This window comes from Burkholderia seminalis (assembly GCF_001718535.1).
GTDB classification, from domain to species: domain Bacteria; phylum Pseudomonadota; class Gammaproteobacteria; order Burkholderiales; family Burkholderiaceae; genus Burkholderia; species Burkholderia seminalis.
Genome location: NZ_CP013398.1, coordinates 1585969 through 1643371 on the forward strand (window position 1 = coordinate 1585969; position 57403 = coordinate 1643371).

The following is a 57403-nucleotide window of genomic DNA, read 5'->3' on the forward strand; positions in this document are numbered from 1 at the left end:
GCCGTCGCGTTCGAGCTGGCCAAGCGCGGCTTCGGCTACTACGTGCGGCGCATTCCGACCTATACGGCCGTCTACGGCGCGTTCGCGGCGCTGCCGGTGTTCCTGCTGTGGGTGTACCTGAGCTGGTTCATCGCGCTGCTCGGGGCGATGGTGGCGTCCGCGCTGCCGGCGATCCGCGTCGGCCAGTTCCACCGCATCCACTATCCGGGCAGCGACCTGCTCGACGCGCTCGAGCTGCTCGCGCGGCTGGCGGAGGCGCGTGCGGCCGGCAAGCGCGGCTATACGGCGATGCGGCTCGCGACCATGTTGCGCTGCGACATGGAAACCGCGCAGCGGCTGCTGACGACGATGGAGGAGCGGGAGTGGATCGCGCGGCTCGACGGCGGCGCCGAGACCACGCCGCGCTACATCATGCTCGCGAACCCCGAGCAGCTGACGCTCGCGCAACTGTTCGACGTGCTGGTGATCGACCGCGCGGAGCTGACCTACCAGCTGGAGCGGCGGCGCAGCCACGTCGAGGGCGCGGCCCTGCTCGCGGTGCTGTCGAGCGATCGCTTCGACGTGTCGCTTGCGACGCTGATCGCCGCGCACCGGCTCGCGGGCGCGCAGCCGGCGGGGAACGCCGGGCAGGCGCCAGGCGCCGTGCCCGACCCGCACGCGCGGCCGCCGCGGCCCGCGTGACGGCGGGGCCGGCGGGCTACAGCGGGATCTTGCCGGTGCAGATGTCCTTGAACATCACCCAGTCGCCCATCAGGCTGTAGATCGGGTGCCGGAACGTGGCCGGACGGTTCTTCTCGAAGAAGAAGTGCCCGACCCACGCGAAGCCGTAGCCGCAGACGATCGCCGCCGGCAGCCACAGCCAGTTGCCGGTCGCGATCGCCATCGCGACGCAGCCGATCACGCCGAGCGAGCCGATGAAGTGCAGCCGGCGCGACGTCAGGTTCTGGTGTTCGTTCAGGTAATACGGGTAGAAATCGGCGAAGCGGGCGAACTGCTCCGAATGCGTATGCGCCATCGCTGCCTCCTCGGGCCGCTGTCGATGGCTTCATTGTGCGGCGGGCGGCCCATGTCCGCAAGCGGGGGCGCGGCCGCCGCGCCGGGGCCGCGCTTTCCTTTTGACAGGCTTTCCGATAGGATCGAAAGAGATTTTGCATTCAAGCATGAGGGGACTACGATGCGCGTCAGCGATATTCTGAAAGTGAAGGGCAACACGCTGTTTACGGTGACGCCCGATAAGCCGCTGCGCGAAGCGGTCGATACGATGGCCGAACACGATATCGGTTCGCTCGTCGTGATGGAGTACGGCGATCTCGTCGGGATGCTGACGTTCCGCGAGATCATCCTGCGCCTGCACGTGAACGGCGGCGCGATCGGCGACGTCCAGGTGCGCAAGGTGATGGACGAGCCGCTCACGTGTACGCCGGAAACCGACGTCAACGAAGTGCGCCGGATGATGCTCGAGCGTCACGCACGCTACATGCCGGTGCTCGACAAGAAGGTGTTGATGGGCGTCATTTCGTTCTACGACGTCGCGAAGACGGTCGTCGAGGCGCAGAGCTTCGAGAACCGGATGCTGAAGGCGTACATCCGCGACTGGCCGGAATCGGAAGCCGAAGCGCACAAGCCGTGAACCGCGCCGCGCCCGGCACCTCGATGCATGGGCGCCGCCATCCGGCATGCGGCGGCGCAGGCTTGTCCTGCGCCGCCTTTTTTTCAACGACAACACGAGGCCCGCGCAGCTTCGCCGAGACGACGCGCGCGTATTCCGCATGAGCGATCACACGCAAGCCACTTCGGAGCGGCGCGACGAACGGCGTGCCCACGCGTCGCAGTTCGACCTGCTGCGCGAGCGCCGTTTCGCCCCGTTCTTCACGACCCAGTTCCTCGGTGCGCTGAACGACAACGTCTTCAAGATCGGCTTCACGTCGCTCGTCACCTATCACACCGCGCGGTTCGCCGGCGTCGACGCCAAGACGGCCGCGTTCCTGATTTCCGCGATCTTCATCCTGCCGTTCGTGCTGTTCTCGGCGACGTCCGGCCAGATCGCCGACAAATACGACAAGGCGACCCTCACGCGCTTCGTGAAGACCTTCGAGATCGTGCTGATGCTCGTCGGCGCCGCCGGCTTCGTCACGCACAGCGCGACGCTGCTGTATCTGTGCACGTTCATGATGGGGATGCACTCGACGCTGTTCGGGCCCGTCAAGTATTCGTACCTGCCGCAGCATCTCGGCGAGCATGAGCTGGTCGGCGGCAACGGCCTCGTCGAAATGGGCACGTTCATCGCGATCCTGATCGGCACGATCATCGGCGGCGCGGCCGCCGGCATCGAAGGCGCCGGCGAACGCGTGCTCGCGGTGAGCGTCGTCGTGATCGCGCTCGCGGGGCGCCTCGTCGCGCAGCGCGTGCCGTCGACGCCGGCGCCGCAGCCCGATCTCGTGATCAACTGGAATCCGGTCAGCGAAACGTGGCGCAACCTCGGGCTCGCGCGCCAGAATCGCACCGTGTTCCTCAGCCTGCTCGGCATCTCGTGGCTGTGGTTCGTCGGCGCGACCTTCCTCACGTCGTTCTTCAATTTCGCGAAGGACGTGCTGTCCGCGAGCCCCGACGTCGTCACGATCCTGCTCGCGACGTTCTCGGTCGGCATCGGCCTCGGCTCGCTGCTGTGCGAGCGGCTGTCGCAGCGGCGCGTCGAGATCGGCCTCGTGCCGCTCGGCTCGATCGGCATCAGCGTGTTCGCGATCGAGCTGTATTTCGCGAGCCGCGCGCTGCCGTCGCCGGGCCATCTGCTGTCGGTCGGCGAATTCCTGGCCGGCGCGCGCCACTGGCGCATCCTCGCCGACCTGTTCCTGCTCGCGATGTTCGGCGGCTTCTACAGCGTGCCGCTGTACGCGCTGATCCAGAGCCGCAGCGCGCCGACGCACCGCGCACGGATCATCGCCGCGAACAACATCCTGAACGCGCTGTTCATGATCCTGTCGGCCGTGATGGCGATGGGGCTGACCAAGGCCGGCGTCGACATCCCGGGGCTGTTCCTCGCCACCGCGCTGCTGAACGTGATCGTCGCGACGTACATCTACCTGCTCGTGCCCGAGTTCCTGCTGCGTTTCGTCGCGTGGGTGCTCGTGCACACCTTCTACCGGATCCGCCTCGTGCACGCGGAGCGGATTCCGGCGGAAGGCGCGGCCGTGCTCGTGTGCAACCACGTCAGCTACGTCGATGCGCTCGTACTGGCGGCCGCGAGCCCGCGCCCGATCCGTTTCGTGATGGATCACCGGATCTTCAAGACGCGCTTCGCGAGCTGGGTGTTCCGGCATGCGAAGGCGATCCCGATCGCGCCGCGCCACGAGGATCCCGCGATGCTCGCGCGCGCGTACGACCTGTGCGAGGCCGCGCTGAAGGACGGCGAGCTCGTGTGCATCTTCCCCGAGGGCAAGCTGACCAAGACGGGCGACATCAACACGTTCCACCACGGCATCACCGAGATCCTGAGCCGCACGCCGGCACCGGTCATCCCGATGGCGCTGCGCGGGCTGTGGGGCAGCTATTTCTCGCGGCATTCCGATGCGCGGATGCCGCGCCCCGTCAAGCGCGGCGTGATGAGCCGGCTCACGCTGGCAGTCGGCGAGCCGGTCCCGGCGTCGGTCGCGACGCCCGAGTCGCTGCAGGCGGCGGTGACCGAGCTGCGCGGCGCGCGGAAGTAGGCGGGCGCCGGCCGGCGCCGTGCCGGCATGCGGCTGCTGTCCGGGTGGAACGGGCTGCCGGCCGCCCCCATCGGGCCGCACCGGCACGTACCGTGCGCCCTGACCGGCGTGTCAAGCGTCCCGCGGTTCCGGGACGGCTGGCATAATAGCGGTTTACCTCTTTTTCTCGACCGGCAAACGATCGATCTGCCCGCGGCACGGCAGCGCATCGGTTTGCCCATTTATCTTTGGGCGGTTCCATCATGTCCGGCAATACTCTCGGCACGCTTTTCACTGTCACGACCTTCGGCGAATCGCACGGTCCCGCGATCGGCTGCGTGATCGACGGCTGCCCGCCGGGAATGGGGCTGACCGAAGCCGACATCCAGCTCGAGCTCGACCGCCGCAAGCCCGGCACGTCGCGGCACGTGACGCAACGGCAGGAGGCCGACGAGGTCGAGATCCTGTCGGGTGTGTTCGAAGGCGTGACGACCGGCACGCCGATCGCGCTGCTGATCCGCAACACCGACCAGCGCAGCAAGGACTACGGCAACATCGTCGAGACGTTCCGTCCCGGCCATGCCGATTACACGTACTGGCAGAAGTACGGCATCCGCGACTACCGCGGCGGCGGCCGCTCGTCCGCGCGCCTGACCGCGCCGCTCGTCGGCGCGGGTGCCGTGGCGAAGAAGTGGCTGCGCGAGCGCTTCGGCGTCGAAGTGCGCGGCTACATGAGCAGCCTCGGCGAGATCGACGTGCCGTTCGTCGACTGGTCGCACGTGCGCGAGAATCCGTTCTTCTCGCCGAATGCGGCGGTCGTGCCGGAGCTCGAGGCGTACATGGATGCGCTGCGCAAGGAGGGCGATTCGATCGGTGCGCGCATCGACGTCGTCGCGTCGGGCGTGCCGGTCGGCTGGGGCGAGCCCGTGTTCGACCGTCTCGATGCCGATATCGCGAAGGCGATGATGAGCATCAACGCGGTGAAGGGCGTCGAGATCGGGGCGGGCTTCGACAGCGTCGCGCAGCGCGGCTCCGCGCACGGCGACGAGCTGACGCCGGGCGGTTTCGTCGGCAACCATGCGGGCGGCGTGCTCGGCGGGATTTCGACGGGGCAGGACATCACCGTGTCGATCGCGATCAAGCCGACGTCGAGCATCCGCACGCCGCGCCGTTCGATCACGAAGGCAGGCGACGAGGCGACGGTGGAAACGTTCGGCCGTCACGATCCGTGCGTCGGCATTCGTGCGACGCCGATCGCCGAGTCGATGCTCGCACTGGTGTTGATCGATCACGCGCTGCGCCATCGCGCACAATGCGGCGACGTCGAGACGTCGACGCCGAAGATCGCCGGTAGCGCGACCTGACACAAGCGGGCGGGGCGCGGCGCGCCTCGCGAACGCGCCGGGGAAGGCAAAACGGGGCGCTGCTTCAGGCAGCGCCCCGTTTCGTTCGTGGCGACCGACAAAAACGCGCTGCTCGCGGCGGCGCGTCGTGGCGGATTACATATTCGGGTAATTCGGCCCGCCGCCGCCCTCGGGCGTGACCCACACGATGTTCTGCGTCGGGTCCTTGATGTCGCAGGTCTTGCAGTGCACGCAGTTCTGCGCGTTGATCACGAGGCGATCGCTGCCGTCGTCGTTCTTCACGAACTCGTACACCGCCGCCGGACAGAAACGCCCCTCCGGTCCCGCGTACGTGCGCAGGTTCACGTTCACCGGCACGCTCGCATCCTTCAGCGTCAGGTGCGCCGGCTGGTTCTCCTCATGGTTCGTGTTCGAGATGAACACCGACGACAGCCGGTCGAACGTCAGCTTGCCGTCCGGCTTCGGGTATTCGATCGGCTCGCACTGCGACGCCGGCTTCAGCATCTCGTGATCCGCATGCTTGTGGTGCAGCGTCCACGGCACGTTGCCGCCCATCACCTTCTGCTCGAGCCCGACCATCAGCGTGCCCAGGTACAGGCCCTTCGCCATCCACTGCTTGAAGTTGCGCGCGCGGTACAGCTCCGTGTACAGCCACGACTGCTTGAACGCGTCCGGGTACGCGTTCAACTCGTCCGACTGGCGGCCGGCCTGCACCGCGTCGAACGCCGCGTCCGCCGCCAGCATGCCGGTCTTGATCGCCGCGTGGCTGCCCTTGATCCGCGATGCGTTCAGGAAGCCCGCGTCGTCGCCGATCAGCGCGCCGCCCGGGAACACCGTCTTCGGCAGCGACAGCAGGCCGCCGGCCGTGATCGCGCGCGCGCCGTACGACACGCGCTTGCCGCCTTCGAGGAACGCGCGGATCGACGGGTGCGTCTTGTAGCGCTGGAATTCCTCGAACGGCGACAGGTACGGGTTCGTGTAGCCCAGGCCCACCACGAAGCCGACCACGACCTGGTTGTTGTCCATGTGATACAGGAACGAGCCGCCGTAGGTGTCGGACTTCAGCGGCCAGCCGGCCGTGTGGATCACGAGGCCCGGCTTGTGCTTGGCCGGATCGATTTCCCACAGTTCCTTGATGCCGATCCCGTATGCCTGCGGATCCGCGTTCGCGTCGAGCTTGTACTTCGCGATCAGTTGCCGCCCCAGATGGCCGCGGCAGCCTTCGGCGAACAGCGTGTACTTCGCGTGCAGCTCCATGCCGAGCTGGAAGTTCTCGGTCGGCTCGCCGTCCTTGCCCACGCCCATGTTGCCGGTGGCGACGCCCTTCACGGAACCGTCGTCGTTGTAGAGGATCTCGGCGGCCGGGAAGCCGGGGAAGATCTCGACGCCCAGCGCTTCGGCCTGCTGGCCCAGCCAGCGCGTGACGTTGCCCAGCGAAATCACGTAGTTGCCGTGGTTCTTGAAGTTGTCGGGCAGCGCCCAGTTGGGCGTGGTGACCGCGCTGCTCTCAGACAGGAACAGGAAGCGGTCTTCCGTCACCTCGACGTCGAGCGGCGCGCCGCGTTCCTTCCAGTCGGGGAACAGTTCGGTGATCGCGCGCGGGTCCATCACCGCGCCCGACAGGATGTGCGCGCCGATCTCGGAACCCTTCTCGAGCACGCACACGCCGATCTCGGTGCCTTTCTCGGCGGCCAGCTGCTTGAGCCGGATCGCCGCCGACAGCCCGGCGGGGCCGCCGCCGACGATCACGACGTCGTATTCCATCGATTCGCGCGGGCCGTATTGCTCGATGAGGCTTGCGGGGGTCATTGGCGTTCCTCTAACCGTTAGAATGCTTTTATTCGGGAGCGTATTGTCTGCGAAACGAAACGCTTGCCGCAACAACATGCGGCTAGATTAGCACGATCGTTCTATTTTTTGTGCTAGGGTAATGCCGTTCGGGCTGTGCCGCCCGGGCCGGCGAAACGACATCGAAAGGGGATGTGCAAATGGGTCGATCGATCAATCTGGAAGGCAAGGTTGCGCTGGTCACGGGCGCGTCGAGCGGCCTCGGGCAGCGTTTTGCACAGGTGCTGTCGCAGGCTGGCGCGAAGGTCGTGCTCGCGAGCCGCCGGGTCGAGCGCCTGAAGGAGCTGCGCGCGGAGATCGAGGCGGCGGGTGGCGCCGCGCACGTCGTGTCGCTCGACGTGACCGACGTCCAGAGCATCAAGGCCGCGATCGCGCATGCGGAGACGGAGGCCGGCACGATCGACATCCTCGTGAACAATTCGGGTGTCTCGACGATGCAGAAGCTCGTCGACGTCACGCCGGCCGATTTCGAGTTCGTGTTCGATACCAACACGCGCGGCGCATTTTTCGTCGCGCAGGAAGTCGCGAAACGGATGATCATGCGCGCCAACGGCAGCGGCAATGGCAAGCCGCCGTGCCGGATCATCAACATCGCATCGGTGGCCGGGCTGCGCGTGTTCCCGCAGATCGGGCTCTACGCGATGAGCAAGGCCGCGGTCGTGCAGATGACGCGCGCGATGGCGCTCGAGTGGGGGCGCCACGGAATCAACGTCAACGCGATCTGTCCGGGCTATATCGATACCGAAATCAATCATTACCTGTGGGAAACCGAGCAGGGCCAGAAGCTGCAGTCGATGCTGCCGCGCCGGCGCGTCGGCAAGCCTCAGGATCTCGACGGGCTGTTGTTGCTGCTCGCGGCCGACGAGTCGCAGTTCATCAACGGCTCGATTATCTCCGCCGACGACGGCTTCGGCCTCGCCTGAGCGGATGACACCCGGCAACGAAGAAGACTGCAATGAGCGCAACAAGCGATTACTCCCCCGTATTTGAGATGTCGATGCCGATCCGCTGGGGCGACATGGACGCGTTCGGCCATGTGAACAACACGGTCTATTTCCGCTACATGGAGCAGGCGCGGATCTCGTGGTTCGAGGAACTCGGCATTGCCGGCGGCAACGGCGAAGGGCAGGGGCCCGTCATCGTCACGGCGTCGATGGAATTCCTCAAGCAGCTGCACTATCCGGGTGACGTGATCGCGAGGATGTCGGCCGCGAAACCCGGCCGGAGCAGCTTCGACACCGGCTTCGAGCTCACGCGCGCGGACGATCCGCAGCACGTCTATGCACGCGGCAAGGCGCGCTGCGTGTGGGTCGACTATGCGCTCGGCAAGTCGGTGGAACTGCCGCCACTGCTGCGCGACACGATCGAGCGCGCACTCGCGACGAAAATCGACTGAGCGGCGAGTCCGGCGCCGCGCGCCGGCGAGCCGCCATGCCCGTCGTTACCCGAATCGGCCGCTCTGCGCAGCCGATCGTCATTCGGGCGCCGCCACGCGACAAGCATTCACTGCCCGAGCAGGCGCTGCACCAGCTCCGGCGTGTTGTTCGTGCCGTATTTGCGCATCAGCCGTGCGCGGTAGATGTCGACCGTGCGCGAACTGATGTCGAGCACGCGCCCGATCTGCTTGCTGGTCTTGCCGGTCGCGAGCTGCGCGGCGATCTCGCGCTCGCGCGGGGTCAGCTCGACGGCGACGCGGCGCGTCGCGCTCAGATCCTCGAAGGTCCAGACGCCGGCCGCGAGCGGCGCGGTGCGGTCGAGCGCGCGGCCCGTCACGTGGCACCAGAACAGCTCGCCGTCCGCGCGCTTCATGATTCTGTCATCCGAGTAGATGCCGTTCGCGGCCATCACGCGCGCGATTCGCTCGCCGATGCGCTGGAATTCGTCCGTCGACGGATAGAGCACCTCGTACGATTTTCCGATGAGATCGGCCCGCGCGCAGCGGAAGATCGACGCAAGCGCATCGTTGCAATCCTCGATCACGCGGTCGCGCGACAGCACGAGGCCGAGCGGCGCGAGGTGGAAGGCAGTCTGGTAATCGAGAGCGGGCATGGCGCAGGCAAGCGGAGGCAAACGCTTATGTATTTTTGCGTATTGTGCCGCATCCGCGCCGCATCGTACCCTTTCAGGCATCTCGCGGCGGCTTGCCGCGACATAAAAACAGCGCGCTTCGACGCAGGTAGGGCCGCGCATGCATAGAATGATGCGGCGGGCTTGCGGCCCAGGTGGGCGCGTGAACCGGTTTTGCTGGTTTCCATAGAGGAAGGGACAACTGATGAACAAAGTCTATCCAAGCGCGGCTGCCGCGCTGGAAGGGATCGTCCGCGACGGACAGACCTTCGCGGTGGGCGGCTTCGGCCTGTGCGGGATTCCGGAGGCGCTGATCGCGGCGTTGCGCGATTCGGCGGTCAAGGGCATCACCTGTATCAGCAACAACGCGGGCGTCGACGGTTTCGGCCTCGGCCTGCTGCTGGAAACGCGCCAGATCAAGAAGATGATCTCGTCGTACGTCGGCGAGAACAAGGAGTTCGAGCGTCAGTACCTGGCCGGCGAACTCGAACTCGAATTCACGCCGCAAGGCACGCTCGCCGAGAAGCTGCGCGCGGGCGGCGCGGGCATTCCCGCCTTCTTCACGAATACCGGCTACGGCACCGTGATCGCGGAAGGCAAGGAAACGCGCCAGTTCGGCGATCGCCACTACGTGCTCGAGCCGTCGCTGACGGCCGACGTCGCGCTCGTGAAGGCGTGGAAGGCCGACAAGTCCGGCAACCTGATCTACCGCCGCACGGCGCGCAACTTCAATCCGATGTGCGCGATGGCCGGCAAGATCACCGTGGCGGAGGTCGAAGAGATCGTCGAAAACGGCGAACTCGATCCGGACCATATCCATACGCCCGGGATTTTCGTGCAGCGCATCGTGCTGAACGCGACGCCGGAAAAACGCATCGAACAACGCGTCGTACGCGCGAAAGGAGACTGACATGGCCTGGAATCGTGACCAGATGGCCGCGCGCGCGGCGAAGGAACTGCAGGACGGCTTCTACGTGAACCTCGGCATCGGCCTGCCGACGCTCGTCGCGAACCACGTGCCGGAAGGCGTCGAGGTGTGGCTGCAGTCGGAAAACGGCCTGCTCGGCATCGGCCCGTCGCCGACCGAGGACGAAGTCGACGCCGATCTCATCAACGCCGGCAAGCAGACCGTCACGACGCTGCCGGGCTCGTCGATCTTCTCGTCGGCCGACTCGTTCGCGATGATCCGCGGCGGCCACATCAATCTCGCGATCCTCGGCGCGATGCAGGTCAGCAAGCAGGGCGACCTCGCGAACTGGATGATCCCCGGCAAGATGATCAAGGGGATGGGCGGCGCGATGGACCTCGTCGCGGGGGTGGGGCGTGTCGTCGTGCTGATGGAGCATGTCGCGAAGGGCGACCAGCACAAGATTCTCGAAGAATGCAACCTGCCGCTGACGGGTGTCGGCGTGGTCGACCTGATCATCACCGATCTGGGCGTGATCGAGGTGACGCCGTCCGGCCTGAAGGTTCTCGAACTCGCCGACGGCGTGAGCGCGGACGAGATCCAGGCGAAGACGGGCGCACCGCTCGACGTCAGCGCGGTGGCCTGAGCGTCGCCTCGTTGCGTCGTCCCCGACGCCCCGCGTTCCCAACGGAACGCGGGGCGTTTTGTCGTGCGCGCTTGTGTCACGCGATGGTGCCGCCGCCGTCGATCAGCACCGTCGAGCCGGTCGCATAAGGCGTCGTCGCCAGATACAGGATGGCATTCGCGACATCCTCCGGCTGGCCGACCCGGCGGGCCGGAAGGCGCTGCGCGGCGCCGGCGTACAGGGCGTCGCGCGCATCGGATGCGAGCTTGTCCCACAGCGGCGTCGCGATCAGGCCGGGCGACACGGTATTCACGCGGACCGGCGCCAGCTCGAGGGCCAGGCCGCGCGCCAGCGCCTCCAGCGCCGCATTGATCGCCCCTTGCAGCACCGACGACGCGCTCGGCCGCGCACTGAGGAAACCCGACACGAACGTCAGCGAACCGCCGGGCGCGATATCGATCGCCCGCGCGACGCGATATGCGCCCCAGAACTTGCTGTCCATCGCAGCCTGCGCGTCGGCCAGCGGCAGTCCGCGGACCGGGCCCGTGGCCGTCCTTGCCGCTGAAATCACGACGTGGTCGAACTGGCCGGCGCGCGCGCAGAAGGCCTCCACGTCGGCCGTATCGGTGATGTCGAGCGTTTCGTATCGCACGTGTGCGCCGGCCCCGGCATCGATCGCGATCCTGCCCGGGTTGCGCGAGGCGATCGTCAGGATCGCGCCGTGTCGCGCGAATGCCGTCGCGGCAGCGGCGCCGATGCCGGAGCTTCCTCCGACGACGAGTACTTTCTTTCCGTGAAGCAGGTCAGTCATGACGATTTTTCCTGGTTGAAAGGGGGAGGGGCGTCCGCTCAGATCGTTTCGGTTTCGCGCAGCGTCGACGGGCCGTGCAGCGCGAAGCGCGCAATGTCGTCCTTGCGCATGAATGCGACACCGGGGTGAGATCGAGCGTAGTGCAGGAAGGCGTCCCATGCGCGGACCATTTGCGGCGTGCCGCTGATCCGGTCATGCGCGCTGATCGACATCAGTCTGCGCCGCTGTCCGGCCTCCGCGTACAACTGGTCGAAATCGAGCTTGATCTGCTCGAGGAACATCGTCGGCGAGTAGTTGCGGCCTTCGATCAGCAGGATGTCGTTGTTGCGCAGCGTGTACGGGACCACCACGAAATCGCGACCGTCGACGCTTTCGATGAAAGGCTCGTCCCGGCTGACGTCGTCGATGTGATACGTGTAGCCGAGTTCCTGCAGCAACGACAGCGTATGGGGGCCGCGCCGCAGCCAGTTGCAGTTGTAGCCGATCGGGCGCTGACCGGTCACCGCTTCGACCATGTCGCGGGCTTCGGTCAGGAAGCGGCGCTCGTCGTCGCGGCTCATCGCGAATTGCGCACGCCAGGTCGGCCCGTGGGCGGCGGCTTCGTGGCCGCGCGCCACGATTTCGCGCGCCAGTTCGGGGTGCCGGCGCGCGGCTTCCCCGATCATGTGCGACGTGACTTTCACGCCATGCCGGTCCCACAGGTCGAGCAGGCGCGGAATGCCTTCCCGGTAGCCATAGGCGAACCAGGTGGCCGACGCGAGATCGACCGGCACGGACGGCGGAAACGCGACGGCGGGAAAGGGGCTGTCCGCCCCGCTGGGCGGCTGGCCGCCCGCCTCGAACTGCATCGAGATCGAGATGACCAGGCGCGCGCCGTCCGGCCAGAACGGCGCGGCGTCCGGCGTGGGGCGCGCCGGAATCGGGGCGGCCGTTGCCGGCCGGGACGCGCCGGCCATCACCGCGGCGCCGGCCGCGAGCCCGGCGCCGGTCTGGGCCAGAAATCTGCGGCGCGGCAGGTGCGTCGCACGAGGGTCGTGATCGTGAGTCATTGCGTTCCTCCGTCAGGCGACCAGTCCGAGCTGACGCATCAGCGTCAGGTTGTCCTCGATGTGCCAGTTTTCCGCGATCCGGCCGTGGTCGATCCGGTAGATATCGGTCGCGATGAAGTCGATTGCCTGTCCGCGCCCGGCCGTTCCGTTGAACGTGCCGGTGAAATGCCCGCGAAAGTGCAGGTGGACGACGACGCGGTCGCCCGCGACGATCATCTGTTCGATGTCGCAATGCAGATCCGGAATCGCGCCGCGCATCGTGCGCGAGGCCGCGAGCGGTCCCGGAATGCCCTGTTCCCGGCCGGGCGGCAGCGTCCGGTCGGTGAAGTCGGCGGCGAGCGCGGTACGGGCGAGATCGGCGTCGCCGGTATCCCAGAAGGTGCCGTAGCGGCGCGCGGCCAGTATCTGCGCCCGGGCCTGCGCAGCCGGCACGCCCTCGGCCACGGTCAGGCTGCGCGGCGCGACGAGGTCTGCCGCACGGGACGCGGCGGGCAACAGTGCCACGACGCAAGCGGCCGCGGCGAGTACCGGCGCGACGGGGCGGGTGATCGAACGAAGGCGGATCGACATGGTTTCGGAGGTCCTGTGAATAGCGTCGTGCGACGACGCGGAACAGGTATGGTAGGTTTCCGTTTTGGATGCAAATACGGGCGAACGGCGAATGGATTATTCGAAAAAAGGAAAGGCTGGGATGTGGCGGGCGACCGGATGCTGATCGACGATCTTCCTGCGCTCGACACTTTCGCGAGGATCGTGTCGGCCGGCAGCCTGTCGGCGGCCGCGCGCGAACTCGATTTGTCGTTGTCCGTCGTCAGCAAGCGGCTTGCGCAGCTCGAGTCGCAGCTTGGCGTGCGCTTGCTGCACCGGACGACCCGGCAGCAAACGCTGACCGACGAAGGCGCGCAGTTTCACGCCCAGGTCCTGCGCATCCTGGCCGAAGTCGATCGCGCCGAAACGCTGATGCGCGATCGTCGCGGCACGGTCAGCGGCGTGCTGCGCGTGACGGCGCCCGGCGAGCTCGGCCGTCTGCGGATCGCGCCCGTCGTGGCGGCGTTTCAGCAGCGGCATCCGCAACTGACCGTGCAGTTGCTGCTGACCGACACGGTCGTCGACCTGCTCGCCCATGACATTGACGTCGCCGTGCGGATCGGCAATCTCGCCGATTCGACGATGATCGCGCGCGAGCTGGCGCCGAATCATCGCGTGCTGTGCGCGTCGCCGGGCTATCTCGCGGCGCACGGGGCGCCGGCCCATCCGGCCGAACTGCGCGAACATCGATGCATCGTGATGGGCGACCAGGCGCGTGCCGAATGGCGCTTCGACGGCGCCCAGGGCAGGGTGGCCGTCGAGGTGGCGGCCGCGCTGCTGACGAACGACGGCGGTGCGGCGCGTACGCTGGCGCTGGAAGGCGCGGGTATTGCGCTGAAGTCGATCTGGGACGTCGGCGCCGATCTCGATGCCGGCCGGCTCGTGCGCGTGCTGCCGGCTTTCGCGGCGTCCGCGGCGCCGCTGCATGCGGTCTATCCCGGCGGCCGCCACGTGCCGCTGCGCGTGCGCACCTTCGTCGAGTTCCTGCGCGAGCAGTTGCGCGCGGCGTGGCGCCGAGCCGATTGAGCCTCCGTCCCGTGCGGTGCGCCGCGGGCGCGGCGCCCGTTGTTCGGAAGCGGTTTACAATCGTTCGCATCGGGCGTCGCAAGCGTTGCCCCGCGCGTCGCCCCCGTTCGACAGGATGCCAACGATGCCAACGACCCCAGCGAATCCTCCGGTTCCCCGCCAGCGGCGCGTGCAGTGTGCGAGTGCCGCCGGCCTTCACCACGTCGCCTATACCGAGTGGGGCGATCCCGCCAATCCGCGCGTGCTCGTCTGCGTGCACGGCCTGACGCGTTCCGGGCGCGATTTCGACCGGCTCGCCGCCGCGCTGTCCGATACGTATCGCGTCGTCTGCCCCGACATCGTCGGGCGCGGCCGGTCGGACCGTCTGGCCGACCCGCGGCTCTATGCGATTCCGCAGTACGTGGCCGACATGGTGACGCTGATCGCGCGGCTCGACGTCGAATCGGTCGACTGGTTCGGCACGTCGATGGGCGGCCTGATCGGCATGGCGCTTGCGGGGCTGCCCGGTTCGCCGTTGCGCCGGATGATCGTCAACGACGTCGGGCCGCGCATCGAGCCCGATTCGCTGACACGCATCGGCGAATACCTCGGCGTGCAGCCGCGCTTCGACACCGAGCAGGAGGGGATCGACTACCTGACGTCGCTGTCGCTGCCGTTCGGCGCGCTGAGTGCCGACGAGTGGCGCGAGATCAACGGGCCGCTGCTGCGCGAGCTGCCCGAAGGCGGCTGGACGATGCGCTACGATCCGCGCATCGCCGAGCCGTTCAAGGCGACGACGCCCGAACTGGCCGCGCTCGGCGAGGCCGCGCTGTGGCGTGCGATCGAGACGACGGACGCATCGCTGCTCGTCGTGCGCGGCGAGACCTCCGACCTGCTGTCGCGCGAGACGGTGGCCGACATGGTGCGTCGCGGCCGACATGTGACGCACGTCGAGATTCCGGGGGCGGGCCACGCGCCGGCGTTCGTCAGTGCCGACCAGATTGCACTTGCGCGGCGGTTTTTCGTCGAAGGCCGCGCATAAACGCGTCATAATATACGGTTCGGCGGCACGTGGGCCGTGCCGCCGTCCGATTCTCCCTTCACTCACGACCGGAACATTCCATGGCAGTCATTCGTCACCACGTCGGGGCCCGTCTCTCCGAAACCGCGATCCACAACGGTACCGTGTATCTGGCCGGCCAGATCGCCGAAGACACCACGCAGGACATCAGGGGCCAGACGCGCGAAGTGCTCGGCCACATCGACCGTCTGCTCGCCGAAGCGAACAGCGACAAGGCGCATCTGCTGTCGGTGCAGATCTACATCTCGGATCTGGCGAACTTCGACGGCATGAATGCGGAGTGGGACGCGTGGGTCGCGCAGGGCAACACGCCGCCGCGCGCCACCGTCGAGGCGAAGCTCGCGGATCCCGCGCTGCTCGTCGAGATCGTGGTCGTTGCCGCGCAGCGGAGCTGAGCTGGGCTGGGCCACACCCGACGATGACCGCATTCCGCCAGGCCGTGCAATGACCGAATCCGTTTCCGCTTCCCCTGTCGCGGCACCGTCGTTCGACGACGTGCTGGCGTTCGTGCGCGAGCGGGCCGGCGACGCGCGCCTGTCGTCGGGCGAACTGCTCGCCGATCACTCGGCCGGCACGGCGGCGATCATGCGCACGCTGAACGTCGATCCGTCCGCGATGCAGGCCGCCGCGCTGTTCGTGCTGACGCCGCACTTGAGCGACCCCGAGCGCGAGCTCACCGAGCGTTTCGGCGAAGAGGTGGCGCGGCTCGTGTCCGACGTGCGCAAGCTGTTGCGGCTCGGCACCGTGAGCCTGCGCGCCGCGCAGAACGCGAAGCCCGACACGGGGCGCGACGCGGCGGAAGAGCGGCGCACGCAGATCGAGGCGCTGCGCAAGATGCTGCTCGCGTTCGCGCAGGACATCCGCGTCGTGCTGATCCGGCTCGCGTCGCGGTTGCAGTCGCTGCGCTATTACGCGGCCGCGAAGATCGAGCCGCCGCCCGACGTCGCGCGCGAGACGCTCGAGATCTATGCGCCGCTCGCGAACCGCCTCGGTATCTGGCAACTGAAGTGGGAGCTCGAGGATCTCGCGTTCCGCTTCGAGGATCCCGTCACCTACAAGCGGATCGCGAAGCTGCTCGACGAGAAGCGCATCGAACGCGAGGCATACGTCACGCAGGCGATCGGGCGGCTGCAGCACGAGCTCGCGGAAGCGAACATCCAGGCCGACGTGAGCGGCCGGCCGAAACATATCTACAGCATCTGGCGCAAGATGCGCGGCAAGGAACTCGATTTCTCCGAGCTGTACGACGTGCGCGCGTTTCGCGTGATCGTGCCGGACATCAAGGATTGCTACGCGGTGCTCGGCATCGTGCATCACCTGTGGCAGCCGGTGCCGAAGGAATTCGACGACTACATCTCGCGACCGAAGCCGAACGGCTACAAGTCGCTGCATACGGTCGTGATCGGCGACGACGGCCGCGCGTTCGAAGTGCAGATCCGCACGCAGGAGATGCACCGCTTCGCCGAGTACGGCGTGGCCGCGCACTGGCGCTACAAGGAGGCCGGCGCGCGCGGTTACGGCGGCCAGTTCTCGGCGAGCGACAAGTACGACGAGAAGATCGCATGGCTGCGCCAGTTGCTGGCGTGGAAGGACGACGTCGAGGACGGCGCCGAGGTGTCGGGCGACCAGGCGTGGGCGCAATTGCGCGAGACGTCGCTCGATGACGACCACATCTACGTGCTGACGCCGCAGGCGCGCGTGATCGCGTTGCCGCAGGGGGCGACGCCGGTCGATTTCGCGTACCACCTGCACAGCGAACTCGGCCATCGCTGCCGCGGCGCGCGCGTGGACGGCGTGATGGTCCCGCTGAACACGTCGCTCGCGAACGGCCAGACGGTCGAGATCGTCGCGGTGAAGGAGGGCGGGCCGTCGCGCGACTGGCTGAACGCGCAGCTCGGCTACCTGAAGAGCCCGCGTGCGCGGCAGAAGGTGCGTGCGTGGTTCAACTCGATCGAGCAGGAGGAAAACGTCGCGCATGGCCGGGCGCTCGTCGAAAAGACGCTGCAGCGCGAAGGCAAGACCTCGGTCAACCTGGACAACCTCGCGGCGAAGCTCGGCTTCAAGTCGCCCGAGGAGCTGTTCTCGGTCGTCGGCAAGGAAGAATTCAGCCTGCGCAATGTCGAGCACGCGCTGTCCGATGCGCCGCCGCCGGAGCCGGCGCCCGAGGCGCCCGCCGATTTCGAGAAGCGCAGCAGCGGCGCGAGCGTCGCGCACGGCGCGTCGACCGGCGTGCTGGTGGTGGGCGTCGATGCGCTGCTGACCCAGCTCGCGCGTTGCTGCCGTCCCGCGCCGCCCGATCCGATCAGCGGGTTCGTCACGCGCGGCAAGGGCATGTCGATCCATCGCACCGACTGCCCGACGTTCCGCCGGATGGTCGAGCGCGCGCCGGAGCGCGTGCTGCAGACGACCTGGTCGGCTGACGTGCTCGGCGGGCGCGGCGCGTCCGTTTATCCGGTCGACCTGATGATCGAGGCGAGCGACCGGCAAGGGTTGCTGCGCGACATCTCCGAAGTGTTCGCGCGCGAGAAGATCAACGTGGTGGGCGTGAAGACGCAGAGTCGCCGCAATGCGGCATTCATGCAGTTCACGGTCGAGGTGTCGAACTCGGCGCAGGTGCAGCGCGCGTGCACGCTGCTCGGCGAGGTGCAGGGCGTCGTGCGGGCGGGTCGCAAGGCGTGATGTGGGGTTGAAACACGGTTGTTTTGCTGCGACTGCATAAAACACTTGCCAAGCCGGTAGCCGCTCCATATAATCTTAGCTTCTCTAGGCTCGTAGCTCAGCTGGTTAGAGCACCACCTTGACATGGTGGGGGTCGTTGGTTCGAGTCCAATCGAGCCTACCAACGAATTGAGAATGCCTGGTCTCCGGGCGTTCGATGCAGTAAAGAACTCAACGCGAACAAGGCGAATACGGTTATGACACCGCGAACGTTGACCGAAACGACTTCGGAGCGACGCTAGTCGAGGAACGTTTTCGCCCTTTCAGTTTGAGTGAAGTATCGAATGCGGCCCCTCGAAAGCGGGGCCGCATTTTTTTTGTCGCGAAATTTTCACGCGTGATTTCTGATCTCGCGTTCCTGGTCTGCCGCCCACTGTCGGCATCACGGAGATTGCCATGGTTTCGATACGCTTGCCTGACGGCTCAGTTCGACAATACGAGCATCCGGTGACAGTTGCCGAGGTCGCGGCCTCGATCGGTCCCGGTCTTGCGAAGGCTGCGCTTGGCGGCAAGCTCGATGGCGAGCTCGTTGATACGTCCACGGTGATCGACCGCGACGCGTCGCTCGCGATCATCACGGACAAGGATGCCGACGGTCTCGACATCATCCGTCACTCGACCGCGCACTTGCTCGCGTATGCGGTGAAGGATCTGTATCCGGACGCGCAGGTGACGATCGGCCCGGTGATCGACAACGGCTTCTATTACGACTTCTCGTACAACCGGCCGTTCACGCCGGAAGATCTGGAAAAGATCGAAAAGCGCATGCAGGAGCTCGCGAAGAAGGACGAGCCGGTGACGCGCCGCGTCGTGTCGCGCGACGAGGCGGCCGGTTACTTCCGCAGCATCGGCGAGAAGTACAAGGCCGAGATCATCGAGTCGATTCCGCAAAGCGACGAAATCAAGCTGTACTCGCACGGCGGCTTCACCGATCTGTGCCGCGGCCCGCACGTGCCGTCCACCGGCAAGATGAAGGTCTTCAAGCTGATGAAGGTCGCGGGCGCGTACTGGCGCGGCGATTCGAAGAACGAGCAGCTGCAGCGCATCTACGGTACGGCCTGGACGAAGAAGGAAGATCAGGACCAGTACCTGCACATGCTCGAGGAAGCGGAAAAGCGCGATCACCGCAAGCTGGGCAAGCAGCTCGACCTGTTCCACATGCAGGAAGAGTCGCCGGGCATGGTGTTCTGGCATCCGAAGGGCTGGGCGCTGTGGCAGCAGGTCGAGCAGTACATGCGCCGCCGCGTGAACGACGCCGGCTATCTCGAGATCAAGACGCCGATGATCATGGACCGCTCGCTGTGGGAGGCGTCGGGCCACTGGCAGAACTACCGCGAGAACATGTTCACGACGGAGTCGGAGAAGCGCGACTACGCGATCAAGCCGATGAACTGCCCGGGCCACGTCCAGGTGTTCAAGCACGGCCTGCGCTCGTACCGCGACCTGCCGCTGCGTTACGCGGAATTCGGTTCGTGCCACCGCAACGAGGCATCGGGCGCGCTGCACGGCCTGATGCGCGTGCGCGGCTTCGTGCAGGACGATGCGCACATCTTCTGTACGGAAGACCAGTTCATTTCGGAATCGATCGCCTTCAACACGCTGGCCATGAGCGTGTACAAGGACTTCGGTTTCGAACACATCGACATCAAGCTGTCGCTGCGTCCCGATCAGCGCGCGGGCACGGACGAGACGTGGGATCGCGCCGAGCAGGGCCTGCGCGACGCGCTGACGGCCTGCGGCCTCACGTGGGAAGAATTGCCGGGCGAAGGCGCGTTCTACGGCCCGAAGATCGAGTACCACATCAAGGACGCGCTCGGCCGCTCGTGGCAGTGCGGCACGCTGCAGCTCGACATGGTGCTGCCGGAGCGCCTCGGCGCCGAGTACGTGGCGGAAGACAACAGCCGCCGCCGGCCGGTGATGCTGCACCGCGCGATCGTCGGGTCGATGGAGCGTTTCCTGGGCATTTTGATCGAGCACCATGCTGGTGCAATGCCGGTTTGGCTCGCGCCGTTCCAGGCAATTGTGCTCAATATTGCCGAAAGTCAGGCCGAATATGCGCAGTCCCTGGCCCAAACGTTGCAAAAACAAGGGGTTAGAGTGGCGGCCGATTTGCGCAACGAGAAGATTAGCTATAAAATACGCGAGCACACGCTGGAAAAGGTGCCTTATCTCCTCGTCGTGGGCGATAAGGAGCGTGATGCGCAAACGGTAGCCGTGCGTGCCCGTGGCGGCGTCGATCTTGGCGTAATGCCGGTCGAAGCCTTCGTTGAGCGTCTGCAGGAAGACCTGCGCTCGTTCAAGTAACCGCCCTGGCAGCGCGGCTCGTTTTTTTAATTTTTAGAGGAAACGTAACATCGCTACTGATAAGTCGTCGCACCGCATCAACGGTGAAATCACTGCGCCGGAAGTGCGTCTGGTCGGGATCGAGAACGAACCGCTCGGTATCGTAAAACTCGCTGATGCTTTCCGTAAATCGGAAGAACTGGATGTTGACCTGGTGGAAATCGCGCCGCAAGCGGTTCCCCCGGTTTGCCGTCTGATGGATTACGGCAAGTTCAAGTACCAGGAATCGAAGAAGCAGCACGAGGCGAAGCTCAAGCAGAAGGTCATCCAGGTCAAGGAAGTCAAGTTCCGCCCGGGTACCGATGACGGTGACTACAACGTCAAGCTCCGCAATCTCGTGCGCTTCCTCGAAGAAGGCGACAAGACGAAGATCACGTTGCGTTTCCGCGGCCGTGAAATGGCTCACCAGGAAATCGGTATGCGGATGCTTGAGCGTCTGCGCACGGATCTCGAGGAAGTCGGTCAGGTCGAGCAGATGCCGAAGATGGAAGGGCGCCAGATGATCATGGTGCTCTCGCCGAAGAAAAAGAAGTAACGGGCCCGCGCGCGTTGCGCGCGAGTTCGGCAGTGGTTCGGCGCGTGGCCCGGTCAGGGCGGCGCGCCAACAATGACGGTGGCTGCGCAAGCGGTCCGCCGTACACAAGTGGACTGGGTTTCGAAGGGCGGGTCAAGGGCGCAAGCCAACCGCACACCCATCGCCATCTAATAAACTGGAGTTGTTCGTCATGCCTAAGATGAAGACCAAGAAGAGCGCTGCAAAGCGCTTCGTGGTGCGTCCGGGCGGTACCGTCAAGCGCGGTCAAGCCTTCAAGCGCCACATCCTGACCAAGAAAACCACGAAGAACAAGCGTCACCTGCGCGGCGCAACGGCAGTTCATGATTCCGATCTGAACTCCGTCCGCGCAATGCTGCCGTTCGCGTAACCCCTCAACTGATACTCTAAGGAGAGAAACATGCCTCGAGTCAAACGTGGGGTAACCGCACGGGCCCGCCACAAGAAGATCATCAACCTGGCCAAGGGTTATCGCGGCCGCCGCAATAACGTCTACCGCATCGCCAAGCAGGCGGTGATGCGCGCTGGTCAGTACGCGTACCGCGATCGCCGCAACAAGAAGCGTGTGTTCCGCGCACTGTGGATCACGCGTATCAACGCGGCAGTTCGTCAGCACGACATGACCTACAGCGTGTTCATCAACGGCCTGAAGAAGGCGTCGATCGAACTCGACCGTAAGGTGCTGGCTGACATGGCGGTGTTCGACAAGGCTGCTTTTGCTGCGATCGTCAAGCAGGTGAAAGCCGCCGTTGCAGCCTAATTGCGAAATTAGCACTGCGTGGTTAGTTGCAGCGATGTTCCGGTAGTTTCGGCCGCTGCAGCGAAAACGGGGCTCTTCCGAGCCCCTTTTTTGTTTGGTGGGGCAGTTTCGCTCGCCAAGACCGAATGACGTTGGAAATGATGGGATCTATGGATCTGGACCAGATTGTCGCCGACGCGCAGCAGTCCTTCGAACAGGCTGCCGACATCACCACGCTCGAAAACGAGAAAGCACGATTTCTCGGCAAGTCGGGTGCGCTGACCGAGTTGCTGAAGGGCCTCGGCAAGCTCGATCCCGAAGCACGCAAGACCGAAGGCGCACGCATCAACGTCGCGAAGCAGCAGGTTGAAGCCGCGCTGACCGCCCGTCGCCAGGCACTGGCCGACGCGCTGCTGAATCAGCGCCTCACTGCCGAAGCGATCGACGTGACGCTGCCCGGCCGCGGCGCCGGTGCTGGCAGCCTGCACCCCGTGATGCGCACGTGGGAGCGGGTCGAACGGATTTTCGGCTCGATCGGTTTCGATGTGGCCGACGGCCCCGAAATCGAGACCGACTGGTACAACTTCACGTCGCTGAACAGCCCGGAGAACCATCCGGCGCGTTCGATGCAGGACACCTTCTACGTCGAAGGCAAGGATGCCGACGGCCGCCAGTTGCTGCTGCGCACGCACACGAGCCCGATGCAGGTGCGTTATGCGCGCATGAACCGTCCGCCGATCAAGGTGATCGCGCCGGGCCGCACGTATCGCGTCGACAGCGATGCAACCCACTCGCCGATGTTCAATCAGGTCGAGGGGCTGTGGATCGACGAAAACATCAGCTTTGCCGACCTCAAGGGCGTCTATACCGACTTCCTGAAAAAATTCTTCGAGCGCGACGACATCCTCGTGCGCTTCCGTCCATCGTATTTCCCGTTCACGGAACCGTCGGCCGAGATCGACATGATGTTCGAGCAAGGCAAGAACGCCGGCAAGTGGCTCGAGATTTCCGGTTCGGGGCAAGTGCATCCGACCGTGATTCGCAACATGGGCCTCGATCCCGAGCGCTACATCGGCTTCGCGTTCGGCAGCGGCCTCGAGCGCCTGACGATGCTGCGCTACGGCGTCCAGGATCTGCGGCTGTTCTTCGAGAACGACCTGCGTTTCCTGCGCCAGTTCGCATAACGCCGCCCGCCGCGCCGACCTGTGCCCGCGCACGCCCCGACGGACGATCCGACGGGGCCCGGGCGTCGATCTAACCTGTTTCGAACGTAGACATCCATGCAATTCCCTGAATCCTGGTTGAGAACCTTTGTCGACCCGCAGCTGACGACCGACGAACTGTCGCACGCGCTGACGATGGCGGGGCTCGAAGTCGAATCGCTGAGCAAGGCTGCGCCGCCGACGTCGAAGATCGTCGTCGGCCGCGTGCTCGAAGTCGTCAAGCATCCGGATGCGGACAAGCTCAATGTCTGCCAGGTCGACGCCGGCACCGGCGCGACGCTGAACATCGTCTGCGGCGCGCCGAACGTCGCGCCCGGCATCAAGGTGCCGGTTGCATTGGTCGGCGCCGAACTGCCGCCGGCGGAAGAGGGCGGCAAGCCGTTCGCGATCAAGCTGTCGAAGCTGCGCGGCGTGGAGAGCCAGGGGATGCTGTGCTCGGCACGCGAGCTGAAGCTGTCCGAGGACCACAGCGGCCTGCTGGTCCTGCCGGAAGATACGCCGGTCGGCCAGGATATCCGCGAGACGCTCAATCTCGACGACACGATCTTCGAAATCAAGCTGACGCCGAACAAGGCCGACTGCCTGTCCGTGTTCGGTATCGCGCGCGAGACGGCCGCAATCACCGGCGCGCCGCTGACGCCGGTCGACATCCGTCCGGTGCGCGTCGAGCTCGACGAAACGCTGCCGGTGCGCATCGCCGCGCCCGATCTGTGCGGCCGCTTCTCGGGTCGCGTGATCCGCGGCGTGAACGCGCGCGCGAAGACGCCGCAATGGATGGTCGAGCGTCTCGAGCGCTCGGGCCAGCGCAGCGTGTCCGCGCTCGTCGACATCTCGAACTACGTGATGTTCGAACTCGGCCGCCCGTCGCACGTGTTCGATCTCGACAAGATCCACGGCGGCATCGAGGTGCGCTGGGGCAAGCGCGGCGAATCGCTGAAGCTGCTCAACGGCAATACCGTCGAACTCGACGAAACGGTCGGTGTGATTTCGGATGCCGCCCAGGTCGAAAGCCTGGCCGGCATCATGGGCGGCGACAGCACGGCCGTCACGCTCGACACGACCAACATCTATCTCGAAGCCGCGTTCTGGTGGCCGGACAGCATCCGCGGCCGTGCGCGCAAGTACAACTTCTCGACCGATGCGGCGCATCGCTTCGAGCGCGGCGTCGATTACGCGACGACCGTCGAGCACGTCGAGCGCATCACGCAGCTGATTCTCGAGATCTGCGGCGGCAAGGCGGGCCCGGTCGACGATCAGTCGGTGAACCTGCCGCAGCGCGCACCGGTGAAGATGCGCGTGTCGCGTGCGAACCGCATCATCGGCGTGAAGATCGGCGCCGACGAGATCGCCAGCATCTTCACGCGCCTCGGCCTGTCGTTCGAGCGTGAAGACGACGCGTTCCTCGTCACGCCGCCGTCGCACCGCTTCGACATCGAGATCGAGGAAGACCTGATCGAGGAAGTGGCGCGCATCTACGGTTTCGAAAAGATTCCGGCGCGCCCGCCGGTCGCGACGAGCGAAATGCGCGCGACCAACGAGACGCGGCGCTCGATCCACGACATCCGTCACGCGCTCGCTGCGCGCGACTACGCGGAAACCGTCAACTTCAGCTTCGTCGATGCGGAGTGGGAGCACGATTTCGCCGGCAACGACAACCCGATCAAGCTGCTGAACCCGATCGCGAGCCAGCTTTCGGTGATGCGCACGACGCTGTTCGGCAGCCTGGTCGCCGTGCTGCGCCACAACCTCAACCGTCGCGCCGATCGCGTGCGCGTGTTCGAGTCGGGCCGCGTGTTCCTCGCCGATCCGTCGGTGAAGGCCGGCGAACTGGCGGTCGAGGGCCATGCGCAGCCGAAGCGTGTCGGCGCGCTGGCATACGGTCCGGCTGTCGACGAGCAGTGGGGCGTCGCCACCCGCGCGGTCGATTTCTTCGACGTGAAGGGCGATCTCGAAGCGCTGCTGGCGCCGTCGGCCGGGCGCTTCGTGAAGGCCGAGCATCCGGCTCTCCACCCGGGCCGCAGCGCGCGCATCGAAGTCGATGGCCGTGCGGTCGGCTGGATCGGCGAGCTGCACCCGCGCCTGATGCAGAAGTACGAGTTGCCGCACGCGCCGGTGATGTTCGAGATCGACGCGGACGCGCTGATTGCGCGTGCGCTGCCGGCGCCGACCGAGGTGTCGAAATTCCCGCCGGTACGACGCGATATCGCCGTTGTCGTCGATCAGGCGGTCGAGGTTCAGGCACTTTTCGACGAAATGAAGAAGGCACTTGCCGAAGAGGCCTGCCGATTCGTTCAGAAGGTTGTACTCTTCGACGAATTTCGTGCAAAATCAAATACTTCCGGTGGCCTTGCCGCGCACGAGAAGAGCCTTGCCTTCCGCGTGACGCTGCAGGACGCGGCTGGCACGCTACAGGACGAGGTCGTCGACCAGGCGATCCAGACGCTGGTCGAGCGGATGGCTCGCGCCGGTGCGCGCCTGCGCGGCTAAGGAGAGGGCCCGCCCGTTCGCGGGCGGCTCTTTTCCATCGTAAGTTTTGATTCAACGCGCTGTATGGCAGATATGAACGACATGACCTCGAGTGAATTCGAAGCCCTCCTGACGGCGCAACGCAGCGCCATGAACCGCGACGCCTCGGCGCCGGCGTCCCCCGAGACGCCCACGCTGACGAAGGCGGAGCTGGCGGAGCTGCTGTTCGACAGCGTCGGGCTGAACAAGCGTGAAGCGAAGGACATGGTCGAGGCGTTTTTCGAGGTGATCCGCGACGCGCTCGAAAACGGCGAAAGCGTCAAGCTGTCGGGATTCGGCAATTTCCAGTTGCGCGACAAGCCGCAGCGTCCGGGCCGCAATCCGAAGACGGGCGAGGCGATTCCGATCGCGGCGCGCCGGGTGGTAACCTTCCACGCGAGCCAGAAGCTGAAGGCGCTGGTCGAAAACGGCGCGGAGTAAGCGCCGCTCGCAGCAGTCTCCGCGCGGCCGCCGCGCACCCTTACCGACGGTTAACCGACGATGACCACCACGGTTGAGAAAGTCGTTTTGCCTCCGATTCCCGCGAAGCGCTACTTCACGATCGGTGAAGTCAGCGAACTGTGCGGGGTCAAGCCGCATGTGCTGCGTTATTGGGAACAGGAATTCACCCAGCTGCGGCCGGTGAAGCGGCGCGGCAATCGTCGGTATTACCAGCATCACGAAGTGCTGCTGATCCGGCGGATTCGCGAGTTGCTGTACGAGCAGGGATTCACGATCAACGGTGCGCGCAACCGGCTCGATTCGCCGGGTAGCCCGCGGGGCGCGGCGGAACCGGTCGAACCCGAGCTGCAGGCCGCCGATGCGCGCGCATCGGGCAAGCCGGGCGTAACGGTCGACGTCATCGCGCTGCGGCAGGCGCTGCTCGACGTGATCGACGGACTGAAGCACGACTGAGCGCGACGCGCGAACGAGATCGAGGGAAAAGCCCGGTTGGCGATACGCCAACCGGGCTTTTTTCATCGGTGCCGCATACGCGCATCAGCGCGACGCGAGCGGATTCTTCCGGCCCATGTCGACGACCAGCGTACCGTCCGGCAGCATCCGCACCGAGCCCTGCGCGACCTGGCTGCGATAACCGTACAGGTCGAAGCGCATCGGGCCGGCCTCGGCCGAATTGCGGATCAACGCGCGTACGTTCAGTTCGAGCACGTTGAACATCTTCATGTCGCCGCCTTCCATCCACATGTAGCTCGGCGCATCGATCTGCGGCCGCTTCGGCGCCGGTGCGCCGGCCGCGCGCCGGAACGTGAGCCGCAGCCCGTCGCGCTCGACCGTGGCTTGCCCGAGCTTGCCGTTCAGCACCGGCGGCGGGAACACGGTGTACTGGTCGAGCACGAGCGTGTCGCCGCGCAGCGCCGCGCCGCGCCGCTGCAGCGGCGTCAGCGACGCAAGCTCGATGCCGAGCGAGCGCAGGAGCTTCGCCTGCGGAATGCCGAGCACCGACACCTGCGTCGGCCTGAACGCGAGGTGCCGGTCGTCGAGCACCGTCAGCGAGCCTTTCATGTCGGTCGGCAGCCAGACGCCCGGCACGTGATTCCACAGCTTGATGCCGCCCTGGACACGCAGGTCCTGGCCGTCCGCGCTCAATTGCAGGTCGTTCAGCGAACGCGGCGAGTAGTCGAGCAGGTAGTTGTTGAACAGCGCCGACATCGCCTTCCACGACTCGACGACCGTGCCGCCGAGAATGCGGATGTCGTACTGGTTCGGATCGTCGAGATCGACGGGCTCGCCGGGGCGCTTCGATACGAGTTCGACGTCGAGATCCTCGACATGGAAGCCGATGTCGCCGGACAGGTTGAAGTCGACGTTGCGCAGATGGATCGTCGGGTTGCGGTTCGACACGTGCCGTTCGTTGAATGGCGTGGTCGACGTGCGCCGCATCGCGACCTTCTGCATGCCCGGACGCGCCGCGTCCGCGGCGAGCGCATAGGCTTCCCAGTGCTGGCGCACGTCGCGCAGCGCAGTCTGCTGCGCGGCAAGGAAACTGTCGTTCAGGCGCGCGGTCGCGTTGCCGAGCAGCGCGCCGCTGGCCGGGCCCGTGTACGAAGGCATCCGGATCGCCATCGCACCGCTTTCGTCGAAATTGAAATAGCCGGCCGACACCTGGTCGCGATAGTGATACAGGTCGAACACGAACGTCTGGTCGCGCTTCGACGGATCGACCGGGCCGATCAGGATGTCCGCGTTCATCGGCATCGAGCGCATGAACTTCACGTCGCCGCCGCGGATGTACATCGCCTGTTGCGGCGCATTCGCGGGCATTGCGAAGCCGGCATGCGTGCCGTCGTCGAGCGTCAGGTCGAGGCCAGCCGGCGTCACGCGCAGTGCGGTGAGGGTGATCTTCAGGCGCGGCGGCGGCATCAGCTTGTCGACCGCCATCACGAGATCGTCGCCGGCAAGCTGCGCGATCGGTGTCTGGACCTTCAGCAGGTCGGCCATTTTCACGTTGGCCGCGCGCATGACCGGTTGCGCGTTGATCCCCGACACGCGTACGCCGGTCGGGTGGAAGACGAGCTGGCTGCCGTCGCGGATCGCGAGCGTGCCGGTCAGCGAGAACGGCACCCAGCCGTCGCGCTGCATCTCGCCTTGCAGATGGATCACGCCGTCGCCGGCCGATACGGCCAGCTTGCGCAGCGGCGCGTTGCGGTAGCCGAAGATGTAGGTGTTGAAGAGGGCGGTCAGCTTGGCGTTGTCGAGCGTGACCGTGCCTTCGTGCACGTCGATCTCGAAGCTCGTCGGATCGTCGAACACGATCGGCGCGCCGGCCTGCGTCGGCACGAGCGTGGCTGACAACTGATGGATGAAGAAGCCGAGGTTGTTGACGATGCGGAAATCGACGTCGCGCAGGAACGTCATCGCGCCGTTCTGGCCCGAGTCGCGCAGCGTGAACGGGCGCGGCTGGGTGAGGCTGATCGATGCGAGCGACGGCACCGTGCGCGCGATCTGCTGCTCGTGCGCGAGGCGTTCGGCTTTGGTGCGTTCGATCTTCGTTGCCGCGATCGACGTGTTGCTGTCGCGCTGCGCGGCCGATTCCGCGCAGCCGGCGCACAGCAGGGCGAGCGCCAGCGCACCGCAGCCGAACACACGGGCGGGCGTGCGCGACGCCGGGCCGGCCGCGCGTGGCAGGCCGGAAAACCAGTCGAAAATTGCCAAAGGCGAGCGATGGCCGCGCCGGACCGGATTCCGCATCGTCTGTCTCCATGTCTTGTCGTGATCGACGGCGGCGCGCGCCACTGGACGGCGCGAGCGTCGATGCCGTGCAGTGTGTCATAGCGCGCTAGAGCGGCGTTACCAAACAACGGGCGCGCGGGCGCGGGGCGCCGGCGCGCTGCGGGACAATGGATTCGCGGTGGTCGGGCGGCCGGATCAAACGGTCGTTTGGTTTTTGCCGGGCGCCCGTCGGCGTCTTTTTCGCGACCGGGCAAATCCGTCGCGAGCCTTGGCTGGCGCGGGTTTGCCCGGATGGGCGGCACGGCCGCCGGTCAGACCGGCCACTGCTGCCGGATCGTGCTCTGCGCGGCCGGGTCGAGTTGCAGGCCGTGCTCGATATACGACGCCATCGAGTCGTACGAAGCCGTGACCTAATCGAATGCCGCCTCCTGTCTCGCGCAACGCGGCAAAGCCGGGCGGGCCGGATCGACCGGCGTGCAGTCGGACGGTTCGCCGGGCGCGTCGATCTCGAGCCGGCCAGCCGCACGGTGGCGATGGGCGACGCATCGGCCATCGTCCCTTTCGATGAGGGCCGCATGCGGGAAGGGGCGGCCCGGGCCGTGCATCAACGGATACGCTCGGTGTTGACGGCGGGGTAAGATCGGCATCAGTGGCGGGTTCGATCACAACACGTTGGTCATCACGGGGAAGCGCCATGGACCTGAAGGAAGTCGACGTACTGGGTGCGGGGGCAGGCGATCACTGGTACTACGCGTCGAAGGCGAGCGCGATCCGACGGTTCCTCGGCGGGGCGGGCGCGCACCGGATCCTCGACGTCGGGGCAGGGTCCGGCTTTTTCTCGAAGCACCTGCTGGAACGCACGCAGGCATCGGAAGCGTGGTGTGTCGATACGAGCTACGCCGACGATACCGACGAGGAGACGGCCGGCAAGCCCATCCACTTTCGGCGGTCCGTCGAACGGTTCGATGCCGATCTCGTATTGCTGATGGACGTGCTCGAGCACGTCGACGACGATGTCGGCCTGCTGACGCAGTACGTGAGGGGCGCGCCTTCCGGCAGCCGGTTCCTGATCACGGTGCCGGCCTTCCAGTTCCTCTGGAGCGGCCATGACGATTTTCTCGAGCACAAGCGCCGGTATACGCTCGGCGGTCTCGAGGACGTGGTGCGTCGCGCGGGGCTCGACGTCGAGCACGGCGCCTATTACTTCGGCCTCACGTTTCCGCTGGCGGCGGCGTTGCGGCTCGGCGAGCGGGCACGTCGACAGCCGCGCGAGCCGGCATCGCAACTGCGCCGTCACCATCCGCTCGTCAACGGCCTGCTCAAGACGATCTGTCGTATCGAGTTGCCGATGTTCCGCTTCAACCGCGTCGCCGGATTGACGGTCATCTGTGTCGCGCGCAAGCGGTGAGTGCGATGCAAGGACCGCGTGGTCGGCGCGCGGCGCGTGCCGTTATGCGTGGGGGCGTGGCATCAGTGCCGTCAAGCTAGGAAATTTCACAAGAACATTCACAAAATGCATGCGACCCGATTCTAAATCGGAGAAGTGTCTGTTATACTTTTCTTCTTTCGGGGCGTAGCGCAGCCTGGTAGCGTACCTGCATGGGGTGCAGGTGGTCGGAGGTTCAAATCCTCTCGCCCCGACCAGACAAAGAACCCGCGTCAGTTCAGGCTGACGCGGGTTTTTTCTTGCCGGTCGCTTTTTTGCACATCGCGGCGCGGCCCCGGTAAAATGCAAGGTTGATCCACGGAAAGCGCCGTGATTTAGCGGAAGAGGATTCCCCGAACATGACTGATCTTCGTCTTACCATGCGGTTCGCTGCAGTGCTTGCCACCGGCGCGCTCGTTGCCGGTTGCGGTACGTCGTCGCCCACGAAAGTGGACTACAAGAGCGATTCGAAATCGAAGGAAGCGTCGCTCGCAGTGCCGCCCAACATGCTCGACGAGACGGCCGATCAGCGTTCGCTGCCGCCCCAGGGCGGCGCGACTTCCCTGTCTGCGCTTCAACAGGTCCAGCAGGCTGCGCCTGCGCTGGACACCGTCGCGCCGGCCGTGGCCGGCATGCATATCCAGCGCGACGGCACCGAGAGCTGGCTCGTGATCGACGGCAAGCAGCCGGCCGACATCTGGCCGCAGGTCCGCCGGTTCTGGCAGGAGCAGGGCTTCCTGCTCGTGGTCGACCAGCGCGACAAGGGCGTGATGGAAACCGACTGGAACGAAACCCATCCGCAGATCAACGACGGGCTGATCCGCAGCGTGATCTCGAAGGCGATGGGCAACTCGTACGTGACGGCCGAGCGCAACAAGTACCGCACGCGTCTCGACTCGGCGCCGAACGGCGGCACCTACGTGTTCATCAGCCAGAAGGGCATGCGTGAGGCGATCACCGGTGCGAACAACGATTCGAGCAAGTGGGAACCGAAGCCGAACGATCCGGCGCTCGAGACCGAATACCTGAAGCGGCTGATGGCCGTGCTCGCGCAGAATGCGCAGCGTGCGAAGAACGGCGAGCCGCCGATCGCGAACATCAAGGACAACACGGTACCGATCGAGAAGAAGGCCGACGCCGACGCATCATCGAAGGCCGCGGCAGCGATCGCCGCGCAGAACGTCTCGCGCACGTCGGCACAGGGCAATGACGCGGCCGATGCGGCCGTGCCGTCGGAAGTCACGCTCGGCGAACCGTACGACCGGTCGTGGCTGCACGTCGGCCTCGCGCTCGATCGCGCGAACTTCACGGTCGACGATCGCGATCGCACGAAGGGTCTGTATTTCGTGCGCTACGTCGATCCGAAGGATCTGACCTCGGCCGAGCAAGGCTTCTGGAGCCAGCTGTTCCACGGCAAGAAGGAAAAGCAGGCGAAGCAGTACCGCGTCAACGTGAAGGCGCTCACGGCCGACCAGACGCGCGTTGCAATCGTTGACGATACGGGCGCGATCGACACGTCGTCGCCGGCACGCCAGATCATGGGGCTGCTCGTGAATCAGCTTCGCTGATCCCGGCGCGTCCCTGCATCACTGAAAAGCCCGCCGTTCGGCGGGCTTTTTTTATAGCCGCTCGCGCTTGCGTATGCATGTGCGAGCGGTTCGGTCCCTCCCTCGTGACGTTACGTAACATCCGCGCGTTACGGCGGCAGAACACGTGTCACATTGTCGCCATCGTCAAAAAATGTTCTTTTAAATCAACGAAGTGATCGGTTTTCAATGGCTGGCATGCAACCTGCTTTATATGTTGGAATTGTTGAAACAGGGAGGATGACGTCAGATGCCGGGCGGGCGCCGCGAGCGCCGGATCAACGGTATCGGCGTCTTCGAATGTCGGCGCGGCATGCGCCGGTGCAACCGATGACGATCCGCGCACGCGTGCGGATCTCGATGGCCCCGTCGCCTATCCTCGTAGGGCGACGGTTTCGCCCGCGCTTCTCTGAAGCGCGGGCTATTTTTTTTGGGGGCCGTCGGACCATGTCGCATCGGCGTGGCCGAGGCGCGACGCGTGATTCGCGTATTCTCGGACTTTTATCGATGAAGGAGTCGGGAATGGCGGAAATTGCAGTCGTGGCGCTGATCGTGGCGAAGCCGGGTGCCGAGGAAAAACTGCGCACCGTGCTCGAAGGGATCGTCGAGCCGACCCGTAACGAAGCCGGTGCCTTGCAGTACGACCTGCACCGGGATCTGAAGGAACCCTTGCGATTCGTATTCGTCGAGCGTTGGGAGAGCGAGGCGGCGCTGGCTGCGCATGCGCGCTCCGCGCACATTCTCGCTTATCGCGAAGCGGCCGCGGACTGGATCGAAAGTTCCGAAATCCGCGTGCTGTCGAAGCTCGTCTGAGCCGGGCGGGGCGACCGGACGTGTCCGGTCGCGGCGGCGCGTCAGTGCGACGCGCTGGGGACGTCGAGGATCAGGATGATCGTCCAGTCCGCGTCGCCGTCATGGTGATACTGGCGCTCGGCCACGATGAACGGCTGCTGCTTGCCTTGCGGGCCGAGGAACAGCACGTCGCCCTCCATCGGCAGGCACTCGATCGGCGGCAACGCGAGGAACGCGTCGGCCGAGCCGCGGGGCATCAGTTGCTTGATCTGGCGAGTGGCGGCTTCGGTCCACTCGATGTCGAGTTGAATGTTGCTCATGCTGTCCTCCGCACCGGGGTGCGCACGGGTGGAAAATTTCGGTGCGCGACTTTAGCACAGCGCGCAGGCGCCGCAACCAAAAAAGCCGAACCCGGTTGCCCGGATTCGGCTTTTTACTTGTGCGATGCCGCCGAACTTACTGGCTGGCAGCGTCTGCAGCCTTGGCTGCCTTCTTGCCGGCCTTCTTCGCTGCTGCCTTGTGATGAGCAGCCTTCTTGCCGTGGTGATGCTCTTCCTGCATCGCCGGCTGAGCGGCTTCGGCCGCTTGCTGCTGTTGCAGCGCCTGTGCGCGTTGCTCGATCTCGGAGATCTTGGCCGGATCGGTAATCGTCTTGATTTCCGTGCTCTCTTGCGCATACGCTGCGCCAGTCAGCGCCGACATCGCTACCAGGATAGCCAGGGACGTCTTCTTCATTGCTTTACCTCCGCTAAGTGGTGATGAACCCGAGTGTTGCCGTTTTGTCTGGCGACTGCAATCGAGTGCGTGTCGAGTGTAACAAAAGTGACGGATCAATGTGCACCGGATCGCGGCGCGACGCAAGGCCCCGTTGAAGTCGCGCAACACTTCGTGTACTTCGTCATGCGCATGCCATTCTGGGCGGATTCACTCCGTCCGTGCCCGTTTCCCCGCAAACTTTCAAAACCAGCCGAGCCACCGGTACACGTGGAATTGTGCAATGCCGACCAGTTCGTGCAGCGCCTGCTCGGCATTGGCCAGGTTGCGCCAGCGTGGCAGCCAGCCTGTTTGCGCAAGCCGGCGGTTCGCATAGACGGGCTGCGGATCGATGCCGAACCGGCGGAAATCGAGCAATGCACGGCGCATCTGGTACGACGACGTGACGAGAATGCGTGCGTCGTCATACTGTGAGCGTAGTATAGATGCAGTGAATTTCGCGTTTTCGTAGGTCGTGCGGCTGTCCGGTTCGAGAACGAGGTCGGTGGGAGCAACGCCTTCCGCGACGAGCTGGCGCCCGTATACGGCTGCTTCGGCTTCGCCGTGATGCTGCGGGTCGCCGCCCGACATCACGACGGTGCAACGCTCGGCCTGCTGTCGACACGTGCGATAGAGCGCCGCAACCTTGTGGATGCGCGCGGCGCCGTCGGGCGGTGCGCGCAGCCCGTTGTCGGTGCGGCGCGTGCCGGAGCCGAGGAGAATCAGTGTGGTCCGCCCGTGCATGACCGGGTGCTCGACCGGTGTGACGCCGGCCTCGGTCCAGGCGATCAGCGGCGCGGCGAGCCAACCCGTTGCGAGCAGCCAGAACAGCGCAATCGCGGCGATCGAGATGATTCTCCGCCGCTTGCGGCAGAGCATGAAACCGATGAAGAGAAGTACAAATGAATCGAACAGAATCAATTTGATTGGGGTATGGTGTCTTTTTATGGACGGCTGACGATCCGGCCCTGAAGCGACGCCGAACGTCGGCCTCCAGAATCGGTGGCGGTGTCGGCGGGCGGAGACCCCGCCCGGCGCGCCGCTTCGCATTGTCGCTGCACTTTAAGAAAGAATCGAGATGGCCACGTATTCCAACGAAGCGGTGCTCGACGCATTGAGACGAGTGCAGTACCGCCAGGTACCGTGGGCACGCCGCCCGGGCGTGTTCGAGTATCTCCGTTCGCTCGGGCTGATGGACACGGTCAGGCAGAAGACCGTCGCGCCCGCGCCGGGCTTTCATGCCCCGGTCGACATCGCCGTACTGACCGAAACCGGTCGAGCCGAATTCTCGCGCCTCGAGCGCGACGAGAAATTACTTTCCTGGACCGATCGCCGCATGGACGACTACGCATTGAGCGAAGCGAGCGCCGTGGCGATTCTCGAAAGCCGCTTGTAGCGGCGGAGCCTCCCGGCGCGTGCGTCGCCGCGCGAGCGGTCATGTCAAAAAAAAGCCCGTATCGCGAGGATACGGGCGTACCGGATACTTTTGCTGTTGCCACGCTGTGCTCATGGCAACGATGTGACTCGTCGCTTGCGGCGCAGTTCCCGAAAGCGGGTACTTTCTTTGGCGAATGCCTGAAATCGGCAGGACTACGGATGACGCGGCACGTCGGACGGCTGCGAGCCGATGCGCGCCCGCGCGTTGCTGGCGATATCGCCGCGCAGGTCGCCGCGCGGCACGGTCTGCCGGCCGGGCGCGTTGGCGGACGGCGGTTGGCGCGGCGTATTCCGGTGATCCTGCTGGCGGTGAGGCGGCTTCGTGCGATCGTCGGCATGGGCTGGAGCGGTCAGCGCCATGGACATGACAATGCCGCATGCAACGAGCAGTGACATTGGTCTCATGGCGGGGGCTCCCTTCAAGCCGTCGATGCGGCCTGTTGATATGTCGCTAAGGTAAGCGCGGGAGTGCAGGCTTGCTGTAAATATTGGTAAATAGTTGTATCGCGGCACGACAACGGTAATCGACGGCAAGGCAGGCGTCGCGAAAAGATCGCGCCGCAGAAAGAAACCGGGCGGCCGAAGCCGCCCGATCGAGCATGCGTTACGCCATCTTGACGGGCGCGCGCCAGGATTCCGGGTTGGTCCAGAAGGCGCCGCGCAGCCGGTCGCGGCTCGGCGGTGCAGGCGGCTTCGCGGCGCTCGCGCCGATGCGCCCGCGCAGCGAGATCTGCCGGCCGCTCGTGCCGAGTCGCTTCACGATTTCGGCGAGCGTACCGTCCGCCTGCCATTCGTCGAAGCGGCGACGGCAGGTCGGCGGCGACGGGTAGCGGCCCGGCAGCTTCGACCAGCCTTCACCCGTCGACAGCACCCACAGCACGGCGTTGACCACCGAGCGGGCTTCCACGCGGGGACGGCCGCGCCGTTCACTCCGTGCGGGTTCCGAGCAAAACAGACCCTCGACCAGCGCCCACTCGTTATCTCTCAAATCGTCGAACAGCATCATGTCCTCACCTCAGCGAAGCTAACTCCGGTGCGCTGCCCTGCGCCGCGCACTCTTCAAGCACTCGATCGTCGAGTGCCGGGTGGGGGCGTCCGGTTGGCCGGCAGCGGCGTTTCTACTCTTCCGTCCGACGAAACCTGCGCCCTGTGCGCAAGGTAATGCACGAAGCGTGCCATGTCAGAGGTGATTCCCTTGAGAGCCGCTTGGCAGCGAGCTAACGGCTAAGTCAGCTAGGGGCGTATAAGACGCCAAAATAACCCGCCAGCAAATCGGGACAATCACCAATCTTGTGCAGTTCGCCCGTACCACGTGCGTTTGCGAATGTATTGCACCGCAGCGAAACATGCGCGATGAGGGTCGGATTCGCCCATCGAGCCCGGATTCGTGCATTAAAATCGTGCATCGATATCGACGATTGATGAGGGCGGGAAATGAACGTCACGCTGCGCCAGCTTCGCGTATTCATCGAGGTCGCGCGGCTCAAGAGCTTCAGCCGTGCGGGCGACGAGATCGGGCTCACGCAATCCGCGGTCAGCCGCTGCGTGCGCGAGCTCGAGGCCGAACTCGGGCTGAAGCTGATCGACCGCACGACGCGCGACGTGCAATTGACCGATGTCGGTGCGAACCTGATCGCGAGCGTGTCGCGCCTGCTCGACGATCTCGACGACACGCTGCGCGAGATTCGCGAGATCGGCGAGCAGCGTCGCGGGCGCGTGATCGTCGCGGCGAGCCCGACGATCGCCTGCCGTCTGATGCCGCGGGTGGTCGCATCGTGCGAGCGCCAGTTCCCGTTCGTGACGCTGGGCCTGCGCGACGACGTGCAAAGCGACGTCCTGCGCAAGGTGAAGTCGAGCGAAGTCGACTTCGGCGTCGTGATCGGTCCGCTGACGGTCGCCGATCTCGTGTGCGAACCGTTGATGACCGATTCGTTCTGCCTCGTCGCGCGGGCCGATCATCCGCTCGCGGCACGGGCCGAGGTGCCGTGGACGGCGCTGGACGGCGAGCGCCTCGTGCTGCTCGACCATGCGTCGGGCAGCCGGCCGCTGATCGACGCCGCGCTGGCCGCCCATCACGTCAATGCGACGGTCATGCAGGAGCTCGGGCATTCGGCGACGGTGTTCGGGCTGGTCGAGGCGGGCGTCGGCGTGAGCGTGCAGCCGTGGCTGTCGCTGCCGCTGCCGGCCGGCTCCACACTGGTCGCGCGGCCGCTCACGCCGCGCACCGAGCGGACGGTCGAGCTGGTGCGCCGCCGCGACCGGTCGCTGTCGCCCGCGGCCCAGGCGATCTGGGAACTCGTGCGGCAGATGCCGGCGCGGGCAGAGGATCTCGACTGACGCGCGCCGACTTGCACCGGCCGGGTGTGCGGGCCGGTACACTACGCGGATCGTGTTCCTCGGCGGTGGTTCTCGATGGTGCATTCCGATGATTTCCTTGCGGTGACCGGCGAGCCGGCGGCACGCGCCGCGGTGCAGGCGCTGCGTCCGTCGCTGATCCGGGAAGTGGCGAACGCCGGCTTCGGCGTGCCGGACATGCTGCCGTTCTGGTTCGGCGAATCCGATCGCGTGACGCCGGATTTCATCCGCGACGCCGCGGCGGCCGCGTTGCGCGACGGTGCGACCTTCTACACGCACAACCTCGGTACCGCGCCGTTGCGCGCGGCGATCGCGGCCTACGTCGGCGCGCGCCACGGCGCGACGGCGGCCGACACGGTGGCCGTGACGAGTTCCGGCGTGAGCGCGCTGATGCTGGCCGCGCAGATGCTGGTCGGTCCCGGGGACCGTGTCGTCGCGGTCACGCCGCTATGGCCGAACCTCGTCGAAATTCCGAAGATTCTCGGCGCGCAGGTCGAATGCGTGCCGCTCGGGTATGGCGACGCGGGCTGGCGGCTGGATGTCGGGCGGCTGCTGGCCGCGCTGACGCCCGAGACGCGAATGTTGCTGATCAATTCGCCGAACAACCCGACCGGCTGGACGATGTCGCGTGACGACCAGCAGGCCGTGCTCGCCCATTGTCGCCGGCACGGCATCTGGCTGGTCGCCGATGAAGTGTACGAACGGCTCGCGTTCGATGCGGGCGGCGCGCCGTCGTTTCTCGATATCGCCACGCGCAACGAACGGGTCGTCGTCGTGAATTCGTTCTCGAAGGCGTGGGCGATGACGGGCTGGCGGCTCGGATGGCTTGTCGCGCCGGCGTCGGTGATGGGCGACCTGTCGAAGCTCGTCGAATACAACACGTCGTGCGCGCCGGGCTTCGTCCAGGCCGCGGGCGAGGTTGCGCTGCGCGACGGCGAGCCGTTCGTGCGGTCGTTCGTCGCGTCACTGCGCGACGCGCGCGATCACCTGGTCGCCGCGCTGCGGACGTTGCCGGACGTCGAGGTGCCGCCGCCGCCGGGTGCGATGTACCTGTTCCTGCGGCTGCCCGGCGCGGCCGACAGTCTCGCGTTCTGCAAGACGCTGGTGCGCGAGGCGGGCATCGGCCTGGCGCCCGGGCGGGCGTTCGGCCCGGAGGGCGAGGGCTTCGTACGGTGGTGCTATGCATGCGATCCGGCCCGGCTCGACGCGGGCGTCGAGCGGCTGCGCCGGTTCCTCGCGCACGGTTCGGCGGCCCGCTGAAGCAGGGCCGGAGCGCGCGCGCCGTACTGGCGGCGGCCCGCTCGGCTCATCTTTACGCACCGGGCAATTTTGCGTAATATGGCGCTCAGTCACGCGGTTCCGTCGTTGAGCCGTGCTGTTCCGTCCGGTTTGGGCCTGGCCTGAAGTTGGTTCGCCGCCCCCGGTTCGTGCTCCCATCAATATGACCGATCAGAATCGGGCGAGCGCGTCTTCCGTTCCTTTCGTCTGTTTGTTGATCCGGTTCGTTTGACCACAGGGTCTGGCCTAGCTGCATGAATACCCAAGAGGCGAAGATCGTCCTCGAGACTGCTTTGATCTGCGCGCAGGAACCGCTGAAGCTCGGCGATTTGCGCAAGCTCTTTGCCGACGGCGTGTCGGCTGACACGGTCCGCACGTTGCTCGAAGATCTGAAACAGGATTGGTCCGGCCGCGGCGTCGAGCTGGTGGCGCTGGCGACCGGATGGCGCTTTCAGAGCAAGCCGGCGATGCGTCATTATCTGGATCGCCTGCATCCCGAGAAGCCGCCGAAGTATTCGCGCGCGGTGCTCGAAACGCTCGCGATCATCGCGTACCGGCAACCCGTCACGCGCGGCGACATCGAAGAGATTCGCGGCGTGACGGTCAACACGCAGGTGGTCAAGCAACTCGAGGATCGCGGCTGGATCGAGGTGATCGGCCATCGTGACGTGCCGGGACGCCCGGCGCTGTACGCGACGACCAAGCAGTTTCTCGACGATCTCGGCCTGAAGGCGCTCGACGATCTGCCGGCGCTCGAAGAGCCGGCCGCGAACATCGAGGCCGCGCTGCTCGCGCAGCAGGCGATGGATTTCGACGGGGATGTGCCGGTCGCCGACGACGCGGCGGACGATCCGTCGCAGGCGCTGGCGGATGAAACATCGGTCGAATTGCCGGACGATGCCGCGACTGCGGCCGACGGCGCGTCGACGCAGGAAATTCCGGGTCGCGATACGCTCGAGGCTGATCGCGGGCACACGGAACAAACGGAACAGGTGGGCGCCCAAGCAGTGCCGACCGGTGTGCAGTCCGGGCCGCCGCGTGCGGATCGGGGTGAGGAAGATCGCAAGCCGGCCGCCGAAGCGGCTGCCGGAGACGGAGCGGAAGCGGCCGGCGTCACGCCCGGCGAGGCTGACCAGGCCAACGCGTCCCGTTCCCGTTCCGCGGACGACGAGATGCTGGACGACACGTCCGACAGTCTCGCGGATGCCGTACGAAGCGCCAGCGCGCCCATCGGCGCCGACGCGTTGCCGGACGACGAAGCAGAACCCGAACAGCGTCGCGCCTGATCGCGGCCAACATCTTGCCGCGCCCGCGCCGGGCGCGAGACCTGACATTTTGAGGTTGTTTTGACTGATATCCACGATATTGAATCGTCCGCGCCTGCCGTGCAGGCGGCGCGCGCCGACGATGCGCCGGAGCAGGATGCTTCGGCCGGTGGCGACGAGCGTCCCCGCCGCGGTTTGCGGCGCGGCCCGCGCAGCCTGATCGCGCGGCGTCGCGCGGCAGCCAAGTCGAAGGGCGCCGAAGGCGAGCAGCCGGGCGGCGAAGGCGCGGATGCGCAGCCGGCCGAGACGGCCGAAGCGCAGCCGGCGCGTGCGCCGCGCAACAAGGACGGTGCGGCCAAGGGGGGGCGCAAGCCGGCCGGCAAACGCGAAGGCGCGGCCAAGGCTGGCCAGGGCGGTCAGGGCCGGCGCGGTGCGCCGAAGGCTGAGGGCGGCCCGGTGAAGGCGGAGGGCGATGCGTCCCAGGACGAGCTGTTCGCCTACGTGACGTCGCCCGCATTCGACGCGGACAACTCCGCGGGCGGCAGCGGCGTGCGTGCGCCGATGCTGCGCCGCGGCCGGAACCAGCCGGCGAACAAGCGCGTGCTGTCGCCGGACGACGACGCGCCGAAGCTTCACAAGGTGCTGGCGGAGGCGGGCATGGGCTCGCGCCGCGAAATGGAAGAATTGATCGTCGCCGGCCGCGTGTCGGTGAACGGCGAGCCCGCGCACATCGGGCAGCGCATCATGCCGACCGACCAGGTGCGGATCAACGGCAAGCCGGTCAAGCGCAAGCTGCCGAACAAGCCGCCGCGCGTGCTGCTGTACCACAAGCCGACGGGCGAGATCGTCAGCCACGCGGATCCGGAAGGCCGTCCGTCGGTGTTCGATCGCCTGCCGCCGATGAAGACGGCGAAATGGCTTGCGGTGGGTCGCCTCGACTTCAATACCGAAGGTCTGCTGATGCTGACGACTTCGGGCGATCTCGCGAACCGCTTCATGCACCCGCGCTACAGCGTCGAGCGCGAGTATGCGGTGCGCGTCGTCGGCGAGCTGGCCGAAGGGATGCGGCAGAAGCTGCTGCACGGCGTCGAGCTCGATGACGGTCCGGCGAATTTCCTGCGTATCCGCGACGGCGGCGGCGAAGGGACGAACCACTGGTATCACGTCGCGCTGGCCGAAGGCCGCAACCGCGAAGTGCGCCGGATGTTCGAGGCCGTCGGCCTGATGGTGAGCCGCCTGATCCGTACGCGTCACGGCCCGATCCCGCTGCCGCGCGGCCTGAAGCGCGGTCGTTGGGAAGAGCTCGACGACGCGCAGGTGCGCAAGCTGATGGCGACGGTCGGCCTGAAGGCGCCGACCGAGGAGAAGGGCAAGCGCGGCGGGGCTGGCCAGGCCGAACGCCGTCAGCCCGATCCGATGGAGACGTCGATGGGTTTCATCAGCCGTGAGCCGGTGCTGACGACGCATGGGCAACTCGACCAGCCGCGCCGCGGTGGCGGCAGGCGCGGCGTGCCGGGGCTACCCGGCCTGAGCGGCTACGGCAGTCTGCCGGTTTCGCCGTCGGGCTACGGTAATCGTACCGGCGGTGGCCGTGACGGCAACCGTGGTGGCATGGGCGGTCGCGACGGCAACCGAGCCGGCGGCCGCGATGTCGACGGCAATCGCGCGTCGTACGGCGCGGGCCCCAAGCGCGAAGGCGCGGGCGGCAAGCGCGGCGGCGGCAAGGGCGGCGGTAATCGCAATCCGAACGGCAATCGGGCGGATGGCGCCGGCAACGGCGGTGGTCAGCGCGGCGGCCAGCGTCCGCAGCGCAGCCGTACGCGCAGCCGCTGAACGCATGTCGGCGCGCGGCGGCGCACAGCCGCCGGCGTGCCGGCCCGATCGGCATTCCGCCGATTTTGCCGGCACCGCGCATTGCGCCGATCGCTTTCGACCATAGATATGTCGCGTGCCGCTGCCTCGCAGTCGGCAACCGGTCGCCGGTCTGACAGGATCGTGCCGGCGGATCGGGTAACCCGATTTCGCATTTTTGGTCCGTAAAAGCGCGCGACGCGCTGCTTTTACCGGCTGGCTTGGCGTTTGCGCCAAAAATCGCTATAATCGCGGAGTCGCTGGGCGTACGGATTCAATGTGCGGCTCAGGTGCGACCACCAGTAAGAAAGATGGGCGTTCCGCCCATTTTTTTTTGCTGAAACGGTTAGGCATCTCGGGTAGCGCTTCCTGCGCCGGCTAAGGCGCGCGCCCGCGGGTGAATCGCGAGCGGCGGGCGCGAACACCTGAGAGGACACTGTGCAACTGACGGAACTGATAGAAACCACGGTCACCGGGCTCGGCTACGAGCTGGTGGATCTCGAGCGCACCGGGCGCGGCATGCTTTGCATCTATATCGATCAGCCTGCCGGCATCTCGCTCGAAGATTGCGAAAAGGTCACGCGTCAGCTCCAGCACGTCTTGACGGTCGAAAACATCGATTACGAACGGCTCGAAGTCTCGTCCCCGGGGCTCGACCGCCCGTTGAAGAAGCTGGCCGACTTCGAGCGCTTCGCCGGCAGCGAAGTTTCCGTGACCTTGAAAAAGCCGCTGGACGGGCGCAAGACGTACCGGGGCATTCTGCACGCGCCGAATGGCGAAACGATCGGTTTGGAATTTGAGGGGAAGAAGGGCGAGGCAGCCATGCTGGATTTCACGCTGGCCGATATCGACAAAGCCCGCCTGATTCCGCAAGTTGACTTTAGGAGCCGCAAATAATGAGTCGCGAAGTGTTGATGCTGGTGGATGCGCTGGCGCGCGAGAAAAACGTCGACAAGGATGTGGTGCTGGGCGCCCTCGAGGCCGCGCTCGCTTCCGCTTCCAAGAAGCTGTTCGACGAAGGCGCCGAAATCCGCGTCCATATCGATCGCGAAAGCGGCGAGCACGAAACCTTCCGTCGCTGGCTCGTCGTGCCCGACGAGGCAGGCTTGCAGGAGCCGGATCGCGAGATCCTGCTGTTCGAGGCACGTGAGCAGAATCCCGACGTCGAAGTCGGCGAATATGTCGAGGAACCCGTTCCGTCGATCGAGTTCGGTCGTATCGGCGCGCAGGCCGCGAAGCAGGTGATCCTGCAGAAGGTGCGCGACGCGGAGCGCGAGCAGATCCTGAACGACTACCTCGAGCGGGGCGAAAAGATCATGACGGGTACGGTGAAGCGCCTCGACAAGGGCAACTTCATCGTCGAATCGGGCCGTGTCGAGGCGCTGCTGCGCCGCGATCAGCTGATCCCGAAGGAAAACCTGCGCGTGGGCGACCGCGTGCGTGCGTACATCGCGAAGGTCGACCGCACCGCGCGCGGCCCGCAGATCGAGCTGTCGCGTACGGCGCCCGAGTTCCTGATGAAGCTGTTCGAGATGGAAGTGCCGGAAATCGAGCAGGGCCTGCTCGAGATCAAGGCGGCTGCCCGCGACCCGGGCGTGCGCGCGAAGATCGGCGTGATCGCCTACGACAAGCGGATCGATCCGATCGGCACCTGCGTCGGCATCCGCGGCTCGCGCGTGCAGGCCGTGCGCAACGAGCTCGGTGGCGAAAACATCGACATCGTGCTATGGTCGGAGGATCCCGCCCAGTTCGTGATCGGCGCGCTCGCGCCGGCAGCTGTCCAGTCGATCGTCGTCGATGAAGAAAAGCATTCGATGGACGTCGTCGTCGACGAGAACGAACTGGCTGTCGCGATCGGCCGCAGCGGTCAGAACGTTCGCCTCGCCGGTGAACTGACCGGCTGGCAGATCAACATCATGACGCCGGACGAATCCGCCCTGAAGCAGGGTGAAGAGCGCGACCGGCTGCGTGCACTGTTCATGGCGCGTCTCGATGTCGACGAGGAAGTTGCCGACATCCTGATCGACGAAGGCTTCACGAGCCTCGAAGAGATCGCCTACGTGCCGCTCAACGAAATGCTCGAGATCGAAGCGTTCGACGAGGACACCGTGCACGAGCTGCGCAACCGCGCACGCGATGCGCTGCTGACGATGGCCATCGCGAACGAAGAAAAGGTCGAGAACGCAGCGCTGGATCTCAAGAGCCTCGACGGCATCACGCCGGAGTTGCTCGCGAAGCTGGCCGAACACGGTGTGCAGACGCGGGACGATCTCGCCGAGCTTGCAGTGGATGAACTGGTCGACCTGACCGGAATGGAAGAGGATGCCGCTAAGGCGTTGATCATGAAAGCACGTGAACATTGGTTCCAGTGAGAAATGACCATGGCGCACTGATTTGATGGCGGCCGTATGGCCTGACCCGATGCTAACCGCAAGGAATCGGTCCTTGCACTAAGAGGAATGAATGGCGAGTAACAACGTAGCCCAATTTGCCGCGGAACTGAAAATGCCTGCTGGTGTGCTGCTCGAACAGCTGCAGGCAGCGGGCGTCCAGAAAGCGAGTGAAGACGATGCGCTGTCCGAAGCGGACAAGGCGCGTCTGCTCGATCATTTGCGCAAGTCGCACGGCGCAACCGACGGCGACAAGCGCAAGATCACGCTGACCCGCAAGCATACGTCGGAGATCAAGCAATCTGACGCGACGGGCAAGGCTCGCACCATTCAGGTCGAGGTCCGCAAGAAGCGCACGTTCGTCAAGCGCGACGACGTGAACGAGGGTGCGGAACAGGGTCAGGCGCAGGTCGCCGAAGCGGACGACGATGCGGAACTGAAGCGTCGCGAGGAAGAAGCGCGCCGCGAGGCCGAGCTGCTCGAGAAGCAGGCGCAGGAACTGCGCGAGCGCCAGGAACGCCTGGAGCGTGAAGAGGCGGAACGCCGCGCCCGCGAGGAAGCGGCTGAAGCCGAGCGCCGTCGCGCCGAGGAAGAAGCTGCGGCGAAGCGTGCCGCGGCCGAAGCCGCTGCGGCGCAGCAGCAGGTGGCAGCGCAGCAGGCCGCCGCGGCCGAGCAGAAAACGGCCAGCGTGGAGTCCGCGCAATCCGAGCAGTCCGCGCAGGACGAAGCGCGCGCGGCCGCCGAACGTGCGGCCCAGCGCGAAGCGGCCAAGAAGGCCGAGGACGCAGCCCGCGAGGCGGCGGACAAGGCGCGCGCCGAGCAGGAAGAGATCAGCAAGCGTCGCGCGGCGGCAGAAGCCGAGGCACGCGCGATCCGCGAAATGATGAACACGCCGCGCAAGGCCGTGGTCAAGGCAGTCGAGCCGCCGAAGCCGGTCGAGCCGCCGAAGCCGGCCGAAGCGAAGGGCACGCTGCACAAGCCGGCGAAGCCGGAAGGTGCGCAGGCACGTCCGGCCGTGAAGAAGCCGGCCGGTGCCGCGGCCCCGGCCACGACGCAGGCGCCGGCAGGCGCGGGCGACCGCAACAAGAAGCCGGGCGCAGGCAAGGGCGGCTGGCAGGACGACGCGGCGAAGCGTCGCGGCATCAAGACGCGCGGCGATTCGAGCGGCGGCGTCGACCGCGGCTGGCGCGGCGGCCCGAAGGGGCGCGGCCGTCACCAGGACAGCGCATCGTCGTTCCAGGCGCCGACCGAACCGATCGTTCGCGAAGTGCACGTGCCGGAGACCGTGTCGGTTGCCGATCTCGCGCACAAGATGTCGATCAAGGCCTCCGAAGTCATCAAGGTGATGATGAAGATGGGCCAGATGGTCACGATCAACCAGGTGCTGGACCAGGAAACGGCGATGATCATCGTCGAGGAACTGGGCCACCGCGCGGTTGCCGCGAAGCTGGACGATCCGGAAGCGCTGCTGGTCGAAGGCGAAACCGGTACCGATGCGGAGCAACTGCCGCGTCCGCCGGTCGTCACGGTCATGGGTCACGTCGACCACGGCAAGACCTCGCTGCTCGACCACATTCGCCGCGCGAAGGTTGCCGCTGGCGAAGCGGGCGGCATTACGCAGCACATCGGCGCGTATCACGTCGATACGCCGCGCGGCGTCATCACGTTCCTCGATACGCCGGGTCACGAAGCGTTCACGGCAATGCGTGCACGCGGCGCGAAGGCGACCGACATCGTGGTGCTGGTGGTGGCGGCCGACGACGGCGTGATGCCGCAGACGAAGGAAGCAATCGCCCACGCGAAGGCGGGTGGCGTGCCGATCGTCGTCGCGATCAACAAGATCGACAAGCCGGAAGCGAACCCCGATCGCGTCAAGCAGGAACTGGTCGCGGAAGGCGTCGTGCCGGAAGAGTACGGTGGCGATTCGCCGTTCGTGCCGGTGTCGGCCAAGACGGGCGCGGGCATCGACGATCTGCTCGAGAACGTGCTGCTGCAGGCCGAAGTGCTGGAACTGAAGGCACCGGTCGAAGCACCGGCCAAGGGCATCGTGATCGAAGCGAAGCTCGACAAGGGTAAAGGCCCGGTCGCGACGATCCTCGTGCAGTCCGGTACCCTGAACCGCGGCGACATCGTGCTGGCCGGTACGGCTTACGGCCGGGTTCGCGCGATGCTCGACGAGAACGGCAAGCCGACGAAGGAAGCCGGTCCGTCGATCCCGGTCGAAATCCAGGGTCTGTCGGAAGTGCCGGGCGCGGGCGAGGAAGTGATCGTGCTGCCGGACGAGCGCAAGGCGCGTGAAATCGCGCTGTTCCGTCAGGGCAAGTTCCGCGACGTGAAGCTTGCGAAGCAGCAGGCCGCGAAGCTGGAAAGCATGCTCGAGCAGATGGGCGAAGGCGAAGTGCAGAACCTGCCGCTCATCATCAAGGCAGACGTGCAGGGTTCGCAGGAAGCGCTCGTGCAGTCGCTGCTCAAGCTGTCGACCGACGAAGTGCGCGTGCAGATCGTGCACAGCGCGGTGGGCGGCATCAGCGAAAACGACGTCAACCTCGCGACGGCATCGAAGGCGGTCATCATCGGCTTCAACACGCGTGCGGATGCACAAGCGCGCAAGCTGGCCGAGGCGAACGGCATCGACATCCGCTACTACAACATCATCTACGACGCAGTGGATGAGGTGAAGGCGGCGATGTCGGGCATGCTGGCACCGGAGAAGCGCGAAGTCATCACCGGCATGGTCGAGGTCCGTCAGGTCTTCAAGGTGCCGAAGGTCGGTACGGTTGCCGGCTGTATGGTCACGGACGGTATCGTCAAGCGCTCGTCGTCGGTACGCGTGCTGCGCAACAACGTCGTGATCTTCACGGGCGAACTCGAATCGCTGAAGCGCTTCAAGGACGACGTGAAGGAAGTGAAGCAAGGCTTCGAGTGCGGTATGTCGGTGAAGAACTTCAACGACGTCATCGAAGGCGACCAGTTCGAAGTCTTCGAAGTGACCGAAGTCGCGCGTACGCTGTAATCGTCGCGCATCGGCTCATGGGCGGGGCAGGCTTGGGCCTGTCCCGCCCATTTTCATGGTGGCGTGCCGACAAGGGCCGCCACTTCATCCTGAAAAACGGATCACGGATCGATCATGTCCAGGAAACGCACTTCCCCCAATCGCAACGTTCAGATCGCCGACCAGATTCAGCGCGACCTGTCCGAACTCATCATGCGCGAGGTCAAAGACCCGCGTATCGGCATCGTGACCATCCAGAGCGTGGAGCTCACGCCGGACTACGCGCACGCGAAGGTCTACTTCACCGCGCTTACCGGTGACCCGGAAAAGACGCAGGAGGCGCTGAATCACGCGTCGGGTCACCTGCACAACCTGCTGTTCAAGCGCCTGCACATTCATACGGTGCCGACGCTGCATTTCCATTACGACCAGACGATCGAGAAGGCCGTCGAAATGTCGCGCCTGATCAAGGAAGCGAACTCGACGCGCGCGAAGGACGACGACGAGGCCGACGCACCCGCGAAGGACGATTGAGCTCGACCGGCCTATGACGAATGCAGCACCCCAACGTCCGCGCGTGCCCCGGCGCGTGCTGGATGGCGTCCTCCTGCTCGACAAGCCGGTCGGCCTGTCGAGCAACGATGCGCTGATTCGCGCGAAGCGCCTGCTCCTCGCGAAGAAAGCCGGCCACACCGGCACGCTCGATCCGCTGGCTTCGGGCCTGCTGCCGCTGTGTTTCGGCGAGGCGACCAAGTTTTCGCAGGACTTGCTCGAGGCCGACAAGACCTACGAAGCGACGATGCGTCTTGGCCAGCGCACGGCTACCGGCGATGCGGAAGGCGACGTGATCGACACGCGGCCGGTCGAATGCGACCGGGCGGCGGTGGAAGCCGCGCTCGTGCGCTTCACCGGCGAGATCGTGCAGGTGCCGCCGATGTATTCGGCGCTCAAGCGCGACGGCAAGCCGCTGTACGAATACGCGCGTGCGGGCCAGACCGTCGAGCGGGAAGGCCGTAACGTGACGATTCATGCGCTCGAACTGCTCGCTTGCGAGCTGCCCGACGTGACGTTTCGCGTGACCTGCAGCAAGGGCACGTATGTGCGTACGCTCGCGGAAGACATCGGCGAGGCGCTCGGTTGCGGGGCGCATCTGACGATGCTGCGTCGTACGGGCGTCGGTGCATTGACGCTCGAACATGCGGTGACGCTCGATGCGCTGTCGGATGCAGCCGAAGCGGCACGCGATGCCTGGCTCCACCCGGTCGATGCGCTGCTGTCGACGTTTCCGGCGGTTCGTCTCGACGATGCGTCCGCGAAGCGGTTCCTGCACGGCCAGCGCCTGCCGTTGTCGGAGCTCGGGCCGATCGAGGCGGCCGACGGCGAGCGCGTGCGTGTATACGACGCCACGCGGCTGCTCGGCGTGGCGCGCAAGGCGAATGGTGTACTTGCACCGGAACGGCTCGTCGTGACGGCTGCATGACGCTACGGCGCGCGTGCGCCCCAGTCGGCGTCCGAACAAGAAAAAGCCCGGTCGAAACGACCGGGCTTTTTGGTTTGGTGCGTCGGTATTCCGGCTTGGGCGCTCAGTGCGCCGCCGATGCGGCCGCCCCGGCATCGCCGCCGCCCGCGCGTTCGGGCTTCGTGATCCAGATCAGTCCGATCAGCAGCACGAAGATCGCCGCCGAAATGTAGAACAGATCGTTCACGCCGAGCTGCGCAGCCTGCTGCGTGGCCATGTTGTTGATCAGGCCGTGTGCCTGCTCGGGCGTGAGCCCGAGATTGCCCATCTGAGTGACGGCCTGGTTGAACGTCGGGTTGTACGGGTTCGCCTGCTCGACCAGTTGCGCGTGGTGGAAGTTGTTCCGATGATCCCACGCGGTCTGGAAGATCGACGTACCTATGCCGCCGCACATGATCCGCACGAAGTTCGACAGGCCGGACGCCGTGGGAATGCGGTGGCCCGGCAGGCCGGACAGCGTGATCGACACGAGCGGGATGAAGAAGCCGGCCATCGCGATCCCCTGCACGAGCGTCGGCAGTGTCAGCGACCACTCGTCGACGCCCGTCGTGTAGCGCGAACGCATCCAGAAGCACAGCGCGAACGTGAGGAATGACGCCGTCGAGATGAAGCGCGGATCGGTGCGCGGCAGATACTTCCCGGTGAGTGGCGACAACAGGATGGCGAACAACCCGACCGGCGCCATCACGAGGCCGGCGTCGGTCGCGGTGTAGCCGATTTGCGTCTGCAGCCACAGCGGCAGCAGCACGAGATTGCCGAAGTACAGGCCGTACCCGATCGACAGCGCGACCGTGCCGCCGGTGAAGTTTCTTATGCGGAACAGCGACAGGTCGACGACCGGGTGCTCGGCGGTCAGCTCCCAGATCACGAAGAACGCGAAAGCAATGACAGCCGTCAGCGCGAGCACGACGATCGTCGTCGACGCGAACCAGTCCAGATCCTTGCCCTTGTCGAGCATGATCTGCAGCGAGCCGACCCACACGACCAGCAGCGCCAGGCCCACGCCGTCGATCGGCGCACGGCGCACGGCCGACTCCCGACTCCGGTAGATCACCCACGTCGCGGCGGCGGCGGCGATGCCAACCGGGATGTTGACGTAGAAAATCCACGGCCACGAATAGTTGTCCGAGATCCAGCCGCCGAGAATGGGGCCCGCGACGGGCGCGATCAGCGTCGTCATCGCCCATAGTGCGAGCGCCATTGGCGCCTTCGCGCGCGGATAGCTCGATAGCAGGAGCGCTTGCGACAGCGGAATCATCGGGCCCGCGACGGCACCCTGGAGCACGCGCGACGCGAGCAGGAATGGCAGGCTCGGCGCCAGCCCGCACATCCACGACGAGATGACGAACAGGATGATCGACACGAGGAACAGGCGGACTTGCCCGAAACGGTCGGTCAGCCAGCCGGTCAGCGGCACCGAGATTGCGTTCGCGACCGCGAACGACGTGATGACCCACGTGCCCTGGTCGGACGACACGCCGAGGTCGCCCGAGATGGTCGGGATCGCGACGTTCGCGATGGACGTGTCGAGCACGTTCATGAACACCGCGAGCGATACCGCGATCGTCCCGAGCAGGAGTTGTCCGCCTTGCAGGGGCGGATGGGAGACAGGAGCCTGTGCCATGTGGGTTGTCTTTCCGGAGTCGGAACGGTTACATCATTTTCGCGGCGCTGCCTGACTTCGCCGCGACGGGCGCCGACGCGCTGCCGCCTGCGTTCTCGGCGATGATGCGTGCGATTTCGGCATCGGCTTCGTCGCCGTACTTCGCGAACACGTTGGTCTCGTAGACGGTGTTCGGCGCGTTGACGAGCTGGTCGCCGCGTTCGTCCTTGATGTCCACGTCGACCTGCATCGACAGGCCGATGCGCAGCGGATGCTTGTCGAGATCCTTCGGGTCGAGTTCGATCCGCACCGGCAGGCGCTGGACGACCTTGATCCAGTTGCCGGTCGCGTTCTGCGCCGGCAGCAGCGAGAACGCCGAGCCCGTACCGGCCGAGAAGCCGACGACCTTGCCGTGGTAGGTGACCGACGAGCCGTAGATGTCGGCCGTCATCTCGACCGGCTGGCCGATCCGCATGTGCTTCAGCTGGACTTCCTTGAAGTTCGCGTCGACCCACACGGCGTTCAGCGGCACCACCGACATCAGCGGCGTGCCCGGCGACACGCGCTGGCCGACCTGCACCGAGCGCTTCGCGACGTAGCCGGTGACCGGCGCCGGCAGCACGTTACGCGCGTTCGCGAGGTAGGCGTCGCGAACCTTCGCGGCGGCGGCCATCACGTTCGGGTGCGAGGCGATCGTCGTGTTCGCGGTCAGCGCGCGATTCGATGCGAGCTGCTGCTGCGCGGCGTCGACCGACGCCTGCGCGGCCTTCACCGCGTCGCGTGCGTGCGAGATTTCTTCCTGCGACACGGCGCCCGTCTGTGCGACGGCCAGGCGGCGACGCAGGTCGTCCTGGGCCTTCGACAGGTCGGACTGGCGCAGCGCGACTTGCGCGCGGTACTGGTCGTCGTTGACGAACAGGCCGCGCACCTGGCGCACCGTCTGCGCAAGGTTCGCTTCCGCCTGCTGCAGCGCGACCTGCGAATCGGCCGGGTCGAGCACGACCAGCGGGTCGCCGGACTTGACCGTCTGCGTATCGTCCGCCTTCACGGCGATCACGGTGCCGGTGACCTGCGGCGTGATCTGCACGACGTTGCCGTTCACGTACGCATCGTCGGTGCCTTCATGGAAGCGGGCGACGAGGAAGTAGTACAGGCCGTATGCGATGGCCGCGATCACGATGACCGCGACGAGCAGCGTCATCATTCGTTTGCGCTTGCCGTTGTTCTGCGGCTGCGCGCTGGCGGCGTTTTGTTGGTCGCTCATGGCGATTTTCTCCGTCCGTTATTTCGAGTGTCTGCGTAGTGGTGGCGCCGGCTCAGTTGGCGGCCTGTTTGTTCGGCGTGGCGGCGTCGGGCGCGGCGAGCGGTGTGCCGGTTGCGTCGAATCCGCCGCCCAGTGCCTTGATCAGCGCGAGCTGCATGTCGCGGCGACGCATCTTCAGGTTGGTCACCGTCTGCTCCGACGCGAGGCGGTTGCTGTCCGCCGTCAGCACCTGCAGTTGCGGCGACAGGCCGGCCTTGTAGCGGATGACCGCGAGATCGTACGCGCGCGTCGATGCGTCGAGCGCGCGTTGGGCGTCGCCCATCTGGCGATCGACCGCGCGGATCGACGCGACCTGCGTCGCGACGTCGTTCAGCGCGCTGATCAGCGTCTGGTTGTAGTTCGCGACTGACAGGTCGAAGTCGGCGTAGCGGCCCTTGAGCTGGGCGCGCAGCGCGCCGGCATCGAAGATCGGCAGGTGGATCGCCGGGCCGAACTGCGCCTGGCGGCTCGCGAAGTTCAGGAATTTGCCCCAGCCGAACGCATCGAAGCCGAAACCGGCCGCGAGGTTCACGTCGGGGTAGAACTCGGCCTTCGCTTCCTTCACGTCGTGCATCGCGGCTTCGACCTGCCAGCGCGCGGCGACGATGTCGGGGCGGCGCGACACGAGATCGGCCGGCAGGTTGCCGGGCAGCGTGACGTCGCCGGTCGGGTTCATCACCGGCGCGGCGATCTGCAGCCCGCGATCCGGACCCTTGCCGAGCAGCGCGGCGAGCTGGTAGCGCACCGTCGTGATCTGGCCGTCGAGGTCCGACAGCGAAGCCTGCGTGGTCGCGATGTTGCCGCGCGCCGTCTGGCGTTCGACGTTGGTGTCGAGGCCGGCCGAGACGCGGCCGTCGGTGATCTTGCCCACCGTCTCGCGGTTGGTGATCTCGCGCTGCGCGATGTCGCGCAGCGCATAGAGCTGCGCGAGCGAGTTGTAGGTGCGCGCGACCGACGACGCGAGCGTGATGCGCGCCTGCTGCATGTCGGCTTCGGCGGCCTTTTCCTGCGACACGGCCGTGTGCAGGCGTTCGCGGTTCTTGCCCCACAGGTCGAGTTCCCACGACGCGCTCGCGAGCGCATTGTTCTCGCTGTACCACTGGCCGCCGTACGGGGGCGGGAACAGCGCGTTCGACGAGTACAGCTCGCGCGTCCACGAATAGCTGGCTTCGGCCTTCGGCATCAGGTTCGATCGCGACGATTCGATGTACGACGATGCCTTCGCGATGCGCGCCTGCGCCTGGGCGATCGACGGATTGCCTTGCAGCGCTTCGTCGATCAGCTTCGGCAGTTGCGGATCGCCGAACTGGCTGGCCCAGTCGAGCGCCGGCCACTGGCCGCCCTGGGCCGGGAGGCTCTGCGCGGACTCGAATTGCGATGCGGGGGCGATCTGCTTGTCGCTCTTGATGCCGATGTAGTTTGCGCAGCCCGCCAGTGCGAATGCGGCGACCGCGGCGGCGACGGCGGCGCGGCACGACCCGCCGCGCACGGACAACGGGGAGGACTTCATCGCGCTGACCCCTGACTCGGAATGAATGATGGACACTGCAAGGATTTCCTTACAATAAACTGTCAAAAGTAATTGTTATGGCAACTATTACGTGATACTGCCGCCGGCCGTCTCGCAATAGTTGCTGAGAATGCGGCGCAGCATGCTCTTCAGGAACCCGACTTCTTCCGGTGTAAATCCGTCCAGCACCTGATCGAGCACGCTGCGGAAAATGGGCGGCAGCTGTTCGGCAAGTGCGCGGCCTTCATCGGTCAGTTCGAGGCGGACGACGCGCCGGTCCTCGATGCTGCGCACGCGGGACAGCAGGCCGTGTTTCTCGACCCGGTCGAGCAGGCGCGTGACCGCGCTCGCATCGATCCCGTATTCGCGCGCGAGCTCGGCGGCCGTCGAACACCTGCCGACCGCGATCATGAACAGCATGCTCGCCTGCGTGCCCGTGATGCCGAGCTCTTCCTGCGTGCGTTGCGTGACGAGGTTGGTCATCACCGACTTCACGCGCGACATCAGATAACCGACGCTGTCGTTCATCTGATACGAGGACAGCGACGAGACGGGTGGTTGGGTAGAGGAATCCGGCATAAAACCCTGAAGCTGCAATAGTTGACTAGGCAGCAGTATAGGCACAATTGCTTGCCGCGGCAAATGTTAATCGAACGGCAAAGGGCGCGCTGCGCGGTGCGAAAATCCCTCTCGGGGACAAGGTTTTGCGGTGTGCCGGGCGACGGCGCATTCGATCGCTTCGCCGGTTCACGAGCAGGGCTGGCGGGCCCGGTTTTGTCGCGTCGCGACGTGTCCGTCAGCTCTCGACATTCTCGCGTGCTATAATGTTAGGCTTTCCAAGCTGCAACAGCGCGCGCCCGTGAAAACGAGCGGGCGCGTTTGCGCGTTCAAACGATTTCCAGGTTTCTATGACCCGCGCCCTTCGCAATATCGCCATCATCGCTCACGTCGACCACGGCAAGACGACGCTCGTCGACCAACTGCTTCGCCAGTCCGGCACCTTCCGCGACAACCAGCAAGTCGCCGAGCGTGTGATGGACTCGAACGACATCGAAAAGGAGCGCGGGATCACGATTCTCGCGAAGAACTGCGCGGTCGAATACGAAGGCACGCACGTCAACATCGTCGACACCCCGGGCCACGCGGACTTCGGTGGTGAAGTCGAGCGCGTGCTGTCGATGGTCGACTCGGTGCTGCTGCTGGTCGACGCGGTCGAAGGCCCGATGCCGCAGACCCGCTTCGTCACGAAGAAGGCGCTGGCGCTCGGCCTGAAGCCGATCGTCGTCGTCAACAAGATCGACCGCCCGGGCGCGCGCATCGACTGGGTGATCAACCAGACCTTCGACCTGTTCGACAAGCTCGGCGCGACCGAGGAGCAGCTCGACTTCCCGATCGTCTACGCGTCGGGCCTGAACGGCTACGCGTCGCTCGACCCGGCCGCGCGCGAAGGCGACATGCGCCCGCTGTTCGAGGCGATCCTTGAGCACGTGCCGGTTCGCCCGGCCGATCCGGAAGCGCCGCTGCAGCTCCAGATCACGTCGCTCGACTATTCGACGTACGTCGGCCGGATCGGCGTCGGCCGCATCACGCGCGGCCGCATCAAGCCGGGTCAGCCGGTCGTGATGCGCTTCGGCCCGGAAGGCGACGTGCTGAACCGCAAGATCAACCAGGTGCTGTCGTTCAAGGGCCTTGAGCGCGTGCAGGTCGAATCGGCCGAAGCGGGCGACATCGTGCTGATCAACGGTATTGAAGACGTCGGCATCGGCGCGACGATCTGCGCGGTCGACACGCCGGAAGCGTTGCCGATGATCACCGTCGACGAACCGACGCTGACGATGAACTTCCTCGTCAACTCGTCGCCGCTCGCGGGCCGCGAAGGCAAATTCGTGACGAGCCGCCAGATCCGCGACCGCCTGATGAAGGAACTGAACCACAACGTCGCGTTGCGCGTGAAGGACACGGGCGACGAAACGGTGTTCGAAGTGTCGGGCCGCGGCGAGCTGCATCTGACCATTCTCGTCGAGAACATGCGCCGCGAAGGCTACGAGCTGGCCGTGTCGCGTCCGCGCGTCGTGATGCAGGAAATCGACGGCGTGCGTCACGAGCCGTACGAGCTGCTGACGGTCGACGTCGAGGACGAACACCAGGGCGGCGTGATGGAAGAACTCGGCCGCCGCAAGGGCGAAATGCTCGACATGGCGTCCGACGGCCGCGGCCGCACGCGTCTGGAATACAAGATCTCGGCACGTGGCCTGATCGGCTTCCAGAGCGAATTCCTGACGCTCACGCGCGGCACGGGCCTGATGAGCCACATCTTCGATTCGTACGCACCGGTCAAGGACGGCTCGGTCTTCGAGCGCCGCAACGGCGTGCTGATCTCGCAGGACGACGGCGCGGCCGTGGCCTACGCACTGTGGAAGCTGCAGGATCGCGGCCGCATGTTCGTGAAGCCGGGCGACGCGCTGTATGAGGGCATGATCATCGGCATCCACAGCCGCGACAACGACCTCGTCGTGAACCCGATCAAGGGCAAGCAGCTGACCAACGTGCGTGCGTCGGGTACCGACGAAGCCGTGCGTCTCGTGCCGCCGGTCCAGATGTCGCTCGAGTACGCGGTCGAATTCATCGACGACGACGAACTCGTGGAAGTGACGCCGCAGTCGATCCGCCTGCGCAAGCGCTTCCTGAAGGAGCACGAGCGTCGCCGCGCGAGCCGCGAAGGCGCGGTCGACTAAGCGTTCGACCGTTCGCTGCATCACGAAAAAGGCTGCCCGCGGGCAGCCTTTTTCGCATCTGCGCGACGCGCAACCGGATTACCTGCAAAACACTGTTCCCGCGGGTCGTGGCAATCCGGCAAAACCCCGTCGCGCGGTGCTTTCGGGCACATTTCGCCGTGAACTCCGGTATCGGTTCTGTGATATGCTGCGCGCACGCAAGTTTTAGGTCCTTCCAAGCAAGACTTGATTCGCAATCCGCTAAACGGTCAGGCCGTGTCGCGGAAGGTTGAGTAACCCGCTATTTCTCGAGAAGCTCGAAGAAAGGTGAGCGTAAAATGTCAGATGTAATGAAGCAGTTTCAGCTGAACTCCTATCTGTTCGGCGGCAATGCTTCGTACGTTGAAGAACTGTACGATGCATATCTCAACAATCCGGCGTCGGTGCCGGAGAACTGGCGAGAGTATTTCGACGCGCTGCAGAACGTGCCTGCAACGGACGGCTCGAATGCCAATGACGTCGCTCACTTCCCGATCGTCGAATCGTTCGCCGAGCGCGCGAAGGCCAATGCCTTTATCCCGCGCGAAAGCAGCACCAACCTGGCTGCCGCACGCAAGCAGGTTCACGTCCAGTCCCTCATCAGCGCGTATCGCTTCCTTGGCTCGCAATGGGCCAATCTGGATCCCCTGAAGCGCCGCGAACGTCCCGCCATTCCCGAGCTCGAACCCGCGTTCTACGACTTCTCCGAAGGCGATCTCGACCAGACGTACAGCGCAAGCAACCTGTATTTCGGTTTCGATCAGGCTTCGCTGCGCGATATCGTCAAGGGCCTGCGCGACACGTACTGCGGCACGATCGGCGCCGAATACATGTACATCAGCGATCCGGAACAGAAGCGCTGGTGGCAGGAGCGCCTGGAGTCGACCCGCGCGACGCCGAACTTCTCGATCGACGAGAAGAAGCACATCCTGAATCGCCTGACGGCCGCCGAAGGCCTCGAGCGTTACCTGCACACCAAGTACGTCGGCCAGAAGCGCTTCTCGCTCGAAGGCGGCGAAAGCTTCATCGCGGCGATGGACGAAGTCGTCCAGCACGCGGGCAAGCGCGGCGTGCAGGAAATCATCATCGGCATGGCCCACCGCGGCCGCCTGAACGTGCTGGTCAACACGCTGGGCAAGATGCCGGCCGACCTGTTCGCCGAATTCGAAGGCAAGCACGTCGACGACCTGCCTGCCGGTGACGTGAAGTACCACAAGGGCTTCTCGTCGGACGTGTCGACGGAAGGCGGCCCGGTCCACCTGTCGCTCGCGTTCAACCCGTCGCACCTCGAAATCGTGAACCCGGTGGTCGAAGGTTCCGCGAAGGCGCGGATGGACCGCCGCGGCGACGAAGACGGCCTGCAGGTGCTGCCGGTGCAGATCCACGGCGACGCGGCCTTCGCGGGCCAGGGCGTCGTGATGGAAACGCTGAACCTCGCGCAGACGCGCGGCTACGGCACGCACGGCACGCTGCACATCGTCATCAACAACCAGATCGGCTTCACGACGTCCGACCCGCGCGATGCGCGCTCGACGCTGTACTGTACCGACGTCGTCAAGATGATCGAGGCGCCGGTGCTGCACGTGAACGGCGACGATCCGGAAGCCGTGATCCTCGCGACGCAGATCGCGATCGACTACCGGATGCAGTTCCACAAGGATGTCGTGATCGACATCGTCTGCTTCCGCAAGCTGGGTCACAACGAGCAGGACACGCCGGCGGTCACGCAGCCGCTGATGTACAAGAAGATCGCGCAGCACCCGGGCACCCGTGCGCTGTACGCCGAGAAGCTCGTGCAGCAGGGCGTGATCACCGCGGAAGACGCCGACAACTACGTGAAGGCGTACCGCAAGGCGATGGACGACGGTCACCACACGGTCGACCCGGTCCTGTCGAACTACAAGAGCAAGTACGCGGTCGACTGGGTGCCGTTCCTGAACCGCAAGTGGACCGATGCTGCCGATACGGCCGTGCCGCTCGCCGAACTGAAGCGCCTCGGCGAACGCATCACGACGGTCCCGGAAAACTTCAAGGTCCACCCGCTCGTCGAGCGCGTGATCAACGACCGCCGCAACATGGCGCGTGGCGACCAGCCGCTCGACTGGGGCATGGGCGAACACCTCGCATTCGCGTCGCTCGTCGCATCGGGCTACTCGGTGCGCCTGACGGGCCAGGACTCGGGCCGCGGCACGTTCACGCACCGTCACGCGGTGCTGCACGACCAGAATCGCGAGCGCTGGAACGACGGTACGTACGTGCCGCTGCAGAACATCGCCGAAGGTCAGGCGA

50 protein-coding genes, 2 tRNA genes and 1 pseudogene (2 of these 53 running past the window's edge) are annotated in these 57403 nt (G+C 65.6%); 37 read left to right on the top strand and 16 right to left on the bottom strand.

The window, feature by feature from the left end; genetic code table 11:
* A protein-coding gene (locus WJ12_RS07185; protein ID WP_034191156.1) for a YihY family inner membrane protein crosses the window boundary here: on the top strand, positions 1-681 show its 3' portion. It extends 651 nt beyond the left edge of the window; 681 of the gene's 1332 nt are visible here — the last part of the coding sequence; its start codon lies beyond the left edge, outside the window; its stop codon occupies positions 679-681.
* Positions 682-697: 16 nt separating this feature from the next.
* Here the strand turns inward: WJ12_RS07185 and WJ12_RS07190 are convergent, their stop codons facing one another.
* Entirely contained in the window at positions 698-1015 is a 318-nt protein-coding gene (locus WJ12_RS07190) for an Mpo1-like protein (protein ID WP_034191155.1), read from the bottom strand.
* 159 nt (positions 1016-1174) lie between these two features.
* Here WJ12_RS07190 and WJ12_RS07195 point away from each other — a divergent pair, with 159 nt between their 5' ends.
* From WJ12_RS07195 to aroC, 3 genes are all read left to right on the top strand, one after another.
* Complete coding sequence (locus WJ12_RS07195) at positions 1175-1630, top strand: CBS domain-containing protein (RefSeq protein ID WP_006488504.1); 456 nt, start codon at positions 1175-1177, stop codon at positions 1628-1630.
* 139 nt (positions 1631-1769) lie between these two features.
* Positions 1770-3704, top strand: a complete 1935-nt coding sequence (locus WJ12_RS07200; RefSeq protein ID WP_059556979.1) for an MFS transporter — start codon at positions 1770-1772, stop codon at positions 3702-3704.
* Between the two features lie 242 nt (positions 3705-3946).
* Complete coding sequence (aroC, locus tag WJ12_RS07205; protein WP_034191153.1) at positions 3947-5047, top strand: chorismate synthase; 1101 nt, start codon at positions 3947-3949, stop codon at positions 5045-5047.
* 135 nt (positions 5048-5182) lie between these two features.
* On the opposite strand, the gene WJ12_RS07210 is transcribed toward aroC, so the two are convergent.
* Positions 5183-6856, bottom strand: coding sequence for an electron transfer flavoprotein-ubiquinone oxidoreductase (locus WJ12_RS07210; RefSeq protein ID WP_069245623.1), 1674 nt, complete (start codon positions 6854-6856; stop codon positions 5183-5185).
* Between the two features lie 179 nt (positions 6857-7035).
* On the opposite strand from WJ12_RS07210, the gene WJ12_RS07215 reads away from it, so the two are divergent.
* Both WJ12_RS07215 and WJ12_RS07220 read left to right on the top strand, forming a co-directional pair.
* On the top strand, positions 7036-7818 hold the full coding sequence (locus tag WJ12_RS07215) for an SDR family oxidoreductase (protein WP_034190169.1): 783 nt from the start codon (positions 7036-7038) through the stop codon (positions 7816-7818).
* Between the two features lie 32 nt (positions 7819-7850).
* On the top strand, positions 7851-8291 hold the full coding sequence (locus tag WJ12_RS07220; RefSeq protein WP_034190168.1) for an acyl-CoA thioesterase: 441 nt from the start codon (positions 7851-7853) through the stop codon (positions 8289-8291).
* A gap of 107 nt (positions 8292-8398) precedes the next feature.
* Here WJ12_RS07220 and WJ12_RS07225 read toward each other — a convergent pair whose 3' ends face one another.
* Complete coding sequence (locus WJ12_RS07225) at positions 8399-8944, bottom strand: LuxR C-terminal-related transcriptional regulator (RefSeq protein WP_034190167.1); 546 nt, start codon at positions 8942-8944, stop codon at positions 8399-8401.
* A 223-nt stretch (positions 8945-9167) separates the two neighbouring features.
* Here WJ12_RS07225 and WJ12_RS07230 point away from each other — a divergent pair, with 223 nt between their 5' ends.
* Positions 9168-9872, top strand: a complete 705-nt coding sequence (locus WJ12_RS07230) for a CoA transferase subunit A (protein WP_021162428.1) — start codon at positions 9168-9170, stop codon at positions 9870-9872.
* A 1-nt stretch (position 9873) separates the two neighbouring features.
* Complete coding sequence (locus WJ12_RS07235; protein WP_034190166.1) at positions 9874-10515, top strand: CoA transferase subunit B; 642 nt, start codon at positions 9874-9876, stop codon at positions 10513-10515.
* A gap of 76 nt (positions 10516-10591) precedes the next feature.
* Here WJ12_RS07235 and WJ12_RS07240 read toward each other — a convergent pair whose 3' ends face one another.
* Genes WJ12_RS07240 through WJ12_RS07250 form a run of 3 tightly spaced genes read right to left on the bottom strand, consistent with a single transcriptional unit; the run spans position 10592 to position 12924 of the window.
* Positions 10592-11305, bottom strand: coding sequence for an SDR family oxidoreductase (locus WJ12_RS07240; protein WP_059557846.1), 714 nt, complete (start codon positions 11303-11305; stop codon positions 10592-10594).
* 38 nt (positions 11306-11343) lie between these two features.
* Complete coding sequence (locus WJ12_RS07245; RefSeq protein WP_059557844.1) at positions 11344-12354, bottom strand: polysaccharide deacetylase family protein; 1011 nt, start codon at positions 12352-12354, stop codon at positions 11344-11346.
* A gap of 12 nt (positions 12355-12366) precedes the next feature.
* The gene (locus WJ12_RS07250) at positions 12367-12924 is read right to left on the bottom strand and encodes an ester cyclase (protein WP_049029773.1); all 558 of its coding nucleotides are present in this window, start codon (positions 12922-12924) and stop codon (positions 12367-12369) included.
* Between the two features lie 138 nt (positions 12925-13062).
* On the opposite strand from WJ12_RS07250, the gene WJ12_RS07255 reads away from it, so the two are divergent.
* The 13 genes from WJ12_RS07255 (at position 13063) to WJ12_RS07315 (ending at position 26024) form a co-directional block, all read left to right on the top strand.
* Positions 13063-13968, top strand: a complete 906-nt coding sequence (locus tag WJ12_RS07255; RefSeq protein WP_059557875.1) for a LysR family transcriptional regulator — start codon at positions 13063-13065, stop codon at positions 13966-13968.
* Positions 13969-14092: 124 nt separating this feature from the next.
* Positions 14093-14989, top strand: coding sequence for an alpha/beta fold hydrolase (locus WJ12_RS07260; protein WP_034190162.1), 897 nt, complete (start codon positions 14093-14095; stop codon positions 14987-14989).
* An 80-nt stretch (positions 14990-15069) separates the two neighbouring features.
* Positions 15070-15423, top strand: coding sequence for a RidA family protein (locus WJ12_RS07265; protein ID WP_034190161.1), 354 nt, complete (start codon positions 15070-15072; stop codon positions 15421-15423).
* Between the two features lie 49 nt (positions 15424-15472).
* Positions 15473-17707: a RelA/SpoT family protein gene (locus tag WJ12_RS07270; RefSeq protein WP_034190160.1), complete on the top strand. Its 2235-nt coding sequence runs from the start codon at positions 15473-15475 to the stop codon at positions 17705-17707.
* A gap of 86 nt (positions 17708-17793) precedes the next feature.
* Positions 17794-17870: transfer RNA gene (locus tag WJ12_RS07275), tRNA-Val, on the top strand.
* 272 nt (positions 17871-18142) lie between these two features.
* Positions 18143-20050 carry a threonine--tRNA ligase gene (gene thrS, locus WJ12_RS07280; protein ID WP_059557842.1) on the top strand — a complete coding sequence of 636 codons (1908 nt, stop codon included), beginning with the start codon at positions 18143-18145 and terminating at the stop codon, positions 20048-20050.
* Between the two features lie 49 nt (positions 20051-20099).
* The gene (infC, locus tag WJ12_RS07285; protein ID WP_071734130.1) at positions 20100-20624 is read left to right on the top strand and encodes a translation initiation factor IF-3; all 525 of its coding nucleotides are present in this window, start codon (positions 20100-20102) and stop codon (positions 20622-20624) included.
* 190 nt (positions 20625-20814) lie between these two features.
* The gene (gene rpmI / locus WJ12_RS07290) at positions 20815-21012 is read left to right on the top strand and encodes a 50S ribosomal protein L35 (protein ID WP_004191477.1); all 198 of its coding nucleotides are present in this window, start codon (positions 20815-20817) and stop codon (positions 21010-21012) included.
* A 30-nt stretch (positions 21013-21042) separates the two neighbouring features.
* Positions 21043-21402: a 50S ribosomal protein L20 gene (gene rplT / locus WJ12_RS07295; protein WP_004192938.1), complete on the top strand. Its 360-nt coding sequence runs from the start codon at positions 21043-21045 to the stop codon at positions 21400-21402.
* 149 nt (positions 21403-21551) lie between these two features.
* Positions 21552-22565: a phenylalanine--tRNA ligase subunit alpha gene (gene pheS / locus WJ12_RS07300; protein WP_034190158.1), complete on the top strand. Its 1014-nt coding sequence runs from the start codon at positions 21552-21554 to the stop codon at positions 22563-22565.
* A gap of 96 nt (positions 22566-22661) precedes the next feature.
* Complete coding sequence (gene pheT / locus WJ12_RS07305; protein ID WP_034190157.1) at positions 22662-25091, top strand: phenylalanine--tRNA ligase subunit beta; 2430 nt, start codon at positions 22662-22664, stop codon at positions 25089-25091.
* A gap of 72 nt (positions 25092-25163) precedes the next feature.
* Positions 25164-25550, top strand: a complete 387-nt coding sequence (locus WJ12_RS07310) for an integration host factor subunit alpha (protein WP_034190156.1) — start codon at positions 25164-25166, stop codon at positions 25548-25550.
* Positions 25551-25610: 60 nt separating this feature from the next.
* Positions 25611-26024, top strand: a complete 414-nt coding sequence (locus tag WJ12_RS07315) for a MerR family transcriptional regulator (protein WP_049033775.1) — start codon at positions 25611-25613, stop codon at positions 26022-26024.
* A gap of 84 nt (positions 26025-26108) precedes the next feature.
* Here the strand turns inward: WJ12_RS07315 and WJ12_RS07320 are convergent, their stop codons facing one another.
* Positions 26109-28319, bottom strand: a complete 2211-nt coding sequence (locus WJ12_RS07320; protein WP_034190176.1) for a lipoprotein — start codon at positions 28317-28319, stop codon at positions 26109-26111.
* Positions 28320-28995: 676 nt separating this feature from the next.
* On the opposite strand from WJ12_RS07320, the gene WJ12_RS07325 reads away from it, so the two are divergent.
* The 4 genes from WJ12_RS07325 (at position 28996) to WJ12_RS07340 (ending at position 32126) form a co-directional block, all read left to right on the top strand.
* Positions 28996-29709 (top strand): class I SAM-dependent methyltransferase, encoded by a 714-nt coding sequence (locus tag WJ12_RS07325; RefSeq protein WP_059557838.1) that lies wholly within the window; start codon positions 28996-28998, stop codon positions 29707-29709.
* Between the two features lie 159 nt (positions 29710-29868).
* Positions 29869-29945 (top strand) — tRNA-Pro (locus tag WJ12_RS07330).
* Positions 29946-30086: 141 nt separating this feature from the next.
* Positions 30087-31295: an outer membrane protein assembly factor BamC gene (gene bamC, locus WJ12_RS07335; protein WP_034190153.1), complete on the top strand. Its 1209-nt coding sequence runs from the start codon at positions 30087-30089 to the stop codon at positions 31293-31295.
* A 540-nt stretch (positions 31296-31835) separates the two neighbouring features.
* Positions 31836-32126: a putative quinol monooxygenase gene (locus tag WJ12_RS07340; protein ID WP_034190152.1), complete on the top strand. Its 291-nt coding sequence runs from the start codon at positions 31836-31838 to the stop codon at positions 32124-32126.
* A 41-nt stretch (positions 32127-32167) separates the two neighbouring features.
* On the opposite strand, the gene WJ12_RS07345 is transcribed toward WJ12_RS07340, so the two are convergent.
* The 3 genes from WJ12_RS07345 to WJ12_RS07355 form a co-directional block, all read right to left on the bottom strand.
* Positions 32168-32425 (bottom strand): hypothetical protein, encoded by a 258-nt coding sequence (locus WJ12_RS07345; protein WP_011884572.1) that lies wholly within the window; start codon positions 32423-32425, stop codon positions 32168-32170.
* A gap of 136 nt (positions 32426-32561) precedes the next feature.
* On the bottom strand, positions 32562-32840 hold the full coding sequence (locus WJ12_RS07350; protein ID WP_011351789.1) for a hypothetical protein: 279 nt from the start codon (positions 32838-32840) through the stop codon (positions 32562-32564).
* A gap of 222 nt (positions 32841-33062) precedes the next feature.
* Complete coding sequence (locus tag WJ12_RS07355; RefSeq protein WP_034190151.1) at positions 33063-33779, bottom strand: YdcF family protein; 717 nt, start codon at positions 33777-33779, stop codon at positions 33063-33065.
* 157 nt (positions 33780-33936) lie between these two features.
* Here WJ12_RS07355 and WJ12_RS07360 point away from each other — a divergent pair, with 157 nt between their 5' ends.
* The gene (locus WJ12_RS07360; RefSeq protein ID WP_034190150.1) at positions 33937-34254 is read left to right on the top strand and encodes a hypothetical protein; all 318 of its coding nucleotides are present in this window, start codon (positions 33937-33939) and stop codon (positions 34252-34254) included.
* 194 nt (positions 34255-34448) lie between these two features.
* On the opposite strand, the gene WJ12_RS36735 is transcribed toward WJ12_RS07360, so the two are convergent.
* The gene (locus tag WJ12_RS36735) at positions 34449-34700 is read right to left on the bottom strand and encodes a hypothetical protein (RefSeq protein WP_034190149.1); all 252 of its coding nucleotides are present in this window, start codon (positions 34698-34700) and stop codon (positions 34449-34451) included.
* A gap of 202 nt (positions 34701-34902) precedes the next feature.
* Positions 34903-35298 (bottom strand): annotated as a pseudogene (locus WJ12_RS07370) (transposase); the annotation flags it as partial.
* A gap of 431 nt (positions 35299-35729) precedes the next feature.
* Here WJ12_RS07370 and WJ12_RS07375 point away from each other — a divergent pair.
* The 9 genes from WJ12_RS07375 (at position 35730) to truB (ending at position 47906) form a co-directional block, all read left to right on the top strand.
* Entirely contained in the window at positions 35730-36632 is a 903-nt protein-coding gene (locus WJ12_RS07375; protein WP_034190148.1) for a LysR family transcriptional regulator, read from the top strand.
* 75 nt (positions 36633-36707) lie between these two features.
* Positions 36708-37910 (top strand): pyridoxal phosphate-dependent aminotransferase, encoded by a 1203-nt coding sequence (locus WJ12_RS07380; RefSeq protein ID WP_059557837.1) that lies wholly within the window; start codon positions 36708-36710, stop codon positions 37908-37910.
* 272 nt (positions 37911-38182) lie between these two features.
* Positions 38183-39214 carry an SMC-Scp complex subunit ScpB gene (gene scpB, locus WJ12_RS07385; RefSeq protein ID WP_059557836.1) on the top strand — a complete coding sequence of 344 codons (1032 nt, stop codon included), beginning with the start codon at positions 38183-38185 and terminating at the stop codon, positions 39212-39214.
* A 60-nt stretch (positions 39215-39274) separates the two neighbouring features.
* On the top strand, positions 39275-41026 hold the full coding sequence (gene rluB, locus WJ12_RS07390; RefSeq protein WP_034190145.1) for a 23S rRNA pseudouridine(2605) synthase RluB: 1752 nt from the start codon (positions 39275-39277) through the stop codon (positions 41024-41026).
* A 456-nt stretch (positions 41027-41482) separates the two neighbouring features.
* Positions 41483-41941 carry a ribosome maturation factor RimP gene (rimP, locus tag WJ12_RS07395; RefSeq protein WP_011351796.1) on the top strand — a complete coding sequence of 153 codons (459 nt, stop codon included), beginning with the start codon at positions 41483-41485 and terminating at the stop codon, positions 41939-41941.
* Positions 41941-43416, top strand: a complete 1476-nt coding sequence (gene nusA / locus WJ12_RS07400; protein ID WP_034190144.1) for a transcription termination factor NusA — start codon at positions 41941-41943, stop codon at positions 43414-43416. Before rimP ends, nusA begins: the two co-directional genes overlap by 1 nt.
* A gap of 91 nt (positions 43417-43507) precedes the next feature.
* Entirely contained in the window at positions 43508-46447 is a 2940-nt protein-coding gene (gene infB, locus WJ12_RS07405) for a translation initiation factor IF-2 (RefSeq protein ID WP_034190143.1), read from the top strand.
* A 114-nt stretch (positions 46448-46561) separates the two neighbouring features.
* A complete protein-coding gene (rbfA, locus tag WJ12_RS07410) occupies positions 46562-46960 on the top strand; it encodes a 30S ribosome-binding factor RbfA (protein ID WP_034190142.1) in 399 nt (132 codons plus the stop codon).
* Between the two features lie 13 nt (positions 46961-46973).
* The gene (truB, locus tag WJ12_RS07415; protein WP_059557834.1) at positions 46974-47906 is read left to right on the top strand and encodes a tRNA pseudouridine(55) synthase TruB; all 933 of its coding nucleotides are present in this window, start codon (positions 46974-46976) and stop codon (positions 47904-47906) included.
* Between the two features lie 103 nt (positions 47907-48009).
* On the opposite strand, the gene WJ12_RS07420 is transcribed toward truB, so the two are convergent.
* The 4 genes from WJ12_RS07420 to WJ12_RS07435 all read right to left on the bottom strand — a co-directional run bounded on the left by WJ12_RS07420 (position 48010) and on the right by WJ12_RS07435 (position 52940).
* Entirely contained in the window at positions 48010-49569 is a 1560-nt protein-coding gene (locus WJ12_RS07420) for a DHA2 family efflux MFS transporter permease subunit (RefSeq protein WP_059557832.1), read from the bottom strand.
* Positions 49570-49597: 28 nt separating this feature from the next.
* On the bottom strand, positions 49598-50812 hold the full coding sequence (locus WJ12_RS07425) for an HlyD/EmrA/EmrK family protein (protein ID WP_059557830.1): 1215 nt from the start codon (positions 50810-50812) through the stop codon (positions 49598-49600).
* A 52-nt stretch (positions 50813-50864) separates the two neighbouring features.
* Positions 50865-52361, bottom strand: coding sequence for an efflux transporter outer membrane subunit (locus WJ12_RS07430; protein WP_049028401.1), 1497 nt, complete (start codon positions 52359-52361; stop codon positions 50865-50867).
* An 87-nt stretch (positions 52362-52448) separates the two neighbouring features.
* Entirely contained in the window at positions 52449-52940 is a 492-nt protein-coding gene (locus WJ12_RS07435) for a MarR family winged helix-turn-helix transcriptional regulator (RefSeq protein WP_059557828.1), read from the bottom strand.
* A 329-nt stretch (positions 52941-53269) separates the two neighbouring features.
* Between WJ12_RS07435 and typA the strand changes: the two genes are divergently transcribed.
* Positions 53270-55096 (top strand): translational GTPase TypA, encoded by a 1827-nt coding sequence (gene typA / locus WJ12_RS07440; protein ID WP_006490690.1) that lies wholly within the window; start codon positions 53270-53272, stop codon positions 55094-55096.
* Positions 55097-55413: 317 nt separating this feature from the next.
* Positions 55414-57403, top strand: partial view of a 2-oxoglutarate dehydrogenase E1 component gene (locus WJ12_RS07445; RefSeq protein WP_034190136.1) — the 5' portion only. 875 nt of this gene lie beyond the right edge of the window; the window shows 1990 of its 2865 coding nt (coding positions 1-1990); its start codon is at positions 55414-55416; its stop codon lies beyond the right edge, outside the window.

Coding starts and splice junctions, on each gene's coding strand:
- WJ12_RS07190 (WP_034191155.1), bottom strand. CDS start 1,015: ATGGCGCATACGCATTCGGAGCAGTTCGCCCGCTTCGCCGATTTCTAC.
- WJ12_RS07195 (WP_006488504.1), top strand. CDS start 1,175: ATGCGCGTCAGCGATATTCTGAAAGTGAAGGGCAACACGCTGTTTACG.
- WJ12_RS07200 (WP_059556979.1), top strand. CDS start 1,770: ATGAGCGATCACACGCAAGCCACTTCGGAGCGGCGCGACGAACGGCGT.
- aroC (WP_034191153.1), top strand. CDS start 3,947: ATGTCCGGCAATACTCTCGGCACGCTTTTCACTGTCACGACCTTCGGC.
- WJ12_RS07210 (WP_069245623.1), bottom strand. CDS start 6,856: ATGACCCCCGCAAGCCTCATCGAGCAATACGGCCCGCGCGAATCGATG.
- WJ12_RS07215 (WP_034190169.1), top strand. CDS start 7,036: ATGGGTCGATCGATCAATCTGGAAGGCAAGGTTGCGCTGGTCACGGGC.
- WJ12_RS07220 (WP_034190168.1), top strand. CDS start 7,851: ATGAGCGCAACAAGCGATTACTCCCCCGTATTTGAGATGTCGATGCCG.
- WJ12_RS07225 (WP_034190167.1), bottom strand. CDS start 8,944: ATGCCCGCTCTCGATTACCAGACTGCCTTCCACCTCGCGCCGCTCGGC.
- WJ12_RS07230 (WP_021162428.1), top strand. CDS start 9,168: ATGAACAAAGTCTATCCAAGCGCGGCTGCCGCGCTGGAAGGGATCGTC.
- WJ12_RS07235 (WP_034190166.1), top strand. CDS start 9,874: ATGGCCTGGAATCGTGACCAGATGGCCGCGCGCGCGGCGAAGGAACTG.
- WJ12_RS07240 (WP_059557846.1), bottom strand. CDS start 11,305: ATGACTGACCTGCTTCACGGAAAGAAAGTACTCGTCGTCGGAGGAAGC.
- WJ12_RS07245 (WP_059557844.1), bottom strand. CDS start 12,354: ATGACTCACGATCACGACCCTCGTGCGACGCACCTGCCGCGCCGCAGA.
- WJ12_RS07250 (WP_049029773.1), bottom strand. CDS start 12,924: ATGTCGATCCGCCTTCGTTCGATCACCCGCCCCGTCGCGCCGGTACTC.
- WJ12_RS07255 (WP_059557875.1), top strand. CDS start 13,063: ATGCTGATCGACGATCTTCCTGCGCTCGACACTTTCGCGAGGATCGTG.
- WJ12_RS07260 (WP_034190162.1), top strand. CDS start 14,093: ATGCCAACGACCCCAGCGAATCCTCCGGTTCCCCGCCAGCGGCGCGTG.
- WJ12_RS07265 (WP_034190161.1), top strand. CDS start 15,070: ATGGCAGTCATTCGTCACCACGTCGGGGCCCGTCTCTCCGAAACCGCG.
- WJ12_RS07270 (WP_034190160.1), top strand. CDS start 15,473: ATGACCGAATCCGTTTCCGCTTCCCCTGTCGCGGCACCGTCGTTCGAC.
- thrS (WP_059557842.1), top strand. CDS start 18,143: ATGGTTTCGATACGCTTGCCTGACGGCTCAGTTCGACAATACGAGCAT.
- rpmI (WP_004191477.1), top strand. CDS start 20,815: ATGCCTAAGATGAAGACCAAGAAGAGCGCTGCAAAGCGCTTCGTGGTG.
- rplT (WP_004192938.1), top strand. CDS start 21,043: ATGCCTCGAGTCAAACGTGGGGTAACCGCACGGGCCCGCCACAAGAAG.
- pheS (WP_034190158.1), top strand. CDS start 21,552: ATGGATCTGGACCAGATTGTCGCCGACGCGCAGCAGTCCTTCGAACAG.
- pheT (WP_034190157.1), top strand. CDS start 22,662: ATGCAATTCCCTGAATCCTGGTTGAGAACCTTTGTCGACCCGCAGCTG.
- WJ12_RS07310 (WP_034190156.1), top strand. CDS start 25,164: ATGAACGACATGACCTCGAGTGAATTCGAAGCCCTCCTGACGGCGCAA.
- WJ12_RS07315 (WP_049033775.1), top strand. CDS start 25,611: ATGACCACCACGGTTGAGAAAGTCGTTTTGCCTCCGATTCCCGCGAAG.
- WJ12_RS07320 (WP_034190176.1), bottom strand. CDS start 28,319: ATGCGGAATCCGGTCCGGCGCGGCCATCGCTCGCCTTTGGCAATTTTC.
- WJ12_RS07325 (WP_059557838.1), top strand. CDS start 28,996: ATGGACCTGAAGGAAGTCGACGTACTGGGTGCGGGGGCAGGCGATCAC.
- bamC (WP_034190153.1), top strand. CDS start 30,087: ATGACTGATCTTCGTCTTACCATGCGGTTCGCTGCAGTGCTTGCCACC.
- WJ12_RS07340 (WP_034190152.1), top strand. CDS start 31,836: ATGGCGGAAATTGCAGTCGTGGCGCTGATCGTGGCGAAGCCGGGTGCC.
- WJ12_RS07345 (WP_011884572.1), bottom strand. CDS start 32,425: ATGAGCAACATTCAACTCGACATCGAGTGGACCGAAGCCGCCACTCGC.
- WJ12_RS07350 (WP_011351789.1), bottom strand. CDS start 32,840: ATGAAGAAGACGTCCCTGGCTATCCTGGTAGCGATGTCGGCGCTGACT.
- WJ12_RS07360 (WP_034190150.1), top strand. CDS start 33,937: ATGGCCACGTATTCCAACGAAGCGGTGCTCGACGCATTGAGACGAGTG.
- WJ12_RS36735 (WP_034190149.1), bottom strand. CDS start 34,700: ATGAGACCAATGTCACTGCTCGTTGCATGCGGCATTGTCATGTCCATG.
- WJ12_RS07375 (WP_034190148.1), top strand. CDS start 35,730: ATGAACGTCACGCTGCGCCAGCTTCGCGTATTCATCGAGGTCGCGCGG.
- WJ12_RS07380 (WP_059557837.1), top strand. CDS start 36,708: ATGGTGCATTCCGATGATTTCCTTGCGGTGACCGGCGAGCCGGCGGCA.
- scpB (WP_059557836.1), top strand. CDS start 38,183: ATGAATACCCAAGAGGCGAAGATCGTCCTCGAGACTGCTTTGATCTGC.
- nusA (WP_034190144.1), top strand. CDS start 41,941: ATGAGTCGCGAAGTGTTGATGCTGGTGGATGCGCTGGCGCGCGAGAAA.
- infB (WP_034190143.1), top strand. CDS start 43,508: ATGGCGAGTAACAACGTAGCCCAATTTGCCGCGGAACTGAAAATGCCT.
- rbfA (WP_034190142.1), top strand. CDS start 46,562: ATGTCCAGGAAACGCACTTCCCCCAATCGCAACGTTCAGATCGCCGAC.
- truB (WP_059557834.1), top strand. CDS start 46,974: ATGACGAATGCAGCACCCCAACGTCCGCGCGTGCCCCGGCGCGTGCTG.
- WJ12_RS07420 (WP_059557832.1), bottom strand. CDS start 49,569: ATGGCACAGGCTCCTGTCTCCCATCCGCCCCTGCAAGGCGGACAACTC.
- WJ12_RS07425 (WP_059557830.1), bottom strand. CDS start 50,812: ATGAGCGACCAACAAAACGCCGCCAGCGCGCAGCCGCAGAACAACGGC.
- WJ12_RS07430 (WP_049028401.1), bottom strand. CDS start 52,361: ATGAAGTCCTCCCCGTTGTCCGTGCGCGGCGGGTCGTGCCGCGCCGCC.
- WJ12_RS07435 (WP_059557828.1), bottom strand. CDS start 52,940: ATGCCGGATTCCTCTACCCAACCACCCGTCTCGTCGCTGTCCTCGTAT.
- typA (WP_006490690.1), top strand. CDS start 53,270: ATGACCCGCGCCCTTCGCAATATCGCCATCATCGCTCACGTCGACCAC.